Below are 57,671 nucleotides of genomic sequence, written 5' to 3'. Positions count from 1 at the left end.
GACCCCAACACATAGGGAAAAGTTCCATGCACCGCTTCGTTTTCTTTACCGGCTACTTTTATTTTTGGCTTTCCAGCCCTCAGGCGGTGGAGTAGCGGCCGGTTCACGTAAGCAGCAAAACGAGTCCCAGCAAATACCAAAAGACCGCCAGCGATGGCGGTTTTTTTTTACCCCGACATTTTCAGGAGAATGACCATGCAACGCACCGACGACTTGCGCATCCGCGAGATGAAGGAACTGACCCCGCCCTCGCACCTGATCCGCGAGTTCCCCTGCACCGACGCGGCCTCGCAGACCGCGGCCGATGCGCGCATCGCCCTGCACCGCATCCTGCACGGCCAGGATGACCGCCTGATGGTGGTGATCGGCCCCTGCTCGATCCACGACCCGAAAGCGGCAATGGAGTATGCGAAGCGCCTGGTGCAGCTGCGCCAGCGCCTGAAGGGCGACCTGGAAATCGTGATGCGGGTCTATTTCGAGAAGCCGCGGACCACGGTGGGCTGGAAGGGCATGATCAACGACCCGTATATGGACAACAGCTTCCGCATCAACGACGGCCTGCGCATGGCGCGTGAGCTGCTGCGCGACATCAACGAACTGGGCCTGCCGGCCGGCACCGAGTTCCTCGACGTGATCAGCCCGCAGTACATCGCGGACCTGATCTCCTGGGGCGCCATCGGCGCGCGCACCACGGAATCGCAAGTGCACCGCGAGCTGGCTTCCGGCCTGTCCTGCCCGGTCGGTTTCAAGAACGGCACCGACGGCAATACGAAGATCGCGGTGGAGGCTATCAAGGCCGCTTCCCAGCCGCACCATTTCCTGTCCGTGACCAAGGGCGGCCACTCGGCCATCGTGTCCACTAACGGCAATGAGGACTGCCACATCATCCTGCGCGGCGGCAAGACGCCGAACTACGATGCGGCCAGCGTGGAAGAGGCCTGCAAGGCGATCGCGGGCTACGGCCTGGCCGCGCGCCTGATGATCGACGCCTCGCACGCCAACAGCTCGAAGAAGCCGGAGAACCAGGTGCCGGTGTGTGCCGACATCGCCGGCCAGATCGCTGGCGGCGACACGCGCATCGTGGGCGTAATGGTGGAGTCCCACCTCGTTGCGGGCCGCCAGGACCTGGTGCCCGGCAAGGAACTCACCTATGGCCAGTCTGTTACCGACGGCTGCATCGACTGGGACAGCAGCGTGCAGGTGCTGGAAGGCCTGGCCGAAGCGGTGCGCCAGCGCCGCCTGAAAGGTGAATAAAAAAATGCCCGGCAGCGCCGGGCATTTTCATTTCTGCGAGCCAGATTACATGAAGCGGTAGCTGGCGTTCACGTACAGGAAGCGGCCGCGCGGATCGTACTGGTTGATGTCGTAGCCAGACTGGAACTGGTTGGACACCGGCACGAAGGTGCTTGGCTGCTTGTCGAACAGGTTGCGTACGCCTGCGCTCAGGGTCAGCGGCTTGATCGGCTTGTAGCTTACGTTCAGGTCATAGGTCGCCTGGGCGCCGACGAAGTTGCGTTCGTCATCCACGAAGCGGTGGCCGGTCTCGTAGCGCGAGCTGTAGTTCTGGATCACCGTCGCGGTCCACTTGTCCTTGCTCCAGTTGGTGGACAGGGTGTGCTTCCAGCGCAGTACCACGCCGCCGTTCTGCGCGCCCAGCACCGGGTTGCCGGCGGCATCCACCAGCGTGCCGACCTTATGCGACATATCGCCGCCAGGGCTGGTCTGGTCGAACTGGTCCATGTAGGTGCCGTTCAGGTTCACGTCGAAGCGGCCGTAGGCCGTGTTCTGGCGGTAGTTCGCGAACACATCGAAGCCCTTGACGATGGCGTCGCCGCTGTTCGTCAGCAGGGTTTTGATCGAAGCGATTTCGCCGGCCGGGTTCAGCGTCACCATATTGGCGTAGGAAGGATCGCCGGCGCGGAAGCGCGACACCACTTCCTGGGCCGACGGCGTCGACAGGATGTTCGAGACATTGATCTTGAACCAGTCGATGCCCACGGTGAAGTTATTGAACGGCACCAGCACCAGGCCTACCGACTTCTGGCGCGACTCCTCCGGCTTCAGGTCCGGATTGCCGCCGGACAGGGCGTTGACCTGGATCTGGGTCTGGTTGGTCTTCGGATCGTTGAAGGTCTCGGACGAGGCCAGCGTCTGCGGCTGCCACAGGTCGGTCAGCGTCGGCGCGCGGAAGCCGGAACCGGCGGAAGCGCGCAGCAGCACCTGCTTCACAGGCTGCCAGCGCACATTGGCCTTGTAGTTGGTGGACGGGCCCACGTCGTCGTAGTGGTCGTAACGCACGGCGGCGCCGATATCCAGGTTCTTCAGCAGCGGCACATTGGTTTCCGCAAAGGCCGAGTTGATCTTGCGCTCGCGGTCCACCGGCGGCACGCTGCCGCCCAGGCCGGCGATATCGCCCGCTTCCAGCGCCGGCGAAGGATTGGTTTCCAGCTTCTCGATGCGCGACTGCAGGCCCGCCGCGTACTGCGCGGTGATGCCGGCGATCTGCGGCAGTTCGCCGGTGATCTTGCCGTCGAAGGAGGTGCTGGTGGACTTGCCGGCCAGGGTGCCGCCGGTGTACTGGGCCGCCTTCAGCTTCTCCGCCAGGGCGCCGGTCTGCACGCCGCCTGCCGCCCACGGGTTCCAGTTGTTGGACGAATCGTTGATGATGCGTGCGTAGGCCACCTGCGAGAAGTAGCCGCCCGGCACGGTGCCGTCGATCTTGCTCTGGTTGTGGGTCAGGGCCACTTCATAGTCCTGGCCTGCCACCACGCCCTTGGCGCCCAGCACCACGCGCGACTGCTTGGCCTTGTCTTCGCTCACGCGGTTGCCGTAGTCGAAGACGCGGCTGGTGATGGAGAGGGGCTGGCCGATCAGGCTGTTGAAGCCCATGGACTGCAGGTAAGGCACGGCGATGTTCTGGTAGGCCGGGTTGCTCGGGTAGAGCAGCAGGGCCGGGGTCACGCCCTGTTTGCCGAATTCCGCATCGGTTTCCAGGAAGCTGGCGCGTACCGGGCTGCCCTGGAAGCTCTGGGTCACGGTGGACTCGGAATACAGCACATCGGCGAACAGCTCATGCTGGTCGTTGATCTTGAAGGTGCCGTTGGCGGTGAAGTTGTTCAGCTCGCGCTTCGGCGTCAGGCCCACGAAGGCGGCGCTGTCGAACACGCAGACCGGCGCGCCCAGCGAAGTCTTGCTCTCGCCGGCGACCATCTGGATCTGGCTGCAGTTGCCGGCAGCGGCCAGCGGATTGCCGTACAGCGGCGAGGTCGGGTTGAAGGTGCCCACGGTCTGCAGCGGGTTGGTGCCCGGCACCACGGCGCCTTCGATATTGCCCTGGCCGGTGGCGCCCGAGGTGTAGTAAGGCGGCTTGTTGCCGGTGGCGGCGAAGCCGCGCTCGGACGCGAACAGCGCGCGTTCGCGCTCGGCGGAGGCGGACAGCACGATCGAGTAGCGGTCGGTATCGAGGTCGCCGAAGCCTGCGGTCACGGAGTATTTCTGGTTCTGGCCGCCGCCCGAATGGGTCGGCACGCCGCCGCCGGCCTGCACTTCGATGCCCTGGAAGGACTTGGACAGGATGAAGTTGACCACGCCGGCCACGGCATCCGAGCCGTAGACGCCGGAGGCGCCGTCTTTCAGCACTTCCACGCGCTCGATGGCGGCCAGCGGAATCACGTTGACGTTGACGGTGGCGCCGCCGCCGCCGGCGAAGGCCGCCAGGCGGCGTCCGTTCACCAGCACCAGGGTGCGTTCGCCGCCCAGGCCGCGCAGCGAGATGGAGGACAGGCCATAGGTCGAAGAGCCTGCGCCGGTGGAGTTGTTGGTGGCGCCGGCGGTGGACAGGGCGGAGATGGTGCCCAGCAGTTCCTGCGTGCTGGTGGCGCCGATCTTGGCGATGTCGGCCTTGCTGATGGTCTGCACCGGCAGCGCAGTCTCGGAATCGACACGTTTCAGGGACGAGCCGGTGATCTCCACGCGCTGGATCGGCGCTTCAGGCGCGCTTTGCGCGAACGCGGCTTGCATGCCGACGGCCAGGCCGCCAGCGCACATCACGCGCACGGCGCGCGAGATGACGGTTTCTTGCATCATTTTGTTGTTCCAATACCAAGTTATTATGCGGAAGTGGGCGAGGCTTTTTCTCGACCGGGCGCTATCAGACCACCTGGCTTGGGAAGGTGTCAATGCACGATTTTTAATCAATTGCAAGAAAAATCATGCAAATTTCGTAAAAATACAACGCATTATTTACTAATGAATTATTAAAAAACGTCAAGTTGATGCTAAAAGCTGCCCAACTGTCGCTAACGTGTTTCGCTGGAAAAATCAGAATAAATGCAAGAAATTTCGGTGCAACTGTGATTTTTATGCGACAGTTCGGCCCGAAAAGGGCCCTGCATTGCGCAGCCGGGCAATAAAAAAGCGGCCCCGAAGGGCCGCTGAGTCGCAATTGCTTTATTAACAGCTTAGAAGAACTTGTAGCTAGCACCCAGTTTGAAGTAACGGCCAATTGCGCCGGAAGCATCCATCGGGTTGTAGCTCAGGCCGCCGTAGGTCAGCGGATCCAGCGGAGCAACCTTGTCGGTCACGTTGGTGATCGACGCGGTCAGGGTCAGCTGCTTGCTGAAGTTCCAGCGTGCGGACATGTCCAGGGTGGTGAACGATGCGATCATGCAGTCCTTGGTGCCGTTGGCGCCGTTGGCCAGCTTGGAAGCGCAAGGCTGGCCTTCCCAGTTGATGTTCTTCATCGAATCGCGGTAGTTCACGTTCGCGCCCAGATTCCACGCGCCGATATCCCAGGAGGCGGTCGCGTTGATCTTGTTCTTCGGCGTGCCTGCGCAGTTCGAAGTATCGCAGTTGCCATGGGTGCCAGCGTACTGGTACACATGGGTTGCGTCTTCGTGGCGGGCCCAGGAAGCGACGTGGGTGATCATCAGGCCCAGGGTTGCACGGCCATAGGCGCCCAGACGCAGGCGCTGCTTGATGTCCAGGTCAACACCGCTGACTTCGGTGAAGCTCGAGTTGCGGTACGGAGCCTGGCTCATGATCAGGGTGCCCGAGTTCGGGATCACCACGCCGTTTACAACCAGGTTGTTGTCGTTACGCAGTGCGGTTGGCAGGGCAGCGGCCTGTGCGTATGGCAGCGGGTTGATCTCGTTGCTGCGCTTGATCTTCCAGCCGTCCAGCGCCAGGCTGGTGCCTTCGAACGGATCCCACACCATGCCCAGGGTGTAGCCCTTGGACGTTTCCGGTTGCAGGCTGGCGTCGCCGACCTTCACAGCGGAGATGCTGATCGAGCAGTCGGTCTGGGTTGCGCCGCCGGCAGCAGGTTTGCCGCCTGGGCAACGGATCGGATCCTGCACGGAGGAGTTGCCGGTCGATTGCGATGCGGAGCTGCCTTCAGCTGCGCCAGGTGCACGGAAGCCTTCGGTGTAGGTGCCGCGCAGAGCAAAGCTCTTCAGCGGGGTCCACTTGATGCCGGCTTTCGGGGTGGTCGAGTTGAAGTTGTCGTATTTGTCGTAACGAACGGCAGCGGACAGTTCAACATTCTTCACGACTGGCGCCAGGATCTCGGCGTAGACTGCGGAGACTTTGCTGTCGCCGAATGCGGCCACGTAGTTGGAGTTGATCGAACCGTCGATGGAGCCCGACAGCGATGGATTGTCCACTTTCTCCTGGCGGTGCTCGGCGCCGATTGCCAGGCCCATGTTGCCGCCCGGCAGAGCGAACAGCTCACGCGAAGCCTTCACGTCCACCACTTTCAGTTCGGTGGTCGAGTCGGACGTCGCATTGGTCACCATGGCCGCGTACAGCGAAGCCGGGTTCTTGCTGGCTTCCGCGCCGATGTAGTACGGGAAGTACTTCGACGTCGGGTCGCTCAGGGCAGCCTGCATGACTTTCATGTTGATCATGTTGCTGTAGTCCAGGTGCAGCTTGGACTTGGAGTACGTCACGCCTGCATCGTAATCCCAGCCCATGGCCGAACCTTTGACGCCCACCACGAAGCGCGAGAACTCATTGTTCGCGGAACGCGTGCTAGGACCGACGTCGCCCGCCAGGTAGCGGATACGCGCCGGTGCGCCGAACGGGTTCTGCGGGTGGCTGGCGGCCATCAGGTTCAGGTTGCCGTAGTTGATGAAGCCCAGTGGCGACTGCGCGTTGCGCGGGAAGGCCACGGTCGGGGTCAGGCTTGCCGGGGTCATCATGAACGAGGTGTCGCGCTTCGAGAAGCCGGCTTCCGCGTAGGCTTGCATGTCATCGTTGACTTGCCAGGTGCCGCGGGTGTACAGGTTCAGCGACTCGATCTCGGGCTGCATATCACGCCACTGGTCGGCGTAGCTCAGGCAGCCGCCGTTGGCGCCGGTCTGGTTCTTCGTCTCGCTCAGGGTCGAGCAGCCTGGCAGGCTGACGTAGTCCAGGGTCACTGGATTACGGATCAGGCCGGTAAGCGATGGGCTGACGTTGTTGTTGCCCAGGATATAGCCCTGTGCGAACTGGGTGCCTACAGCAAAGCCGTAAGGACGCAGGTCGCCGGAACCGATGGCGCCGCGGCCGGCGCGGTCCTTGTTCTTCAGGCTGTCGGACTGGAAGTACTCGGCATTGACCACCCAGTTGTACTTGTCGTTCTCCAGGTCGCCCTGGCCGTAGGTGATCGAAGCCTTGTTCTGCTTGCCGTCGTCATAGCGCGACCAGCCGGTATCGCCGCGCACGGTGAGGCCGGTGAAGTCCTTGCGCAGGATGATGTTGACCACGCCGGCGATCGCATCGGCACCGTAGGTCGAGGAGGCGCCGTCCTTCAGGATCTCGATGCGCTCGACGATCTGCATTGGCACGGTCGACAGGTCGGTGAAGCTCTTCTGGCCGTCGTCAGCGCGGGCGAAAGGCGCCATGCGGCGGCCATTCAGCAGCACCAGGGTAGAGGTCGCGCCCAGGCCACGCAGCGAGATCGCGGTGGAGCCGGCCGCAAAGCCGTTACCGAAGCCGGTCGGCAGGGAGCCCGCGCCGTCCACGGTCAGGGTTTGCAGATATTCGGCAACCGTGCCCTTGCCGGAGCGCAGCAGTTCGTCGCGGCCGATCACGGTCACGGGCGACGCGGTTTCCGCCGTCGCACGCTTGATGCTGGAACCGGTAATCTCCACGCGTTGGATATTGGCATCCTGCGCCATGGCAGCGGTAGCGGCCAGGCCCATGCCAGCCGCCACGCCGCCTGCGCATACCAGGCGGATGGAGCGTGCCATCATTTTCTCAATCATTCAAACCTCCAGATTTTGTTCAACGGGGTAACAGCGAACTTCTCTTCTCTGTTCACGTTGAGAAAAACGTTTCAGTTTTTCTCAACCATGGATCAGAACACCGCGCATCCACTCACGTCAATGAAGGGCTGGTCCGGCTCAATCACGGAAATGATGAAATCTGGCAGATGTTTGCACGTCTTTAGCGGCAACTGGGCCGAATTTCGGCTATCCACGCGCAATTACGTGAAGTTACATTTCGTTACCACGATGATCGCCAAGGTGAGAATGTGTGACTTTTTCGCTACACACCTCAATAACTTATTGTTTTGATAGTATGTTTTTAGCTTATTGCCGGCCTAAATCGGCGCTGTTGATCGAGCGAAATTTGCGCTATCGTTACGGTTTTTGCCGCCGCTGCGATAAGGCCCCGGAATGAAAACAAAGTGGTATTACGCGCTGGCGCTGCCGGTCCTGGCCTGTGCAGCGCTGGCCCAGGCGGCCGAGCCGCTGAAGACCCTGCGCTATATTCTGCCGGCCGCCGAAACCAGCCTGGATCCTGCGGTTTCGCGCGACCTGTACACCGGCCACATTACGCAGGCCATCTTCGACACCCTGTATACCTACGACTACCTGGCACGGCCGGTACAGCTGGCGCCGGCCGCCGCGGCCGCGCTGCCCGAGGTGTCGGCCGATGGCAAGACCTACACGATCCGCCTCAAGCGCGGCCTGCGCTTCACGCCGGACCCCGCCTTTGGCGGCAAGCCGCGCGAACTGACGATGGCGGATTTCGTCTATTCCTGGAAGCGCCTGTTCGACCCCCAGCTGGCTTCGCCCCATACCTGGTTGCTGGAAGGTAAGGTGGACGGTCTCGACGCTCTGGCGGCGGAAGCGAAGAAGACCGGCAAGTTCGACTACGACAAGCCGGTGGCCGGACTGGAGCTGCCTGACCCTTACACGCTGCGCATCCACCTCACGCAGACCGACTTCAACCTGGGCATGATTTTCGCGCACGAACCCACGGCGGCCGTGGCGCGCGAAGTGGTGAAGGCCTACGGCGATTTCAAGGGCGAGGTGCAATCCCACCCGGTCGGCACCGGCTATTACAAGCTGGGCGCGTGGACGCGGGGCAGCAAGATCGTGCTGGAGAAAAATCCCGGCCGGCCGCCCGAGGTATGGGACTTCAAGGCCGGCAGCGATCCGGAAGACCAGCGCATCGTGCAGCAGATGAAGGGCAAGTCGATTCCCCAGATCGACCGTATCGAAATCACCGTCCTGCTGGAAGACCAGTCGCGCTGGCTGTCCTTCACCAGCGGCGGCACCGACCTGTTCTGGCTGGATGGACCGCTGGCGCCGAAAGCGATGCTGGACGGCGAACTGCGGCCGGAGCTGAAGGCGCGCGGCATCCAGCTTTCGCGCCAGATCGATCCCGAGCTGACGTATTACTACCTGAACGCGCGCGATCCCGTGGTCGGCGGCTACAGCAAGGAGAAGATCGCGCTGCGCCGCGCCATCATGATGGCGCATAACGTGGACGAGGAAATCCGCCTGGTGTGGAACGGCCAGGCGCTGCGCCTTGGCTTCCCGGTGCCGCCGGGCGCCGTGGGGCACGACGACAACTACCGCAGCACGCTGCAGTACGATCCCGTGCTGGCCAACAAGCTGCTCGACAAGTTCGGCTACCGCAAGGGCGCCGACGGCTGGCGTACGCTCCCGGACGGCAGGCCGCTGGTGATCCGCTATACCTCGCGCAACGAGGCAAGCGGCGTGCTGCTGGCTGAAGTGTGGCGCAAGACGTATAACGCGCTCGGCATCCGCATGGAGAACGACCGCCTGATCTTCACCGACATCCTGAAGGCGGAAAAGGAGTGCAAGCTCCAGTCGCGCAACTTCCAGTGGATTGCCGACTTCCCGGACGGCGACAACTTCATGCAGCTGTTCTACGGCCGCAACATCAACCAGAACAACAATGGCTGCTTTGAGAACGCCGAATACGACAAGCTCTATGAGCAGGCGCGCGCCATGCCGGCCGGCCCCGCGCGCGATGCCCTGTACCGCAGGATGGCGCGCATCATCGAAGTCTACGGCGGCGGCATGATGGGCTATGCGCGCTACCGCAATATGCTGGCCCAGCCCGCGGTACTGGGCTACAAGAAGCACCCCATCCTGCACCAGGAGTGGGCGTATATCGACATCGACCGCAGCAAGGAAAACTAGACAATGCTCGCCTTTATATTGCGCCGCCTGTGGCAGATGCTGCCCACCATGCTGGGCGTCGTGCTGCTCGTGTTCGTGCTGTTCAATTGGGTGGGCGGCGATCCGGCCTATATTTTGGCGGGCAAGATGTCGAATGCCGAAAGCATCGCCAACATCCGCAAGCAGCTCGGCATCGACCAGCCTTATTACGTGCAGCTGGGGATCTTCCTCAAGCAGATCGTCACCTTCGACTTCGGCCAGAGCTGGGCCACCGGCGAGACGGTGTCGAACATCATCACCACCCGCCTCGGGCCGTCGCTGACGGTGCTGGTGCCGCTGACCGTGCTCGAAACCTTCTTCGGCATCGCGCTGGCGCTGGCGATTGCCTTCGTGCGCGGCTCGCTGACCGACCGCGCCGTGATGGTCGCGTGCACGGTAGGCATGTCGATCTCCATCCTGGTCTACATCATCGTGTTCCAGTACGGGCTGGCCTACAAACTGGGCCTGTTCCCGGTGCAGGGCTGGGGCGAAAACTTCGCCGAGAACCTGCTGCGCTACTCCACGCTGCCTATCCTGATCGGCCTTGCGGTATCGATTGCGCCTACATTGCGCCTGTACCGCACCTTCGTGCTGGATGAGGCGAATCAGGACTATGTGCGCACGGCGCGCGCCAAAGGCCTGAGCGAACGCCGGGTGATGTGGGTGCACGTGCTGCGCAATGCATCGATTCCCATCATCACGCATGTGATGGCCAACCTGCCGGCGCTGCTGATCGGCGCTTTCCTGCTGGAGCGCTTCTTCGGCATTCCCGGCATCGGGCGCGAAGTGATCCTGGCGGTGGAGCGCAGCGATTTCCCCGTGATCAAGGCCATCACCGTCTACGTTGCCGCCGCCACCATGCTCTTCAACCTGCTCACTGACCTGATGTACCAGGCGGTCGATCCGCGCGTACAACTGAAGTAAGGAATGTCCATGCACGATACTCAATCATCTCCCGGCCTGTGGGCGCTCGCATGGAAGCGCCTGCGTGCCGACCGCCTTGCGATGGCGGCGCTGGCCGTGGTTGGCGCTTTCCTGCTGATGCTGGTGCTGTCGGCCAGCGGCCTGATTGTGGCGGACTGGGAGGATGAAGTCGGCGTCAACTACGCGCCGCCTTCGTTCATCGGGGCGCAGGCGGACGGCGAGATGGGCTTCGGCGCCACGCCTTCCGCGAAACAGGCGGCCCTGCCGGACAACCCCTTCGACCCGCTGGCAGAGGATATCCGCCAGCTCAAGACCGAAACGGAAGGCAGCCATACGCAGGATGTCGATATGTACGGCGTGGCCGATCCCCTGGAAAAGGAAATGAAGGAGCTGCGCGCCAGCCTGGCGAAGACCGAGCGCCAGGCCCATATCGAGCGCCAGCCCACGCTGCCGTTCGGCGCAGACAAGTGGGGACACGACGTCATCAAGAAAACCATCAAGGGCGCGGAAACCTCCATCATCGTGGGCCTGGTGGCGGCCACGCTGGCGGTGGCGCTGGGCACCCTGTTCGGCGCTTTCTCCGGCTTCTACGGCGGCGTGGTGGACGACTTCTTCAACTGGTTCTACAGCATCTTCACCTCGATTCCATCGATCCTGATGATCCTCACCGTGGCTGCGGTGCTGCAGCAGAAGGGCGTGCTGACGATTGTGCTGATCCTCGGCCTCACCGGCTGGACCGGCCCGTACCGCCTGATCCGCGCCGAATACATCAAGCACAAGGCGCGCGAGTACGTGATGGCGGCCGACGCGATCGGCGCATCGAACTGGCGCAAGATGTTCTCGCATATCTTCCCCAACGTAAGCCATGTGGCGCTGGTGCAGCTGTCGATCCTGGTGGTGGGCTTCATCAAGGCCGAAGTGATCCTGAGCTTCCTCGGCTTCGGCGTGCCGGTGGGCGTGGTGAGCTGGGGCTCGATGCTGAACGAGGCGCAGAACGAACTGATACTGGGCAAATGGTGGCAACTGACGGCGGCTGCCGTCGCAATGGCGGTGCTGGTAACAGCCTTCTCGCTGTTTACCGATGCACTGCGCGATGCGCTCGACCCGAAAGTGAAGTGATATGGACAAACTCCTCGACGTGCGCAACCTGCGCATCAGCTTCCGCATCGACAAGAAGAACACCTTCGAAGCCGTGAAAGGCATCTCCTTCAGCGTGCCGCGCAATGCGACGGTGGCGCTGGTGGGGGAATCGGGCAGCGGCAAGTCCGTCAGTTCGCTGGCCGTCATGGGCCTGCTGCCGGAGCAGACGACGCTCATCGATCCTGCCAGCAGCGTGCTGTTCGACGGGAAGGAAGTGCTGCACCTGTCCACGCGCGAACGGCGCGCCATGTGCGGCAAGGACATCTCGATGATCTTCCAGGAGCCGATGTCCTCGCTGAACCCCGTGTTCACGGTGGGCTACCAGATCGGCGAAGTGCTGCGCCAGCATATGGGCATGAGCGGAAAGCAGGCGAGGGCGCGTACGCTGGCGCTGCTGGAAGAAGTGGGCATCCCCGACCCGGCCGGCAAGATCGATGCATACCCGAGCCAGATGTCCGGCGGCCAGCAGCAGCGCGTGATGATCGCAATGGCGATTGCCTGCGAACCCAAACTGCTGATTGCGGACGAGCCGACCACCGCACTGGATGTCACGATCCAGAAGCAGATCATGGAACTGATCGCGGGCCTGCAGAAGAAGCACCAGATGTCCGTGCTGTTCATCACGCACGACCTGGGGCTGGTGGGCGAGATCGCGGATGAGGTGATCGTGATGCGCCATGGGGAAGTGCGCGAGACCGGGATCACGCAGCAGATCTTCGGCAATCCGCGCGACAGCTATACGCGCGCGCTGCTGCACTGCCGTCCTTCGCTGGACGCGCGGCCATGGCGCCTGCCGGTCATCAACGACTATATGGACGGCAAGGCGGGGCCGGATGTTTCGGTGCCGCAGCGCGAACGCGGCTTCAGGCCGGACGACGATATCGTGCTCGATGTGCAGGACCTGCAGAAAAGCTTCTGGCTGCGCGAAGGCCTGTTCGGCAAGCGCGAATTCAAGGCGGTGAAAGGCGTGTCCTTCAAGCTCCCGCGCGGCAAGACGCTGGGGGTGGTGGGCGAATCCGGTTCCGGCAAGACGACGGTGGGCCTGACCCTGCTGCGCCTGCACCAGGCCACGGGCGGCCGCGCCATCTTCGAAGGCAAGGACCTGATCTCCATGCCCGAGAAGGAGTACATGGCCTACAAGCGCCGCATCCAGATCATTTTCCAGAACCCTTATGCTTCGCTGAACCCGCGCTTCACGGTGGGCCAGATCCTGCTTGAGCCGATGCGCCTGCACAAGATCGGCGCCAATGACAGGGAGCGCACGGAGATGGCGCTGCAGCTGCTGCAAAGGGTGGGGCTGCCGGCGCACGCCTATCACCGCTATCCGCACGAGTTCTCCGGCGGCCAGCGGCAGCGCATTGCGATCGCGCGCTGCCTGACCATGAAGCCGGAAATCCTGGTGTGCGACGAGTCGGTATCGGCGCTGGACGTGTCGGTGCAGGCCCAGGTGCTGAACCTGCTGCAGGACCTGCAGGACGAATACGGCCTGTCCTACATCTTCATCTCGCACGACCTCTCGGTGGTGAAATACATCTCGGACCAGGTGATGGTGATGAACAAGGGGGAAGTGGTGGAAATCGCCAATTCCGACGACCTCTACCGCAATCCCGTCCATCCCTATACGCGCAGCCTGCTGGGAGCGATTCCGCGCGGCCGCTCCTGAGGGCGGGAATTGCGCTAAGATAGAAACATTATGGCGAACTTGATTTCACTTCTGCAGGAATACGGTGTACTGATCGTGTTCGTCGTCGTGCTGGTTGAACAGATGGGCCTGCCGATTCCGGCTTACCCGGTGCTGATCGTCGCCGGCGCGCTCGCCATGGATGGCGGCACGCCGCTGCCCGGCGTCTTGGCGGTGGCCTTGCTGGCCTGCATGATCAGCGACTTCTTCTGGTTCCGCGCCGGCCGCCATTACGGCAAACGCATCCTCAAGCTGCTGTGCCGGATTTCGCTGTCGCCCGACTACTGCGTCAGCCAGACGGAAGACAATTTCCGCAAATGGGGCCCGAAATCGATGATCGTGGCCAAGTTCATCCCCGGTTTCAACACGATTGCGCCGCCGATGGCGGGCGCGCTGGGCACGGGCATCCCGACCTTCCTCAGCTTCAGCGTGCTGGGCGGCCTGCTGTGGAGCCTGACGGGCATCTCGATCGGCGCCTACTTCCACAGCGACGTGGACCAGGTGCTGGGCATCCTCGAAACCATGGGTTCAACGGCGCTGATGGTGCTGGGCAGCTTGCTGGTGCTGTTCATCCTCTATAAGTATGTGGAGCGCAAACGCTTCCAGAAAGCCATGCAGACCGAGCGCATCAGCATCGACCAGCTGCGCGAGCTGCTGGACGAAGGGCACGACCCGGTCATGGTCGACGCCCGCAGCACTACCGCGCAGATGCTGGAACCGGCAATTCCCGGCGCCTTGCTGGTGAATGGCGATCCGCTGGGCGTGGTATCGGCCCTGCCGAAGAACCGCCACATCATCGTCTACTGCAGCTGCCCGAACGACGTCACGGCGGCCAACGTTGCCAAGCAGCTGCACGCCCACGGCTACAAGCTGGCCCGCCCCCTGCATGGCGGCCTGGACGCCTGGAACCTGGCCTTCCGCGCCGAGCCCCTCACCTCCGACTCCGACCCCGACACCGCAAAAGTTTCCTAGAAAATGGGGACAGACCCGGATTTTGGAAATCCGGGTCTGTCCCCATTTTTAAGGAAATTAGTAGTGAGACTACTGTAGTGATTTTTCATATTGCAATTTTCTGTGGCATTTTGTAGTCGGCTGTACTAAAACTACAAAGAACTCTTGCGTAGAAGCCAAGAAATCTTTAGCATTAGGCCTCAACTATTTCGTCGCCGTCCATGAACGCCTATACCGATTCCGCAGTGAAAAGCCCTTCGTCCGCCTATGCCGGCGGCGCTCGTCTACTTGCGGATGTGGGCGGCACCAATGCGCGCTTTGCGCTGGAAACCGGTCCCGGCCAGATCAGCCAGATCCAGGTACTGGGCTGCGCCAGCTATCCCACCATCGCCGACGCCCTGCGCGCCTATCTGGCGCTGCCGGATGTAGCTGCTGTAGTGGGCGGCCAGGTGCGCCATGGCGCCATTGCGATCGCGAATCCGATCACCGGCGACTTCGTCAAAATGACCAATCACCATTGGGAGTTCTCGATCGAGGCGCTGCGCCAGGAGTGCGGCTTCGATGTGCTGGTGGTGGCGAACGACTTTACCGCGCTGGCGCGCTCGCTGCCCCTGCTGTCCGATGCGCAGAAGCGCAAAGTGGGCGGCGGCGCTTCGGTGCCGGGTACGCCGCTTGGCCTCGTTGGCGCAGGCACCGGCCTGGGCGTCTCCGGCCTGATTCCTTCGCAGGACAGCTGGACCGCGCTGCTGAGTGAAGGCGGCCACGTCAGCTTCTCCCCCGTGAACGAGGTGGAAGTGGCGATCCTGCAGTTTGCCTGGCGCGAATTCGAGCACGTGTCGGCCGAGCGCCTGATGTCCGGCGCGGGCATCGAGCTGCTGTACCGCGCGCTGGCCGACTACCGCAAGCAGCCGGCCGAAGCCCTGAATGCCGCGGAAATCGCGCGCCGCGCCCTGGCCGGCGAGTGCCCGCTGTGCGACGAAGCCATCGAGAGCTTCTGCTGCATGCTGGGCACCATTGCGGGCAACCTGGGCGTGACCCTGGGGGCGCAGGGCGGCATCTTCATCGGCGGCGGCATCGTGCCGCGCCTGGGTGAGCGCTTCGATAAATCGGGTTTCCGCGCCCGTTTCGAGGCCAAGGGCCGTTTCCGCAACTACCTGTCGGCGATTCCAACCTTTGTCATCACGGCCGATTATCCTGCCTTCGTCGGCGTGTCCGCCATCCTGGCCGAACGCCTCGCCGCCGCCTGAGCCGACACAGACTGTTACCCGCGAATTGCGCCATTCGCGGTTTTATCAGGTACAATGATCGCAGTTGGATGAAACGGCGCCTCGCTTTTCCTGGCTTTGCCGACCAGTTTTCGCCCCGAAAACCTTCTCTCCACCTGTAATCCTCGCCCCGGCAAGCAGCGGCCCGGCGGCCTTTGCAATAGATTTGCAACCACAAGATTGCTATGAATACAGTTGAGGCGAAAAAAGTCCTCGAAACCGCGCTGCTATGCGCTCGCGAGCCGTTGTCGATCCACAGCATGAAAAAGCTGTTCGTCGAAGTCGACGACCAGGGCAATCCGCTGGAGGAGGGGCTGTCCTCCGATGCGATCAAGGCCATGCTCGAAGAGCTGAGCCAGGAATGGCAGGATGAAGGCGTCGAGCTGGTGGGGCTGTCCAGTGGCTGGCGCTTCCAGAGCAAGCCGGAAATGAAGTTGTACCTGGACCGGCTGAATCCGGAAAAACCGCAGAAGTACTCGCGGGCCACGCTGGAAACGCTGGCGATCATCGCCTACCGCCAGCCCGTGACCCGTGGCGATATCGAGGAGATACGCGGCGTTGCCGTGAATTCTCAGACGATCAAGATGCTGGAAGACCGCGGCTGGGTCGATGTGGTCGGCCACCGCGATGTGCTCGGACGTCCCGCCCTGCTCGGCACCACGAAGCAGTTCCTGGATGACCTGGGCCTGAATTCGCTGTCCCAGCTGCCGCCTTTGCAGCAGATCGGCGACGGGCAGAACGCCAATCCAATGGAAGTACTGGAAGCCGCGCTGCAGGAGAATTTCGAGAAGGCAGCCGTGGCTGCCGAACACCCGAACCAAGCAGTACCCGAAGAAGAAGCACCCGCCGCAGAGGTAACGCCCGACGACGCGCCCGCCGTCCCGGACGTGTCCGCCGCAGACGAGTTTGCTGCAGACCTGTCCGATGAACCGGCGCCGGTAAAAGAAGCCGCAGCCGAAGTTGAGCCAACGCAAGAACAAGATAATGAACAACACCGATAACACCAACGAGACCGGCGCCCCGGCCGCCGACGCAGTCCCTGCGAAACCGAAGCGCCGCACCAAGGCCCAGATCGAGGCCGATAAGGCCGCTGCGCTGGCGGCAGGCGAAACCCCGAAACCGAAACGCCGCAGCGCAAAGGCTGCCGCCGAGCCGGCCGCGGCCGGCGATGCTCCAGCGCCGGCCGCAGCCGACGCCTCGGCCAAAAAGCCGCGCGCCAAGGCCGCCCCGAAAGCGAAGGCGGCGGATGCCGCCGCAACGGCCGAGCCGGCAGAGCGCATTGCTCCAGCGCAGGCCGCTGAAGCCGCGCCGCCTGCCGCTGCCCGCGCGCCGCGCACCGGCGCCGCGGATGCCGCGCCGGCCGCCGATGGCAGCGCCGCCGACGCATCCAAAGCCCGTCCACCGCGCGGTCCGCGCCAGATGCGCGAACAGCGCGCCCTGCGCGAGGCCGAGCGCGCCGCCGCCCAGCCGCAGGCTGCTGAAGCCCCGGCCGAAGCGCAAGCCGCACCATCGGCCGACGGCCAGCTGGCGCCGGCCGCAGGCCAGGAGCGCAAGCACGAGCAGCGCAACAAGCACGGCAAGAAGGGCCGCAACAAGGGCAAGGGACAGAACGGCCAGCCGCAGGGCCAGCGCAATGCGCCAGGGCAGAAGCAGGGCGGTAAAGTCAGCGATGCGGACGCCGTGTTCTCCTACGTCACTTCGGATGCCTTCGACCGTGAAGAGGGCGCCAAGGGCAAGCAGCCGCAAAAGGCAGTGCGCCGCGACCTGACGGCCGAAGACGACGCGCCGAAGCTGCACAAGGTGCTGGCGGAAGCGGGCCTGGGCTCGCGCCGCGATATGGAAGACCTGATCGTGGCGGGCCGCGTGTCCGTCAACGGCGAGCCGGCCCACATCGGCCAGCGCATCCTGCCGACCGACGCGGTGCGCATCAACGGCAAGCTGATCCAGCGCAAGGTGAGCAAGAAGCCGCCGCGCGTGCTGGTGTACCACAAGCCGGCCGGCGAAATCGTGTCGCACGACGATCCGGATGGCCGTCCTTCCGTGTTCGACCGCCTGCCGACCATGAAAACCGGCAAATGGCTGGCCGTGGGCCGCCTGGACTTCAATACCGAAGGCCTGCTGCTGTTTACCACTTCCGGCGACCTGGCTAACCGCCTGATGCACCCGCGCTACAACATCGACCGCGAATACGCCGTGCGTACGCTGGGCGAGCTGGAAGAGGGCATGCGCCAGAAGCTGCTGGCCGGCGTGGAGCTGGAGGACGGCATGGCCCAGTTCACCAAGATCGCCGACGGCGGCGGTGAAGGCGTCAACAAATGGTACCGCGTGGTGATCGGCGAAGGCCGTAACCGCGAGGTGCGCCGCATGTTCGAGGCCATCGGCCTGACCGTGTCGCGCCTGATCCGTACCCGCTACGGCGCCATGACCCTGCCCAGCAACCTGAAACGCGGCCGCTGGGAAGAAATGGAAGAAAACTCGGTGCGTGACCTGATGTCGGCCGTGGGCGTCGAGAAAAAGCAGCCGGCCGGCGACAAGAACGGCAAAAAGCCGCAGGGCCAGGGCCGCGAGCGCGAGCGGGAACAGAATTTCAACCGCATGGACGTGAGCAACAAGAATGCCGACCCCTTCCCGCAGGCGCCGCGCCGCGGCGGTCAGGGCCAGGGCCAGGGCAACTACTTCGGCGCCGGCTCCGGCCGTCCGGGTGGCCGGCCACAGACGCCGGGCTTCGGCAACCGGCCTGCATTCGGCGAGCAGGGCGGCGGCCGTCCGGGCCAGGGCAAGGGCCGCGGCGCTGGCGGCGGCGGCAGCCGCCAGCCGGATCCGCTGCAGACCACCTTCGGCTTTGCCGGCGCAGGCGCCGGCCAGCCGCGCCGCAACCGTGGCGGCGCCATGGACCACGGCATGCCGCGCCGCCGTAAAGGCTGAGCTTGACGTTGTTGCAATGCCGCGCGCAGGGGGCTCTCTCTTTAGTGCGGCATTGCAGCGAAGTCAATAAGACGCTATAATAGGCAGCCTGGTAAAAGTTCTTCGCAGAGGTAAATTGCTGAGGGCTCTTTCATCTGGCTGTTGTAACAAGAAGATGGGCAGATGCCCATTTTTTTTTTGGTGAACCGTTTTTGGAGATTTTCTTTGCAACTGCCGGAACTCATTGAGACCACTGTCACGGGTCTGGGCTACGACCTGGTTGATTTCGAACGGGCCGAGCGTGGACTGCTGCGTGTGTACATCGACTTCACGGCGGAGGATGCGGAAGAAAAGGGCCCGATCACGGTGGAAGACTGCGCCAAGGTGAGCCATCAGCTGTCGCACGTGCTCACCGTTGAGAACGTGCCGTACGAGCGCCTCGAAATTTCCTCGCCCGGCCTGGACCGGCCGCTGCGCAAACTCTCGGACTTCGAGCGTTTTGCCGGCAGCGAGGCGATTGTGAAGCTGCGCATGGCGGTGCCGGGGTCCGGCAACCGCAAGTCCTACCAGGGCATCCTGCAGCAGCCCGAAGGCGATCAGCTGGGTATTGAATTTGAAGGTAATGAAGGTCCTGCGGTGCTGAATTTTACGCTCGCGGATATGGATAAGGCACGCTTGGTGCCACAGGTGGATTTTAGGAGCCGCAAAGCATGAGTCGCGAAGTTTTGTTATTGGTGGATGCGCTGGCGCGCGAGAAGAACGTCGACAAGGACGTGGTATTCGGCGCACTGGAGTTCGCATTGGCGCAAGCCACGAAGAAGCGCTATGAAGGCGAAGTGGACATCCGCGTTTCGATCGACCGCGAAAGCGGTGAATTCGAATCGTTCCGCCGCTGGCACGTGGTGCCTGACGAAGCCGGCCTGCAGCTGCCTGACCAGGAAGTGCTGCTGTTCGAAGCGAAAGAACAGATCCCCGATATCGAAGTCGATGAATACATCGAAGAGCCGATCGAGTCCGTGGAATTCGGCCGCCGCTTCGCGCAGGACACCAAGCAGGTCGTTCTGCAGCGCGTGCGCGACGCCGAGCGCGAACAGATCCTGGCTGACTTCCTGGAGCGCGGCGACGCCCTCGTGACCGGCACCATCAAGCGCATGGAGCGCGGCGATGCCATCGTTGAATCGGGCAAGATCGAAGCGCGCCTGCCGCGCGACCAGATGATCCCGAAAGAGAACCTGCGTATCGGCGACCGCGTGCGTGCCTACATCCTGCGCGTGGACCGCAATATGCGCGGCCCGCAGGTGATCCTGTCGCGTACCGCGCCGGAATTCATCATGAAGCTGTTCGAGCTGGAAGTGCCCGAGATCGAGCAGGGCATGCTGGAGATTAAATCCGCGGCCCGCGACGCCGGCGTGCGCGCCAAGATCGCCGTGTACACCTCGGACAAGCGTATCGACCCGATCGGCACCTGCGTCGGCATGCGCGGTTCGCGCGTGCAGGCCGTGACCGGTGAGCTGGGCGGCGAGCGCGTGGACATCGTGCTGTGGTCGGACGATCCGGCCCAGTTCGTGATCGGCGCACTGGCTCCGGCCAATGTGTCCTCGATCATGGTGGACGAAGAGAAGCACGCCATGGACGTAGTGGTGGACGAAGAGAACCTGGCCATCGCCATCGGCCGCTCCGGCCAGAACGTGCGCCTGGCTTCGGACCTGACCGGCTGGAAGATCAACATCATGACGGCCGAAGAATCGGCCGACAAGGTGGCACAGGAAACCGCGGCAACCCGCGCCCTGTTCATGGAAAAACTGGATGTGGACCAGGAAGTGGCCGACATCCTGGTGGAAGAAGGTTTCGCCAGCCTGGAAGAAATCGCCTACGTGCCGATTTCCGAGATGCTGGAGATCGAGGCCTTCGACGAAGACACCGTGAACGAACTGCGCACCCGCGCCCGCGACGCCCTGGTGACCGAAGCCATCGCTTCGGAAGAGGGCCTGGAAGGCATGGAAGAAGCGCTGGTTGGCCTGGAAGGCATGGACCGCGTTACCGCGGGCAAGCTTGGCCTGGCCGGCATCAAGACGCTGGAGCAGTTTGCCGGTCTGGCCTACGACGAATTCGGCGCCATCCTGGCGCTGTCGTCCGACCGCGCAAGGGAACTGATTAAATCTGAGTTTGAAGATGTGACCGACGATGAAATGAAGCTGGTCGATTCGAAATACGACGACCGCGCCAAGGCCCTGCAGGCCAAGGCGTGGGCCTCCGCGGAATCCGCCAAGGCCTGAACAGCATCCATATCATCGACGCGACACATAGAAAAGAGGACTGAATGGCGAGTACCAACGTAGCCCAATTTGCCACCGAACTGAAGATGCCTGCAGATTTGCTGCTGACGCAGCTGCGTTCTGCTGGCGTCGAGAAAAGTTCGGCGTCAGATCCATTGTCGAAAGATGATAAGGACAAGCTGCTGGAACACCTGCGCCGTACCCACGGCGCGGGCGAACAAACCGAGAAAAAGAAGATCACGCTGACCCGCAAGGAAACCACCGAGATCAAGCAGGCGGATGCCACCGGCAAGTCGCGCACCATCCAGGTTGAAGTACGCAAGAAGCGCACCTTCGTGCAGCGCGACGACCTGACCACCACGGCTGCCGCTGCGCCAGCAGCGCCTGCCGCGCCGGTGATCGACGCTGCCGAACAGGCGCGCCGTGAAGAAGACGCGCGCCGCCAGGCCGAGCTGATCGCCCGCCAGGAAGCGGAACTGAAGGAAAAGCAGGAGCGCCTGGCCAAGCTGGACGCCGAGAAGGAAGCCCAGGCCAAAGCCACCGCCGCCGCGGAAGCGGAAGCGAAGAAGGCTGCCGAAGCCGAGGCGAAGAAGGCTGCTGCCGAAAAGGCCGCTGCCGAGAAAGCCGGCGCCGATGCCGCCGCCACCGCTGCTGCCGACAAGAAGCGTGCTGCCGACGCGGAAGAAGCGAAGAAGAAGGCCGATGCCGCCGCCAAGGAAGCCGCCGAACGCGCGGAAGCCACCGAGCGTGCGCGCAAGGCCGTGGCCGACGAAGTGGCCCAGATCAAAGCCATGATGAACGCGCCGCGCCGCGTGGTGAAGGCGCCCGAGCCGGCACCTGCCGCGGTGAAGCCGAAGACGGCCGAAGGCACGTTGCACAAGCCTGCGGACAAGAAGCCTGCCGCCGGCGCTGCCACCGCAGCCAAGGACGACAAGAAGCCAGGCGACAAGAAGTCCATCAAGTCGGCCAATGTATCCTCGACCTGGTCGGACGACGCCAAGAAGCGCGGCGCCCCGGGCGGCGGCATGAAAGGCCGCGGCAATGCCGCACCGACCGGCCGCGACGGCTGGCGCAGCGGAGGCAAGGGCCGCCGCAACTCGCACCACGAGGAACGCGAATCGAACTTCCAGGCGCCGACCGAAGCCATCGTCAAGGAAGTGCACGTGCCGGAGACCATCACGGTCGCCGAGCTGGCGCACAAGATGTCGGTCAAGGCTTCCGAAGTCATTAAACAGCTGATGAAGCTGGGCCAGATGTGCACCATCAACCAGGTGCTGGACCAGGAAACCGCGATGATCGTGGTGGAAGAGATGGGCCACAAGGCCTTCGCTGCCGCCGAGGACGATCCGGAAGCGCTGCTGGCGGACCAGGGTGAGCACGCCCACTTCGAGTCCACCCCGCGTGCGCCGGTGGTGACTGTGATGGGCCACGTCGACCACGGCAAGACCTCGCTGCTGGACTACATCCGCCGCGCCAAAGTGGCGTCGGGCGAAGCCGGCGGCATTACGCAGCACATTGGCGCCTACCACGTGGATACCCCGCGCGGCATGATCACCTTCCTGGATACGCCGGGCCACGAAGCCTTCACGGCAATGCGTGCCCGCGGTGCGAAAGCAACCGACATCGTGATCCTGGTGGTGGCGGCCGACGACGGCGTGATGCCGCAGACGAAGGAAGCAATCGCCCACGCGAAAGCCGCCGGCGTGCCGCTGGTGGTGGCGATCAACAAGATCGACAAACCGGGCGGCAATGTGGACCGCGTGACGCAGGAGCTGGTGGCCGAAGGCGTGGTGCCGGAAGAATACGGTGGCGATTCGCCATTCGTGCCGGTGTCCGCGAAGACCGGCGAGGGCATCGACGCCCTGCTGGAAAACGTGCTGCTGCAAGCCGAAGTGCTGGAACTGAAAGCGCCGGTGGAAGCGCCTGCGCGCGGCCTGGTGGTGGAAGCCCGCCTGGACAAGGGCCGCGGCCCGGTCGCAACGATCCTGGTGCAGTCGGGTACCCTGAAGCGCGGCGACGTCGTGCTGGCAGGTTCCTCGTATGGCCGTGTGCGTGCAATGCTGGACGAGAACGGCAAGGCGATTTCGGAAGCGGGTCCATCGATCCCGGTCGAGATCCAGGGCCTGACCGAAGTGCCGGCAGCCGGCGAAGAAGCCATGGTGATGGCGGACGAGCGCAAGGCGCGCGAGATCGGCCTGTTCCGTCAAGGTAAGTTCCGCGACGTGAAACTGGCGAAGCAGCAGGCCGCCAAGCTGGAGAACATGTTCGACCAGATGGCCGAAGGCGAAGTGAAGAACCTGCCGCTGATCGTCAAGACCGACGTGCAGGGTTCGCAGGAAGCGCTGGTTGGCTCGCTGCAGAAGCTGTCGACCTCCGAAGTGCGTGTGCAGATCGTGCACGCTGCGGTGGGCGGCATCTCCGAATCGGACGTCAACCTGGCGGTCGCATCGAAGGCGGTCATCATCGGCTTCAACGCCCGCGCCGATGCACAGGCGCGCAAGCTGGCCGAAGCCAACGGCGTGGACATCCGCTACTACAACATCATCTACGACGCGATCGAAGAGGTGAAGGCGGCGATGTCGGGCATGCTGGCGCCGGAGAAGCGCGAAACCGTCACCGGCCAGGTCGAGATTCGCCAGGTCATCCTGGTGTCCAAGGTCGGCGCGATTGCGGGCTGCCTGGTCACGGATGGTGTGGTCAAGCGTTCGTCCTCGGTACGCCTGCTGCGCAACAATATCGTGGTGTGGACCGGCGAGATCGACTCGCTCAAACGCTTCAAGGACGACGCGAAAGAAGTGCGCGCCGGCCTGGAGTGCGGCCTCTCGCTGAAGAACTACAACGAGATCGAAGTCGGCGATACGCTGGAAGTCTTCGAAGTGCAGGAAATCGCCCGTACGCTGTAACAGCGTCTGGAGCACCGTGGCGGGCGCCGTCCGTCTTGCGCGAAAGCGCGGGGCAGGGCGGCGCCCGCCACCATTTTTATCGGTAATACACCATGGCCAAACATAGCAAAACCATCCCGGCACGCGGCCTGCGCGTGGCGGACCAGATCCAGAAAGACCTGTCCGAGCTGATCGTGTTCGAGCTGAAGGACCCGCGCGTGGGCATGATCACGCTGGCCGAGGTGCAGCTGACGCCGGACTACGCCCACGCCAAGATCTACTTCACGATGCTGAAGGATGACCCGGAATCGGTGAAGAACACGCTGGCCGGCCTGAACGCGGCCTCCGGCTACCTGCGCAACCAGCTGGGCAAGCGCCTGCATATCCACACTCTGCCGCAGCTGCACTTCGTGCACGACACGTCGGCCTCGCGCGGCATGGCGATGTCGGCCCTGATCGACAAGGCCAACGCAACGCGCGCTGCCGACGCGGACAGCGAAGAAGAATGACGCAGGCGAAAGTGAAGCGCGTCCGCGATCTCGTAGACGGCGTGCTGCTGCTCGACAAGCCTGTGGGCCTGTCGTCCAACGATGCCCTGATCAAGTCCAAGCGCGTGCTGAACGCGAAGAAGGCCGGTCACACCGGCACCCTCGATCCCTTCGCCACCGGCTTGCTGCCGCTGTGCTTCGGCGAAGCCACCAAGTTCTCGCAGGACCTGCTGGAAGCGGACAAGACCTACCTCACCACCGTGCACCTCGGCCAGAAGACCGATACCGGCGATACCGAAGGCGAAGTCATCGAAACGCGCGAGGTTAATGTCACGCTGGACCAGATCAACGCCGTGCTGGCGCGCTTCCGCGGCCCGATCGCGCAGGTGCCGCCGATGTACTCCGCGCTGAAGCGCGACGGCAAGCCGCTGTACGCTTACGCGCGCGAAGGCATCGTGCTGGAGCGCGAGGCGCGCAATGTGGTGATCCACAAGCTGGAACTGCTGTCGTATGAAGCGCCTTTCCTCAAGCTGGAAGTCACCTGCAGCAAGGGTACTTATATCCGGGTGCTGGGCGAGGACATCGGCGCGGCGCTGGGCTGCGGCGCCCACCTGAACGCGCTGCGCCGCATCGGCGTGGGTGCGCTGAAAGCCGAGCACATGATCACGCTGGACGAGCTGAGCGCCCACGCCGCGCCGCTGTCGCTGCTGGCGCCGGTGGACGCGCTGCTGTCGTCCTTCCCCTCGGTGGAACTGACGCCCGAGCTGGCGAAACGCTTCCTGCAAGGCCAGCGCTTGCCGCTCGGTAAGGAGCCCGCCGTCGCCGTACCGGCAGTACAAGGCCGCGTCCGCGTCTATGCCGAAGGCCGCCTGCTCGGTACCGCCCAGCTGCAGGAGTTCTCCATCCTCGCCCCCGAACGCCTGATCGCTGCCGCGTAGCCCCGTGCTCAGTAGGCGAAGATGTCGTCCAGCGTATCCGCATCCAGGGTACGGAGATTCCAAACCAGCAGTTCGTCGGATGCAGCGCAGGCGATACGCTTCCGCGTCTCGGCGGGCAACGGTCCGAAACGGGCGTAAAGCAGGGCTTCAAGTATTTCGCGGCGCGCCGCGATCAAACCCTCCTGCAAACCTTCGTGGCGGCCTTCCACCAGGCCCTCGTGTCGCCCTTCGGCATGCCCGCGTTCCCAGCCGTGGCGCTGCCATGAATCCATGTAAGGCATCTTCTTCACTCCTTCCAGAAACAGAATCTGATCCTCAAACGAGCGCTGCAGCTCCTCTGGCAGCGCCATCATCCAGTCGAGCACGCGCATTGTGGTAATGACGCGTTGAGCGCACCAGTGCTTCTCGTACAGCAAACTCGCGAGTATGAGTTTCACGTCGGCGCGTTGTGTCAACTGATGACTCGTTGCCCGCGTCATCAAATGGGCTGCCGTAACAAGCGCGAACATGTTTTCACTTCGTAACAGCTCTGTCATGCGGCCCTGATAATCTAGTAGCTTCACTACTGGAAAGCTTAGACATAGCCTGCAGTCGAAAAGTTCATACCGAAATTCGCAGGGCCGCCAGCCTGTGCTGGCATCGGCCAGCACCACCAGGCTGGAAATAGGGCAGCGGTAGCGGTCATACAGGCGGTAGTGATAGGTGAACAGGCGCTCGGCAAAATCGCGCTCGCGCTGTCCTTGCACCTCGATGTGGATATAGACCAGCCGGGGCGAGCGGTCCAGAGTGGCAACGCGGACCAGCTTGTCCAGCCGGCGGCGGCCGACGCGGGCGGCGCGGCTCAGCTGCGCCAGTTCCTGGTCAAGGAAAACCGGCGTGCTTTGCCAGTCGATGGCCGCGTGCGCAGCAGGGAAAAAGAAGGCGAGGAAATCGCCGAAGCATTCGGTAATTGCCGTCTTCCATGGGCTGTCGTAGTTGTCCATCCTGGGTTGGACAACACGCGGCTGGCTTGGTGGCGGCGCGCAGGCAAACAACTGATCTATATCAAAAGCCGGACGGCGATGGTTGGGTGCAGCGCAGCATGCTATAATAGTGGGTTCAGTGCAGCCGCACTCACAGTTTTTCTGTAAATACACTAATCATGTCTAATTCCAAACGCGCAATTCGTAACATCGCCATCATCGCTCACGTTGACCATGGCAAGACCACCCTCGTGGACCAGCTGCTGCGCCAGTCGGGTACTTTCCGTGAAAACCAGCAGGTCGATACCCGTGTCATGGACTCGAACGACCTCGAAAAAGAGCGCGGCATTACGATTCTGTCGAAGAATTGCGCCGTTGAATACGAAGGCACCCACATCAACATCGTCGACACTCCGGGCCACGCCGACTTCGGCGGCGAGGTGGAGCGCGTGCTGTCGATGGTGGACTCGGTGCTGCTGCTGGTCGATGCCCAGGAAGGCCCGATGCCGCAGACCCGTTTCGTGACCCGCAAGGCGCTGGCCCTGGGCCTGAAGCCTATCGTCGTCGTGAACAAGATCGACCGTCCTGGCGCGCGCGCCGACTGGGCCATCAACCAGACCTTCGAACTGTTCGACAAGCTGGGCGCCAACGACGAACAGCTGGACTTCCCTATCATCTACGCATCGGGCCTGAACGGCTATGCCGGCCTGGATGAATCCGTGCGCGGCGGCGACATGAAGCCGCTGTTCGAAGCGATCCTGAAATACGTGCCGGTGCGCGACGACAATCCGGACGGCCCGCTGCAGATGCAAATCACCTCGCTGGACTACTCCTCCTACGTGGGCAAGATCGGCATCGGCCGCATCTCCCGTGGCCGCGTGAAAGCGGGCCAGGACGTGGTGGTGGTGGACGGTCCGGGCGCGACCCCGATCAAGGGCCGCATCAACCAGGTGCTGAACTTCAAGGGCCTGGAGCGCGTGCTGGTCGATGAAGCCGTCGCCGGCGACATCGTGCTGATCAACGGTATCGAAGAAATCGGTATCGGCTCCACCATCTGCGCACCGGACAATATCGATCCGCTGCCGATGCTGACCGTCGATGAACCAACGCTGACCATGAACTTCATGGTCAACACCTCGCCGCTGGCTGGCCGCGAAGGCAAGTTCGTGACCTCGCGCCAGCTGCGCGACCGCCTGGACAAGGAACTGAAATCGAACGTGGCGCTGCGCGTTGCGCCGACAGACGACGACACCATCTTCGAAGTGTCGGGCCGCGGCGAGCTGCACCTGACCATCCTGCTGGAAAACATGCGCCGCGAAGGTTTCGAGCTGGCCGTGTCGCGTCCGCGCGTGGTGTTCAAGATGGTTGATGGCGTGCGCCACGAGCCGTATGAAATGCTGTCGGTTGACGTGGAAGAAGCCAACCAGGGCGGCGTGATGGAAGAACTGGGCCGCCGCCGTGGCGACCTGCAGAACATGGAATCGGACGGCAAGGGCCGCGTGCGCCTTGAGTACCGTATTCCTGCCCGTGGCCTGATCGGCTTCCAGGGCGAGTTCATGACCCTGACCCGCGGCACCGGCCTGATGTCGCACGTGTTCGATGCTTACGCACCGGTCGACAACAGCAAGGGCGAACTGGCCGGCCGCCACAACGGCGTGCTGATCTCCCAGGACGACGGCCAGGCCGTTGCCTACGCACTGTGGAAGCTGCAGGACCGCGGCCGCATGTTCGTGTCGCACAACGACCCGGTGTACGAAGGCATGATCATCGGCATCCACTCGCGCGACAATGACCTGGTGGTGAACCCGATCAAGGGCAAGCAGCTGACCAACGTGCGCGCCTCCGGCACCGACGAAGCCGTGCGCCTGGTGACGCCGATCCAGATGTCGCTGGAATACGCAGTGGAATTCATCGAGGACGACGAACTGGTGGAGATCACGCCGAAGTCGATCCGCCTGCGCAAGCGCTTCCTGAAAGAGCACGAGCGCAAGAAGGCCTCCCGCGAAAGCGCATAAGCCGCTCTCCGCAGCTCAAAAAAACCGCCGCCTCCGCAAGGACCGGCGGTTTTTTGTTACAGTAGGCTCATCAAGGCACAGGAGAGCACCATGACCGACCCGCTGCAGCTGGCAAGGCAGGCCACCGAATACTGGATCGACGCCTGGCAGCGTTCCATCCTCATGCTGGACGTGCAGCGGCAGCGCGGCAACGAGAGCAATGAACGTGCGGCCGAGACGGCGCCGCATGTACTGAGCTTCCAGTTCGAGCTGCTGGTGGACGGCAGTACCCTGCCGCGCCCCGTCAACTACGGCCTGCTGCGTATCGTGCCGCCGGACGGCGTGGAAATCGATCCGGACAAGCGGCCCTTCATCGTGTTCGATCCGCGCGCAGGGCACGGTCCCGGCATCGGCGGCATGAAGCAGGACAGCGAAATCGGCGTAGTATTGAAAGCGGGCCATCCCTGCTATTTCGTCGGCTTCCTGCCGCAGCCCGAGCCCACGCAGACGATTGAGGATGTGTGCCGCGCCGAGGCGCATTTCATCGAGCTGGTGGCCTCGCTGCATCCCGATGCGGAAGGCAAGCCTGCGCTGATCGGCAATTGCCAGGCCGGCTGGCAGATCATGATGACGGCGGCGCTGCGCCCGGACATCGTGGGACCGCTGATGCTGGCCGGTGCGCCGCTGTCCTACTGGGGCGGAGTGCGCGGCGGCAGTCCGCTGCGCTACCTGGGCGGCCTGCTGGGCGGCACCTGGCTTACCGCCCTGTCGGGCGATCTTGGCAACGGCAAGTTCGACGGCGCCCACCTCGTCAACAACTTCGAGATGATGAATCCTTCCAACACCTGGTGGAAGAAGGACTACCACGTCTATGCGAACGTGGACACGGAGGCGCAGCGCTTCCTCGATTTCGAAAAGTGGTGGGGCACGCCGGTGCTGCTGAATGCCCACGAAATGCAGTACATCGCGGACAATCTCTTCGTCGGCAACCGCCTCAGTAACGGCACCCTGCACGACAGCGAAGGCCGCCGCATCGACCTGCGCAATATCAGCTCGCCCATTATCGTGTTCTGCTCCTGGGGCGATGACATCACGCCGCCGCAGCAGGCGCTGGGCTGGGTGCTCGACCTGTACGAAGACGATGCGGCCATGGTGGCGGCAGGGCAGACCGTCATCTACTCCCTGCACCAGAGCATTGGCCACCTTGGCATCTTCGTGTCGGCTTCGGTAGCGAACAAGGAGCACAGCGAGTTTGCGCGTTCGATGGACCTGATCGACCTGCTGCCGCCGGGCTTGTACGAAGCTGTCTTTGTGCAGAAGGATGCCGGTACCGCGAATGCGGAGCTGGCGGCGGGCGACTATGTGGTGCGTTTCGAGCGCCGCTTCCTCGACGACCTGCGCGCGCTGGGCGGCAACGACGAAGCCGATGAGCGCCGCTTCGCCACGGTGGCGCGGCTGTCCGAAATCAATCTCGGCCTGTACCGCACCTTCGTCAGCCCGCTGGTGAAAGCGGCGGTGAGCGAACCGGTGGCGCAGGCGCTGCGCGACCTGCACCCCTACCGCCTGCGCTATGGCCTGCTGTCGGACAGGAATCCCTTAATGGCGGGCGTGGCGGCGCTGGCGGAACAGGTGCGCGCGCAACGCAAGCCCGCAGGCGAAGACAATGTTTTCCTCAAGCTGCAGGAGGCCATGGCTGCGCAGATCGTCGCCACGCTGGACCAGTACAAGGCTGTGCGCGACCAGTTTGAAGAAGCATTCTTCCTGTCCGCCTATGGCCAGCCCTTGCTGCAGGCCCTGGTCGGTCTTGGCAACGAGGCCTCAGGCAAGGCGCGCCAGCGCATCGGCCGCGACCTGGCGCGCGAATCCGTGCTGGCGGCGCAGCGCACCGAGGCGGCGAAGCGCCTGCATGCGGGCGGTGAAAGGGAAGCGGTGCTGCGCGCCATTCTCTACATCGCGCGCAGCCCGGAACTGCGGGTGGCGGACGAACGTGCCTTCGCCACGCTGCGCGAACTGCGCCAGCGCCTGCCCGCAAAGGAGCGCTTGCCGCTGGCGCGTTTCAAGGAGATTGTGCAGGAACAGAACATGATCCTGCAGCTGGATGAGGAGAAGGCGATGGAAGCTTTGCCTTCGCTGCTGCCGGCGGACAGCGAGGCGCGCAGCAGGGGGCTGGCAGGCGTTCACCAGATCATGACTGCGGCAGGACCGCTGCACGGCGAGGCCGCGCAGCGCATGAGGAGGGTGGCCGCGCTGTTCGGCGCAGCGCCGTAGCGGCGCAGCGCTTCCGGCGAATCAGGAGCCGAAGCCGCCGCCGCCCGGGCCCATGCCGCCAGGTCCCATTCCCCCCGGGCCCATTCCCGGCCCCATCCCCGGGCCCATCCCCGGGCCGCCGGGGCCACGCTGGCGCATCTGGCTGCCGTTCTGCGGCAGGCCGCCGAATCGGTATTGCAGGCCGATGTAGGCCACGCGGCCGTCAAAGCGGCGGGTCGACGTTTCGCGCAGGGCGAAGGTATCGGTGACGGTGCGGATCCTGTTCTGGTCGAAGATGTCGGTAACGGTCAGCACCGCCGCCAGCTGGTTGTTGAAGGCGTGGCGCAGCGTCAGGTTCACGGTGGTATTCGGCTCGCGGTAGCCCTGGCCGGTCAGCGTTTTGCCCTGTGTCTGCACGGCTGCCTGCACCATATCGCTTGGCGTGGCCTGCCAGTTCAGGCGCAGGCGGCCGGTCAGCGTGGAGGCATTGCGTTTGCTCTGCGAGCCATCCATCTCAAGCACCGTCTGTTCGCTGCGCGCCACATTGCCGCTGGCGTTCAGCGTGAGCGTCGGCATCAGCTTGCCGGTCAGCGAAAACTCCATGCCGCCGGAAGTCGTGCTGCCGGCGTTGTCGCGCGTGGTCAGCAGCACGGTATCGCTGATGAAGTACTTGCGGTCGAGGATGGAGTCGGTCTCCTTGCGGTAGTAGCCGCGCAGGTTCGCTTCCAGGCCGAACAGGCGGCTCTCGTAACCCAGTTCGAAGGAATCCGTTTGCGCAGGCTTGAGCTTCGGATTACCCGACGAAACGTTCAGCTCATCGCGGTACAGCACCACGGGATTCAGGTCGGCTGCGTTGGGCCGGCGCAGGCGGTGCGCGTAAGCGAAGCGCAGCTGGGTGTCGTCGCTGTATTTGTAGGTGGCGAAGAAGCTGGGAATCAGGTTGGTGTAGCTGTTCGATGCGCTGACTTTGGCGGTCAGCTGGTCGATGTCCATCTCGGTGTGCTCGGCGCGCAGGCCACCCAGCACGCCCCATTTCTCGTTGAGGCGCATCTGGTAGGAGCCATAGACCGCCGTCACCACTTCCTTCAGCTCGAACTGGTTGCTGCGCAGCGCGTTCGGCGTGCCCACCTGCGTCACGGGATCGATATTGGTGTATTCGTTCGACGTGTCGTTCTCGTTCTGCGCAATCTTGTAGCCCAGCTTGATGATGCCCCTGGCGGTCGGCAGCTCGTAGTCGCCGCTGTAGTCGATGATGCGGGTCAGGTTGTCGCTCTGCTGCGCGCTGTCCAGGTTCACGCCGGTGGGCGGGCGCACCGCGTAAACATTGCGATAGGCGCTGTCGGCATTCACGTCGGCGGACGACATGCGCAGGTCCATCTTGAAGATTTCGCCGTTCGTGTCGCCCTTGTGGTCCCAGCGCGCATTCCACGACCAGGTCTTGCCATCGCCTTCGCGGCGCGTGCTGCGGGTGTAGTCGCTGGTTACGTCCTGCGCTTCGTTGAGCGACAGGTAGCGGTCGCTGCCATGTGCATCGTTGCTGCGCTTGGAATACGTGAGCTGCGCGCCCAGGGTGTCCTTGTCGCCCAGGTTATAGGTCACGCCCGCATTCATGGCGGCGTTGTCGTTCAGGCCCGAGGAGGAGGAAGTCTGGGTGTTGTGCGAGAGGGCGCCGGTGCGCTGGTCCACGCGGTCGCGGATTGCGTCGCCCACCGAGTTGCGGCCGTCGTGGCGCACATTGACGCCGCCCTGGAAGCCCCACAGGCCTTCGTTATAGGAGCCGGACAGCGCGCTGTTATAGCGCCCTTCGGTGCCCACGTTCGCGTTCACCACGCCAAAGCCGCCCGGACGGCGCGAGCGACGCATCACCAGGTTGATGATCGGGCCGCCGCCGCCTTCGTTGCCGAACTGGGCGCCGGGATTGTTGATCACCTCCACCGACTCCAGGTCTTCCGCCGGAATCGACTGCAGGGCAGGGCCGCGGTTATCGCCCTGCATCATGGCCGAGGGCTTGCCGTCCACATAGACCTGCACATTGCTGCTGCCGCGCAGCGTCAGCGAGCCGTCGGGATCGACGTTCACGGACGGCACATTGTTCAGCGCATCGGCGGCGGAGTTGTTGCTGGCCGCGGCATCGGACTTCACATCGTAGACCTGGCGGTCGATGCGGTTGGTGGGCCGTTCAGCGGAGACGGTCACGCTCGGCGTCGTACCGGCCGGCGGCTCGGCGGTGACGGGAGGCGTTGCAGTCGGCGTTGCTGGCGGTTTGGCTGGCTGGGCTGGTGGAACGGGTGTAGTCTGGGCGAAGGCGGCGCCGGCACACAGCAGGAGCGCGCCGGCGCCGGAGCGGGGCGAGATTGTCGGTTTCATATCGACGACGATTGTAGCCGACGGCTCGTGAGCAAATATGTCCGTTGTGTAACAGCGTTGTAAAGACAGGTAAATGCGATGCCGGTATAATGTCCGGTCCTTCTTTCGATTCATAGCCAGCATGACCGACACCGCTACGACTACCGCGCCACGCGGCCGCCGCCTCAGCGTGGCGCCCATGATGGACTGGACCGACCGCCATTGCCGCGTATTCCACCGCCATATCAGCAAGCACACCTGGCTGTACACGGAGATGGTGACGACGGGCGCGCTGGTGTACGGCGATGTTGAGCGCCACCTGCGCTTCAATGAGGAAGAGCACCCGGTCGCCCTGCAGCTGGGCGGCAGCGACCCGCACGACCTGGCCGTCAGCGCGAAGCTGGGCGAAAAATGGGGCTATGACGAGATCAACCTGAATTGCGGCTGCCCTTCGGAGCGCGTGCAGAAGGGCGCGTTCGGCGCCTGCCTGATGGCCGAGCCGGAGCTGGTGCGCGACTGCGTGAAGGCCATGCGCGACGCGGTGAGCATCGATGTCACGGTCAAGCACCGCATCGGCATCGACCAGAGCGAGAGCTACGATTTCGTGCGCGACTTTGTGGGCACGGTGGCCGAAGGCGGCTGCACGACTTTCATCGTGCATGCCAGGAATGCGATCCTGAAAGGGCTGTCGCCGAAAGAGAACCGCGAGATCCCGCCGCTCAAATATGAGTACGCCTACCAGCTCAAGCGCGACTTCCCGCAGTTCGAAATCCTGATCAACGGCGGCATCAAGACCGAAGCCGAGATCGACGAGCACCTGCGCCATGTGGATGGCGTGATGCTGGGCCGCGAGGCCTACCACAACCCCTACCTGATGGCCGGTTTCGACCAGCGCTATTACGGCAGCACCGACCCTGTCAAATCCCGCCTTGAAGTGCTGGAGGCGATGATTCCCTACATCGCTGCCCAGCTGGCGAAAGAGGGCGGACGCGGCCTCAAACTCAATTCCATCACCCGCCATATGCTGGGCCTGATGCAGGGCCTGCCCGGCGCCAAGTCCTTCCGCCAGACCCTGTCCGACAGCAAGCGGCTTGCATCCGGTAACCCGGAATTGCTTCGGGAAGCACTGCAGCGCACCCCTCATTTGTCTTGAATTTGCCTGTTTCACAATGCATTTGTAGGCATTGTGGCGAATTCCCCATACAAAGTAAGTTTGCGTAGAATTTAGGCAGAATTTGCTTGCCGTGTGGCAATGAAGCCATCTATAATTTCAGAAAATACACAGATAATCACAGTTTGCAACTGTGAAACAGGGACGAAAAACGACAGCTTATCGCCGTTTCGTCTCCATTTTTTGCATTCGCAGTCATTGTTTGCTACTGTCAGGTCTTGCGTAGCAGCAAGGAACAGTGGATGTGGTCAACATGCAAATTGATTGCATTCCTGGGCAATCTTTAACAATCGTCACTTACGAAGAGCCGAAATGAATTTAAGCAAAATGAAGGTTGGGACGCGTCTGGGTCTCGGGTTTGCGCTGGTGCTGGTTTTCCTGATCGCTGTTACCAGCGTGGGTATCCTGCGGATGGGGCAGATCCAGGACCGCCTGGATCATGTGGTTTCATTCAATAATGTGGTGAACCGCCTCGTCGTCGACATGCGCAACAATGTGTCCGACCGCATCACTTCGCTTCGTATTCTGACGCTCATGGCCGATGCCTCCGATATGGAGCCGGAAATGAACAAGATCAAGGACCAGGCTGCGAAATACCAGGATTCGCTGAAGAAGCTGGAAGTCAAATTTGCGGCGGAAGGCACGCCGGAAGAAAAAGCGCTGCTGGCGCAGATCAAGGAGCATGAAGGCGTGGCCATGCCGGCCATCGCCAAGGCTTCCGAAATGTGGCTGGCCAATAATGCGGTCGAAGCGACCAAGGTGCTGATCAAGGAAATCCGTCCTGCGCAGAAGAAGTGGATGGAAGCGCTGGACCAGCTGGGCAAGCTGGAAGAGAAGCTGAACGCCCAGGTGCAGGTGGATGCGGCCAACGGCTACGAGAACGCCCGTAACTTCATGATCGCCATGGGCCTGCTGGCCGTGCTGATCTCGCTGGCTGCCGCGTATGTGATTACCCGCGGCCTGCTGAAGCAGCTGGGCGGCGAACCAGACTACACCGCCTCCATCGCCGGCTCCATCGCCAACGGCGACCTGTCGATCTCGATCGACACCGCCGCCAACGACAAGGACAGCCTGCTCGTGGAAATGAAGGAAATGCGCAACAGCCTGGTGGGCATCGTGGGCCAGGTGCGCGTGGGTACCGAAACCATCGGCACCGCATCGCGTGAAATCGCCGCCGGCAATATCGACCTGTCGTCCCGTACCGAAATGCAGGCCTCCTCGCTGGAGAAGACCGCGTCGGCGATGGAAGAGCTGACCTCCACCGTGAAGCAGAACGCGGACAATGCCCGCGAAGCCAACGAGCTGGCCGCCAATGCATCGGAAGTGGCGCGCAAGGGCGGCGCCGTGGTGTCGCAGGTGGTTGACACCATGAGCTCGATCAACGAGTCCTCGCGCAAGATCGTGGACATCATCTCCGTGATCGACGGCATCGCCTTCCAGACCAACATCCTGGCGCTGAACGCCGCGGTGGAAGCAGCCCGCGCCGGCGAGCAGGGCCGCGGCTTCGCCGTGGTGGCCGCCGAGGTGCGTAACCTGGCCCAGCGTTCCGCTGGCGCCGCAAAAGAAATCAAGGCCCTGATCGACGACTCCGTGGAGAAAGTCGGCGCCGGCACCAAGCTGGTGGGCCAGGCCGGTGTGACGATGGACGAAGTGGTGTCCTCGGTGCGCCGCGTGACCGACATCATGGGCGAAATCGCCAACGCCTCGCAGGAGCAGAGCGCCGGTATCGAACAGGTGAACCTGTCGATCATCGAGATGGACAGCATGACCCAGCAGAACGCCGCGCTGGTGGAACAAGCCGCCGCCGCCGCGCAGAGCCTGCAGGACCAGGCCGGCGAACTGGCCCGCGTGGTCAGCATCTTCAAGCTGGAAGCCGGTGAAGAGCGCGCCGTGGCTGCCGCTGCCGCGCAGCAGGCTGCCCAGCAGACCGCCGTGGTGAAGCCGATCGCTGCCCGCCCGGCCGCCAAGAAAGCCATCGTGCCGGCGCCTGCCGCACCGAAGCCCAAGAAAATCGCAACGGCCACCGCCGGCGCCGATGAATGGGAAGAGTTTTAAGCAGTATCAGTAGTAGTTTCAAGCAGCACTTCCGCCGCGCCTGGGGTAGGCGCGGTAGCAACATGTTCTTAATAATTAGATTTTTGGAAAAGCAAATGAATAAGCGTCTGATCGGTTTTATCGCAGCATCCCTCGTTTCCTCCGCCGCCTTCGCGTCGGAAGTGCCAGCCACCTTCGATGCGAAGAAGTGCAAGGCAGAGTATCCGAAAGCTTCCCTGCTGAATGAAGAGCAGGGCGCTGTCACCATGTCCTTCCTGGTCTCCGCTGCTGGCGACGTGATGGACTCGAAAGTGGAAAAATCCAGCGGCTACAAAAACCTGGACAAGGCAGCCATCAAGGCCATCAGCGCCTGCAAGTTCAAGCCAGGTACCAAGGACGGCGCCGTAGCACAAACCTGGACCAAGGTTGACTACGTCTGGTCGCTGTAAAAACTGATTCAAATACACACTGGGGAAATCAGCATGTCCACGAATAAGCGTTGTTTGAGTGTTATGGCAGCAGTGCTCGCTCTGAGCGCACCAGCGGCATTCGCCGCCGAAGTTCCGGCCAGCTTCGATGCCAAAAACTGCAAGGCCGAATATCCGAAGGCATCCCTGATGAACGAAGAGCAGGGCACCGTGTCGATGTCCTTCCTGGTGTCCGCCGGCGGCGACGTGAAGGATTCCAAGATCGACAAGTCGAGCGGCTTCAAGAACCTGGACAAGGCAGCCATCAAGGCCATCAGCGCCTGCAAGTTCAAGCCTGGCACCAAGGACGGCGCAGCTGCCGAAACCTGGACCAAGGTGGACTACGCGTGGAAACTGGACTGATATGTCCCCAGCAAAAAAGCCGGCTCGCGTGAGCCGGTTTTTTTTCGTCCCCACATCTGCTAATCTGGCACGATGAAATACCTGCTCTGCCTGCCCGTACTGCTCTGCGGCTGCGCCCTGATGCGCGACGCGCACGATCCCGCCAAGGATAAGCAATACGTTTCCGTCATCAACGCGCTGACCTGGACCAATCCGGTCTCGGGCAAGCGGGACGGCGTGCGCACCAGCTGGCCCATCACGCAGCTGGCCGGCCACGAGGAGATTTTCCCGCTGGCGCAGATCAGCAAATGTCCGTCGTCCGATGCCAAATCCTGCGCCTGGGGCATCCTGAGCGCCTCGCGCAATATCACGCGCTACAGCTATATGGCAGGCGGCGTCACGCTGGACCTGGGCCTGGACGTGGATGTGCACCGCCGCCAGCAGGACCGGCGCCGCAATTTCCATACTTCGATGGCGATTCCTTCCGACGTGCCTGCGCTGAGCTACCAGAAGCTGGTCAAGCAGGCGGTGGCGCTCCCCTACGGCAAGGTCTACACCATTGAGCTCGACTACGGCATGCAGTTCGCCATCTGCGCGCTGCGCATGGATGAAAGCGGGCGTGCGCTGGATCGCTGCGATATCCCGTATATTTAAAGCGCGGCGAGGCATTTGCCTGGCGCGTACACCGGGAGCAGCGAGCATGGCGCAATCGAAATCGACGGGATCACAGAACAGGCAATCGGGCGACACTGAAATGGAATCGAAAGCTTCGCCTTCGAAAGCGAAGTCCGGCAAGGACGCCGCGAGCCACACCAAAGCCAGCACCGGCAAGGGCGCGGGCGGCGGCAAAAAACAGAAACGCAATCACTGATCCGTTTGCGGAAATTTCTCTGTTGTATGCGCCTGTAACGAGGTGTAAAACTGAGGCAGGGAAGCGCGAAATTCCCTATAGTTCTCTATTGGGAGGATTTTGCTATGAAGAAGAGCTTATTGCTATTGCCAGTCGCAGCGCTGGCGCTGGTGGGCTGTGCAAGCCAGCCGTATTACGCCCAGCCGTCGGATCCGTATGCATGGCGCACAGTCTCGGTGACGCCGCTGCCGGCAGGCACCATTGCCAGCTCGGGCTCGCGCGTGGAATATACAACTGAGGAATTGCCGCCTGCCCGCACCGTTACCTATGTGCCGCAGCCGGTCTATGTGCCTGCACCGGTATATGCACCGGCCCCTGCTTACTACTATCCGCCGGTATCGATCGGCTTTGATTTTATTTTTAGCAACCACCACCGCCACGGCTATCGTGGCTGGGGCCGCGGCCGCCGCTGATACTTAATGCAGCAGGAAGAAGTGGGCGGTGTTCATCGCATCGGTCGAGCACAGGAGATAAGTGGCCGTGCCGACCAGGCTGAGAAGGGCAGTGCTGAAAGTAAGAGGAATGTGCCGTAACATGATGGGCTCCTTGATGGACGCTTTTTGTATGGTTCCATCTTAAAGAAGCCTTAAGCCGCAGTCATCGGCAAAAGTTTCGCGAAATTGTAGGACTTTTACTCGTGGAAAGGGGCAAGTCGTCTGACTTGCCCTTTTTGCGTTATTTCTTGCCCCAGCTGATGGCGGGGCCATCCGGCGCCGTATCCAGCGCATTGGAAAGGGCCAGCCACTCGGTCAGCTTCTGCGGCTGGCGCACCATGATGCCATTGCCATCGATCACGCCGACCTGGTCCAGCAGCTTGGCGTCCATCTTCGCTTTCGACACGGTAGGCGCATTCGACACCATGCGGTCATAGGCCTTGCGCGCCTTGCTTTCCCACTTGTGCAGGCTGCTTTCGTCGAAGCGGTTCGATTCGAAGTAGACGGTCAGCGAGCCGTCCGGATTGCCGAAACCGACGATGCCCGCGCCCTTGCGAATGGTGGTCGAGGCTGCGAGGTCGAATTCGCTGTTGGGAACAAAGACCGCCGCCATGCCGTCCACATCCGGCCGGCCTATCGGGGTCTCTTTGCTGTAAGTCGTGATTTCGGGCTCGTAGGGCATGATGCTCGGGGAAAAAAATCGAGCTCTCATTTTATCGCTAAACCGATGCCTTGAGGAAAAGGGAAGCCCAAATACCACAGCTGTTTTGCGGCTGAGATGGGTACTTGATTATTAGTACATAGGCCTTATCGCATTTTTAATAAGCTGAGCAGCGTTAACTCTAATTAAAAAGGAAAAAGATGATGAGAACGCTACTTCAGCAAACACTGGTCGCCGCCGCAACCCTGATTTTCACCGCCAGCGCTTATGCAGGCATCGGCACGGCATCCGCTAATGATGCACATTTAGCGGGTGACGCTGCCGATGCTTTCGCATATAAAGACAGCTGGAATCCCCAGCAAGGGCCGAATGGAAATACCAGCGGCTTTTTGTCGGCATTCAGTTCTTATGGCAGCGGCCCCTGGTCACTGCTGAGCAAAATGGACAATGGCGATAAATCCGATACCTGGGGCTATTTGAAATTCACCTTCGACGATACCTGGGGACCGGGCGGCGTGTGGACGGTAAAAAACCTCAGCATGGACAAGGCGATCACCATCGACCTGGTCATGGCAATTCATGCCGGCAACCAGGGCGGCGCCTGGTTGTTCGACAACCAGCTTATCCTGCCCGGACAGACACTGAACGGCGACTGGCTGATCGGCTGGACAGTCGGAAACAATAACCTCGTCACCGGCAATGGCCGCAACCACGGGCCCAACAATCCCGACTTTTCCAATATGACGATCTTCGGCCGCGACAAGATCATTACCCAGGTGCCGGAACCGGAGACCTACGGCATGCTGCTGGCCGGCCTGGCTGCGCTGGGCGCCTTCGCGCGGCGCCGTGCACGCGCCGTCTAGCGGCGCCTCCAAGCCAGGATCGGGCGCGATTGCGCCAGCTTCTGGCGCGCCCCGGGGGATGCGGGCCTGCGCCGGGTCATCGGCGCGGGCTGTATGGCATTTTCCGGGCTTAATGGCGGCGGGGAGCGAGCTTGCCGACGATACCGGACGGGAAAAAGTAAATCGCGAGAATAAACAAAATCCCCAGCCATAATAGCCAGCGGTCCGGATGTAATGCGGCTTCCAGCAGCGGCATTCCGGACACTGCGCCTGCCGCTTCCGCCATCAGCGATTTGAGATAATTATTCGCCAGAATAAAGAGCGCGGCGCCGATTACTGCGCCATACATGGTTCCCATACCGCCAATTACCACAATCAGCAGAATATCCGTCATGACTTCGAAACCCAGCGTGGTTTTCGGGCCCACATAGCGCAGCCATAATGCCATCAGGGCGCCGGCCAGCGCGGCAGCAAGCGCGCCGATGCAATTCGCCGCAATGCGGTACAGCACGGTACGATAACCCAGCGCTTCGGCGCGGAATTCATTCTCGCGGATGGCTTGCAGCACGCGGCCGAAAGGCGAGTTGACCACGCGCAACAGGCACAGGAAGAGCAGCACGGCGCCGCCGAACACGATGTAGTAGGTGATCAGCTTGCCGTCCAGGGAACGGCCCATGAATTCGCCGAACTCGGTGGCGGGCGACAGCAGCTCCGGCACGCTGAAGGTCTTGCCGTCCTCGCCGCCGGTCCAGTCGGACAGCTGCGAGGCCAGCACCGCGAAGGAGGAGGCCACGGCCAATGTGATCATGGCGTAGAAGATGGCGCGCACGCGCAGCGCGAACAGGCCGATGATGAAGGCCAGGGCCAGTGTCAGGGCCAGCGCAGCGGCCAGCCCGAGCGCCATGCCGCTCCAGCCAGGCTCATCGCCTGAGAGGCCGAGGCCGACCCCGTAGGCGCCGATACCGAAGAACATGGTGTGGGCGAAGGACACGATGCCCGTATAGCCGAGCAGCAGGTCGTAGGAAGCCACCAGCACGATGTACACGCAGATGGTGGCGGCCGTATTCAGCGGGCGCGCGCCGCTGGTGATGAAAGGCGCGAGCGCCAGGCCCAGCACCACCAGCACCAGCAGGATGGCCAGCGTGCGGCTGCGCGGCAGGTCGCCGGAGAACAGGGAATTCAGCATCTTATTTCCTCGACAGGCCGGCCGGACGCCACAGCAGCACGGCGATCATCAGCACGATATGGGACACCAGCGCGAGCTTGGGCGCCAGGAAGCCGGCATAGTTTGCGGCCAGCGCCATCAGCAGCGCGCCGATGAAGCAGCCGCTCACGGAGCCCAGGCCGCCGATGATGACGGTAATGAAGATCATCACCATGACCTCGCCGCCCATGGAGGCGCTCAGCGTTTCCTTGTACAGGCCCCACATCACGCCGCCCAGGCCCGCCAGCGCGGAACCGGCCGCGAACACGGCGATGAAGAGGCGGCGGATGCGGTAGCCCAGGGCTTCCACCATTTCGCCGTTCTCCACGCCGGCGCGGATCAACAGGCCGATCTTGGTGCGGTTCAGCACCAGCGACAGCACGAGGAAAACCAGCAGGCCCACCACCACCGCCAGCAGGCGGTATTTTTCGATGGCCGCATCGCCGATGACGATGGCGCCGCGCAGCGCGGCAGGCAGCGGCATCGGCTTGTGGTCCGAGCCCCAGATCACGTTGATCAGCTGTTCGACCACGATCATGCCGCCCATGGTGATCAGGATCTGTTTCAGGTGCTGGCCATAGACCGGCATGATGACCAGGCGTTCGAAGGCCCAGCCCAGCACCGCCGTCACGGCCATCGCCATCAGGATCGCCAGGCCGAGGGCGCCGAGGTTCATCCACAGCGATTCCGCTTCCAGCCAGCCCTGCATGGGAATCAGCACCAGCGTGGCGGCAAAGGCGCCCACCGACACAAAGGCGCCGTGGCCGAAATTCAGCACGTCCATCAGGCCGAACACCAGCGTAAGGCCGCTGGACATAATGAAGATCATCATTCCCATCGCCAGCCCGGCCACGGTCAGCGTGACCCAGGTGGGGAAGCTGCCGACCAGCGGCAGCATGGCCAGCATCAGCGCGGGCGCCAGCAGCAGCGGCACATAGTCGCGTGGAACGGATGGCAGCGTCGTATCGCTCACGTTCCCTCCTTATTGGTGTGAATCGAGGGCCAGGCCGAGCAGGCGTTCCTGCAGGGCGCGGTCCGAGGCCAGTTCGGCCATCGCGCCACTGTGCACGATGCGGCCGTCGTCCATCACGGCCACCGTATCGCCCAGCTGGCGCACGAAATTGAAATTCTGCTCCACCAGCAGCACCGTGGTCTGGCCCTTCAGCTGGCGTATGGCTTCGGCCAGGTTCTGGATGATGGCGGGCGCCAGGCCCTTGGTGGGCTCGTCGATCAGCAGCAGTTCGCGCGGCTCGATAATGGCGCGCGCAATCGCCACCATCTGCTTCTGCCCGCCCGACAGCTTGCCGGCCGGGTAGTTCCAGAATTTTTTCAGCGCGGGGAAGAAAGAGAAGATCCATTCCAGCCGCGCCGTGTCCATTGGGCCGCTGCGCGCGGCGAGATAGAGGTTCTCGCGCACCGTGAGGTCGCTGAACACGGCCATCGATTCCGGCACATAGGCAATGCCGGCCTGCGCGATGTCCGGCGTGCGCAGTGCCGTCATGTCGCGGCCATTGAATGTGATCTTGCCGGCGCTGGCCTGCCACAGGCCCATGATGGTGCGCAGCGTGGTGGTCTTGCCCGCGCCGTTGCGGCCGAGCAGAACGGACAGGCCGCCGCGCGGCACCACCAGGTCCACGCCTTGCAGGATATGGTATTCGCCGATGTGCGTGTGCACGCCGGACAGGGTGAGCAGGGCGTCAGTCATGTGTTGCGGTTCCGAGGTAGGCTTCCTGCACGATGGCGGACGACATCACGGCGGCAGGTTCGCCATCCGCCACCAGTGCGCCGTTGTGCAGCACGATGATGCGGTCGGCCAGCGCCCGCACCACGTCCATCTTGTGCTCCACCAGCAGCACGGCCTTGTTGCGCTCCGCCTTCACCTGGTGGATCAGGTCCAGCACCACGGGCACTTCGTCCACGCTCATGCCGGCGGTGGGTTCATCGAACATCATCACATCCGGTTCCAGTGCGAGCAGGATAGCCACTTCCAGCTTGCGCTTGTCGCCATGCGAGAGCGCGGCGACGGCGGTGTCGCGGCGGCCCGCCATGGCCACGCGCTCCAGGTAATGGTCGGCACGCGCGATCAGGTCTTTGTGGCTGGACCAGATGGACCACAGCTTCATGCCTGCATTGGCGCGCGCCTGCACCGCCAGCCGCACATTCTCGTGCACCGTGAGATGGGGGAACAGGTTGGTGAGCTGGAAGGCGCGGCCGATGCCCTTGCGGGTGCGGTGCGCCGGGCCGCTGCCGGTAATGTCCTCGCCGCGCAGCAGCACCTTGCCGCTGGTGGCGGGCAACTGGCCGGACATCAGGTTGAAGTAAGTGGTCTTGCCTGCGCCATTCGGGCCGACGATGACCGTCAGCTGGCCCGAATGGAAATCGGCGCTGACGTCATCGACGGCCGTATGGCCGCCGAAGCGGACCGTCAGCCCGCGGGTGGACAGCAGTGGCGTCATCGATCAGCGCTTGTTCTTGATTGGTACAGGCAGTTCGGATGCCGGGATTTCACGCACCAGCTCCAGCAGGTCCCATTCGGACTTCTGGTCCTTCTTGATGCGGAAGTGGTACATCGATTGCAGCGCCTGGTGGTCTTCCTTGCGGAAGCTCATCTTGCCTTTCGGCGTGTCGAACTCCATGCCTTCCATGGCGGCGATCAGCTTGTTGGTATCGCCGCCGCCGGCCTTGGTCAGCGCAGTCACCACGGCGCTCGCCGCGGTGAAGCCGCCGGCGGTGAACATGTCCGGCGGCGCCTTGTGGCGCTTCATGTGCTCGGCCACCAGCCAGTCGTTCATCTTGTTCTTCGGGAAGCCGTAGTAGTAATAGATGGTGCCTTCGGTGCCCGCATAGGCCTTCCAGGTTTTCAGAACCGGCAGGATATTGCCGCCCGGCGCCAGCGCGATGCCATAGCGCTCAGGCTTCATGTCGGCGATCTTGTTCATCGGGTTCGGACCGGCCCACACGATGGCGAGGGCGCGCGGCGGCGGCGCGTCTTTCAGCTTGTCGAACAGGCGCTGCGCCGGCGCGGTGAAGTCGGTGGCATTCTGCGGCGCGTATTCCTCATGCACGATCTTCGCCTTGCTGCCGGTGAGGGCCAGCGCTTCCTTGGCGGCTTTCACGGCGTCCTTGCCGAAGGCATAATCCTGCGCCAGCACGCCCACGCTGCCCTGCTTGAAGGTGGTAGCCGCGGCGAGGCCGTCCTGCATCGAATTGCGTGCGGTGCGGAAGATGTACTTGTTCCACTTGTCGCCGGTGATGGCATCGGCCACCGCGGGTTCCACGATCAGCACTTTCTTGTATTCGGCGGCAACCGGCAGCATGGCGATGGCGGAGCCGGAGGAAGTGGTGCCGACTGCGATATCCACCTTGTCGTCGCCGTAGGCTTCGGCCAGCAGCGTGCGGCCCAGGTCAGGCTTGCTCTGGTCGTCCTTGACGATGACTTTCAGTTTGCGGCCGTTGATCTGCATGGTGCCATTGGTCAGGTACTCCAGGCCCATCATGAAGCCCGTTTCGGTTTCCTTGGCATAGGGCTCCAGGATGCCGGTCTTGCCCGTGATGAGGGCGACCTTCAGATCCTGCGCCATCGCAGCCTGCGCGGCCAGCGCGGACGCCACTGCGGCAATCAGGGGAATCAGTTTCTTCATTCGGTGTCTCCGTTTATTGTCCGGTCTTAATATAGTTCAATCTACGCTGTCGAGGAAGCCGCGCAGCGCCTCCTGTGCGGCGGGTTCGCTCAGCATCGGCGCGTGGCCGATATCGGGGATCTCCGCAAACTGCATGCGCGGTGCCGCGGCGCGCATGGCATTCACCTGCTCCTGCTCGATCAGGTCGGACAGGCCTCCGCGGATCAGCAGGGTGGGGCGGCGCCGCGCCAGGCGGCGGAAGGCAAACTGCGCCACCATCGACGCCGCCTTGAGTTTGTTGGCGCGGATCGGCACGGCGATATTCGCGTCGTAACGCATCACCAGCTTGCCCTGTTCATCTTCGCGGAAAGCGCGGCGCGCCCAGCGCTCCCAATCGTCCCCGGTATTTGCGGGGAAGGCGACATCGTTGATCGACCGGATGTAGTCGGCAGCCTGCGGCCAGCTGGTGAATTCTTCACCGCGGCCGGTATAGGCGGCGATGCGCGCCAGGCCGCGCGGCGAAAGCGCCGGGCCCACGTCGTTCAGCACAGCCGCCGCAATCAGTTCCGACTTGCGCAGCGCGAGCGTCATCGTAATCAGGCCGCCCATCGACGTGCCGACGAATACGGCGCGCGCGATACCGAGGTCGTGCGCCAGCTTCACGATGTCGTTGGCATAGACGGCGGGCGTGTAGCGGTCGGGCTGGGGATCGTAGTCCGAGTTGCCGCGTCCGCGCACGTCGACCGCGATCACGCGGCGTCCCTGCCCGGCGATCCACGGCGCCACGTCCTCGAAATCGGCCGAGTTGCGGGTCAGTCCGTGGATGCAGATGACGGGAAGGCGTGCAGGTCCGCTGGCAGCAGGGTAGTCGCGCGCATACAGGCGCAATCCATCGTCGCTGAGGTAGCTGATCTCGGAATACATGGTCCTCACGGGCAGCGTTACAGGAGCGTGCAGTGTGCGGGAAATGCCGCGCGCGGTGAACCCGAGGCAGCGCCCACTCTGTGTGCAATTTTGCACAGCGTTCGCGTTGCAGAGCAAATTGATGCACAATACTTCATCATGAAAACACTTCCCGAATGGACCGACCTGCGCTACTTCCTGGAGCTGGCCCGCTCCGGCACCTTGTCCGGCGCCTCGCGCCGGCTGGAAGTGGAGCACACCACCGTCGCCCGCCGCATCGACCGCCTGGAGCAGCAGCTGGGCGCCACCCTGTTCGACCGCTCGCGCGAAGGCTATGAGCTGACCGAGATGGGCCAGGCGGTGCTGCCGCATGCGGAGGCGATGGAGAGCGCCGTGCTGGCGGCGCAGGGCCAGCTGTCCGGCACTGAAGTGGCGATCCGCGGCGTGGTGCGCCTGGGCGTGCCGGAAGCGCTGGGCGTGCGCTTTATCACGCCGCTGCTGGCGACCTATTTGCAGGACTATCCCGACCTCTCGGTGGACCTGCTGGTGCAGCCGCGCTTTGCCAACCTCGCCAGCCGCGAGGCCGACCTGGGCGTGACGCTCGATGCGCCGAACACGGGCCGGTATATGGTGACGCGCCTGGTGTCCTTCCGCCTCTACGTGTACGGCTCGCCCGAATACTTCGCGCGCCATCCGCCGATCAAGCGCCGCGCCGACCTGGCCGGGCATGACTTCGTCGATTATGTGCGCGACCGCCTCGCCAGCAATGAACTGAACTTCCTCGATGAACTTGGCGTGAATCCGCGCCGCCGCCTGTGCTGCACGGGCATGCTGGCGCAGGCCGAAGCTGCAGCGCAGGGCCTGGGCCTGATGATGGCGCCGCCCTATATGGCGCTGGATGGCCGCCTGGTGCCGGTGCTGCAGGATGAGATTTATGTGGAAAGAGCCTACTGGCTGGTTGCGCCAGTAGACCTGTATCGGCTGCCGCGCGTGCGCGCGGTGTGGGATTTGCTGCGGAAGTTCGCGGAATCGAAGCCAGGGCTGTTCGCCCTGGCCCGCTGACATCAGAACTTGTACGACGCGGTCAGCTTGTAGGTGCGCGGATCGCCGTAGTAGGTGGTGACGGTGTTGAAGAAGCCGCTGAAGTTGTAGCCCGACACCTTGTAGCGCTTGTCGCCCAGGTTGCGGCCATGCAGGCCAATCTGCAGCTTGCGGTCTGCCGAGGTCCACACCAGGCTTGCATCCCACAGCGAGAAGCCGCCTTGTGCCAGCATCAGGTTCGACGGCACCAGTGCATCCAGCGAAGCCACGCCGCTGGTGCGTACCATTTCGGTCTGGTACACCTTGCTCTTGTACGACAGGCTGTTGTTCAGGCTCATGCTGCCGCCGCGGCCGAACATATTGGCGGCCCACTCGTAGTTGGCGCTGATGTTGCCGGACGTTTTAGGCGTGTTCTGGAACTTGGCGGCATGCGCCACGTTGATCAGGGTTGCGCCCTGGGCCACCATCCATTCCTTGTACTCGGCATCGATGTAGCTAAGCATGCCGTTCAGGGTGAGCGCGTCGGTCACGCGGGCAACGGCTTCCAGTTCCAGGCCCTTGATCTTCGCCTTGCCGGCATTGGTCAGCGTGCCGGCGAAGCCGTTCACCTGGCCTTGCGCGTTGAAGGTCGGGATCGAGCCGGGAATCTGCACGTTTTTGTAGTCCGTGTAGAAAGCGGCGACATTGGTCTGCAGGCGGCCGCCGTTGGTGGAGGACTTCAGGCCCAGTTCCACGGTATCCACTTCTTCAGGATTCACGCCCTTGCGCTTTTGCAGCGAGGCCGGGGTGTTCGGACCGCCGGATGCCGTCAGGTCCATGCGCGGGTCGAACATGCCGCCCTTGAAGCCGCTCTGGTAGGTGCCGTAGACGTTGTGTTCCTTCGAGAGCTTGTAGCCGAAGCCCAGTTTCGGGGTGAACTTGGTGTCCTTGCGTTGCAGGTCGTCCGGGCCCAGGTCGGTGTTCGGCGCCAGGCCAACGGCATTCGGGTTGCCGAGGTTCGGCGAACCGGTCAGGCCGAGATAGGTGGCCTTGAAGATGTCTGCGGAACGCTCATCCTGCGTCCAGCGTGCGCCGACGCTGACGCTGAAGGCGTCGGTTACGTTGTAGCTGCCGTCTGCGTAGACGGCCCAGGTCTTGGAATCGATATCGTCGCGCGTCAGCAGCGACAGGCCGCCGGCCGCGTTATACAGCGTGTCGAATTCGTTGAAGGCATTGGTCTTCATGTAGAACACGCCCGCCACACCCTGCCACTTCGAGCCGGTGTAGGTCAGCTGGAATTCCTGGCTGTCCTGCTTGTCGCTGTAGATGGCCGGCGCTTCGAACAGCGGAGTATTCAGCGAATCGAAGTCGATCGGCGCGTAGGTCTTGGAAGAGCGGTGCGCGGTGACGGACTTGAATGCCAGTTCCGAATTCAGGGCGTAGTCGATGGTCAGCGAAGTGCCCTTGTTGGTCACTTGCTGGCGATGGCCATTAACCTTGTACAGGTTGGCGCGGGTGTCGTAGTCGCCGCTCAGCACCGGCTCATTGCCTGGCGCCGGACCGGTGGTCATGCGGTGGCCCTGCTTGGCTTCCGAATCATCCTTCGTATAGTCGGTGGCCAGGCGAACGAACAGGTCCGCATTCGGCGCCAGCTCGACGCTCACGCGGGCTGCGCCCACGTCCTTATTGTAGTTCTCGCGGCCGTTGATCACGTTCTTGCCGTAGCCGTCGCGGTTGAAGGTGCCCACGGTGGCGCCAATGCGCAGCATATCGTTGATCGGCGTGCTGCCTTTCAGGACCAGGTCCTTCTGGCCGTAGTTGCCCAGCGTGCCCCTGATCTCAAAGGATGGGACGGTAGAGAGCTTCTTGGTCACGTACTTGACCGCGCCGCCGATGGTGTTGCGGCCGTACAGCGTGCCTTGCGGGCCGCGCAGCACTTCGATGCGTTCCAGGTCGTAGATGTCGGTCAGCGCGCCTTGCGGACGGGCGAGGTAGACATCGTCCAGATAGATGCCGACGCCCTGTTCATAGCCCGCCACCGGATCCTGCTGGCCGATGCCGCGGATGAAGGCGGTCAGCGTGGTGTTGGTGCCGCGCGACGCTTTCAGCGTGGTATTCGGCACGATATCGGTCAGCGCGGTGATATCCGGCAGCGCCAGTTTCTCCAGCTTGGCGCCGGAGAGGGCCGTCACGGCGCCGGGCACATCCTGGATCAGTTCCGCACGCTTACGGGCGGTAACGATCACCTTTTCGACATCGCCGGCAGCCTGCTCACCGCCTGCCACCGCCTGGGCGAAAGCAGTGTTGGCGCACAGCGCGGGCAGGGCCAGCATCACCGCCGCAACCGAGCGGCGAAGTACGAAATTCTGTTCCGACAGACGCATCGAAGTCTCCTCATGTTTGTTATAGCTGAGGAGTGTGCATCTTTTGACTACTGTGCGAAACTGCCAGCTTCGCACTTACGTTGTGCGTTTTTGCACACTGTTTAGATGGCCGGACACTGCGTGTAGCTCAGGAGTGACACAAAGTCTCAGTGAAATGACATTGTCAGCATTTTTAAGGAATTGTTTTTGACATTGTCAAATTCTGGGCTAGAATTGAAGCATGTGCTTCTTGGAGGCTGCAAATGCGTGATGACTTGCATAAATCTGTTTCTTTGCGGCGCTCCTGGAGTGCTGTATTACGGAAACTATCCCGCGATAAGTACACGCCGGAGATGCTCGCGCCTTTTATCATAAATGCAGTCCATCAAGAAATATCTGGGCCAAACGGCAGTGATTGGCGCGCACTAGAAGCATTGATAGCTCAGCCGGATATCGACTTGTTTGAGGACGGTGTAACGTCGATGAGGCGGCGCTTACGACGCATGCAGGAGGGAGAGCTTACTGTCGGCGCGCGGCTTGCTTGTGAGATTGCCTTGGGAGTGCTTTCTGATAAAGGGTTATCAGCCTCGTTTTTTCGTGACGTAAGGCAGGCTGTTTGCTCTGCATATGCTTCGGACCAACTTGAATTAATCGTGGCCCAAGTTTTCAGCGCACGCGGGGCGGAGGAAGCAGAAGAAGTAGGAAAGCAATTTTCAAAGTCCTTGGAATGCTGCGATTTTTGTAACACAAGTTCCCCGCGGGCGCATAAAAAAACTGTCGATCAGTTGTTATCTACAGAACTGGAACTGAGTCTATGAACGCGCGTGATACTTCGCAGGTAGTGGGGACCGTCCGAGTAATTCAGCGTGGTGACTATCAAATCGCCGGTAACACTATACAACTCCCTATTGCTAACGCGCTTAACCTGCAGACTGAATTGCTGCATGAGGTTTGCTTTAGTGAGTTACGACCGTTATCCGAGGACTTGTCAATCCTCTTCGCCGCAATTAAATGCGCGGATAGGTCAATCCGTCGACACCATGCAAAGGGTTGGGCGCGACGTCTTTCGATTTCCGTGCCGGTATTCGAAGTCAACACTTGGCGAACAACGCCGGTGCATTCCACATTGATTAATGCGCTGGACTATCTGACTGGCGACGCGTGGCAAGTTAAATTTGTAGCACGCAGTGGAAAGCCGTTGGTGAGTCAGTCGGCGCCTCTCCTCAGCTCACCTGAGAGACAGCGCATTTTTATCCCGTTCAGCCACGGCTTAGACAGTTTCGCTCAAAGCGTTTTGCTTAAGGCAGCGGATGAAATTTGGGACATCATGCCTATTCACTTGCATGGTCGTAAAGCTAACCAAAATATGAAATTCGCGCGGCGTGGCGTCGAGCGAGGTGTGCCGCCTATTCCAGTTTCAGCAAAGGTTAGTGAACGAAAACATGCAGAGCTGAGTTTTCGTACACGCCCGTTCTTGTACAACGGCTTCGCGGCGTATGCCGCCGCGTTGTCTGGCGGGGGAACAGTTGTCATCCCTGAGAATGGACAAGGGAGCTTGGGTGCATCTCTCGTTCGACTGGGAGAAGAAGCTCCTCATCGAAGCTGCCATCCAGGTTTCACAACACGTTTGGCAGCGTTTTTCAACAACCTAACTGGCGCGGAAGTAAAGTTTGTTCACCCTGCGTTGTTCCAAACCAAAGGGCAAGTGTTGTCAGCGTTAAATGGATTGTTGCCTAATAGCCCAGAGTGGTTGCTGAGTCATACTTCGTGTTCGTATGATTCGCGCCAGTCAAACCGCGGAAGGAAGAAAGTTCACTGTGGCGTTTGCGGGAATTGCTTACTTCGACGCATGGGGCTCCACGCTGCAAATATCGAGGATGTCACCCCGTACAAGTTTCAAGACTTGCGTGCGACTAGCCTGGAGGATTCGATGCAAGAATCCGATACGTGTAAAACCTTATCAGCGTATCAAGATGTCGCTCACAATGGTGTCCGAAGCATGCATCGCCTCGCAGATGTCCTGTCTCCGCCGAATAGATACAGGGTTGCCGGAGAGGTCGATAGTCTTGCACATTACCTGAAACGCCCTTCGGATGACGTTCGTAATGACTATTTCGGTATGCTTACTCAACACCGCCAAGAATGGACGAATTTCCTAAGTAGTGCAGGAAAAGAATCATGGTTGGCACGCTTTACAAGAGGATGACATGGAGTTCGAACAAAAAGTTCGGCCAGAGGTGTTAGGAAACCGAGTTCGAGCCGCGCGTACCATTTGTCGCATGACGCAGGAAAGTGCAGCGTCTGAACTGGGGATGTCCAGGACCACTCTGGTAGCTATCGAAGCAGGAAAACGCGCGGTTAGTTCAGCCGAGCTTCGAAGAATCGCTGAGCTTTTCAAGGTAAGCGAAGGCGAGCTTTTGGATGTTGAAATACCCGCGATCGAGATGCCTGTCGAATTCCGCAGCAGTGCAATGTTGCCTGAATCGAAGGATGAGGTAGCCGTTGCTTCTTTCCTTAATCGCTTAGTAGGATCGATGCTTCAATTGGAACAGCTAGTCGGGTTTGCTCAGCCTTCACTGGATATCCCTGAAGTAGTAATCTCGCGAGATGAGCCGCTTGAACAACAAGCAGAAGACGCGGCTCTTGCGTTGAGGGCGAGATTAGGGTTAGGAATCGGTCCGATCCAAGACCTGAATGCATTGATGGACTCGGAGCTTGGGATAAGGATTTTTGAGCGAGGATTGCCGTCGAAGGTAAGCGGAGCCATGGCTTTTTCTGAGGGCATTGGAGGATTCGTACTTCTCAACTCTAAGCATCCAATTTATCGGCGACGAGTAACTGCTGCCCACGAACTGGCGCATGTAATGCTACGTCAAAAGGGGATGATGGTTCATTTTTCCGATGAATTTTTCGAAAGTAAAGAAGAGCGATTTTGTGATGCATTCGGTTGCTGTTTCTTAATGCCTGCGATTGCGGTTCGAAAAAAAGCGAATGAGTTGAAGCGCATCGTCGGCAAATTCACGGTCCGTGAACTTCTAACGCTAACTCTATATTTCAATGTATCAATGGAGGCTCTTGTCCGAAGGATGGTGTCCTTAAGCTTGCTGCCTGATGGTACGTACGAAAGGCTTAGATCGGAGGGATTGAGTTTAAAACATCAGGATACAGTTAGGAAGGAATTGGCGATCTCTCCGGAACCACCGATTTTTACTGCGCGTACGATGCTGCTCGCTATGGCTGCACATAAGCGAGATCTACTGACCGAGCAACAAATTGCTTCGATGCTGGAGCTTGACCTTGTCAGTGTGCGCCGGGCGCTTGAAGATGCTGATGAGACGGGACAGGAGAGCGCGCTTGAATTGGTATTGTGATTACTTACCTCGAGAACGGCTCGTAGTGGATGCCAGCTTCCTGATTAACCTTCTGGCATGTGACGCGGCGACTGAGCTGCTTAGAGCTTTGCCAACTGTCTGTTTAGTAGAGAGAACGGTACTCCGTGAAATTTCACGTCACCCTATTGCAGGCAGGGACCATTTGCAGGAAATTAAGTCGCTAGAGAATGCAGGACTTATGGAGGTAACTGCGATGACGGATGACGAGTACGAGGATTACCTGTCGATAGTGCAGGCACCTCTGGCTTTGCGTTTGGACTCCGGAGAGTCGGCAACTATCGTCGTCGCGCGAGCTAGGAGCCTGAGTGCTGTAATTGATGAGAATAAGGCTCGAGCTTTCGTGGCCCAACGAATTCCTAACCTTAGTGTTATAAGTACTCTTAAGCTGTTCATCTCGTCATCTATGCGGCTAGGATTGGAATCGCCTGCACTTAAGGAAATTGTCGAGCAAGCAGTCCTTCATAGCCGAATGGGCGTTCCTCGTGAAGAAAAGCACCTATTGCGCCAAGTGTTAGCCTGTTGAAGAGGTTTCACTTCAAGCATGCTGGATCGCGAATGTAATCCCCCAGCATGTAAGGACAAAAACATGCTTCTGGCTGTTATGCTGGGGTGTCTTCGCGGGCTGTGGTTTGCGTCCAGGCCTGCAAGCCCACGTGCTTCTCCGTTAGCTGTTCCCCCCAAATTGAAGAGACTGTGAAAATGTGGCGTGTTAAGTTTTCAGTCTCACGCTAACTTCGATGATCGGCATGTCCGAGGTCTTTTCCCCACCATTCATCATGTTCCTCAATTTCCCCATGATGTGATGTAGGTCACACAGTAAGAAACCGGCTTGATAACGAAAAAAGCGCTTGCTTTAGTTAAAAGCAAGCGCTAATCCAGAGAAGCGAATTCTTGGGGTGGCTGATGGGGCTCGAACCCACGACAACAGGAATCACAATCCTGGACTCTACCAACTGAGCTACAGCCACCACTGTCTTACAACTGCCATGGCGTTCCAAGGCAGGAGCCGCATTATACTAGGTCGGTTGGCAACTGGCAAATCTAAATTGCAGCGATCTCGATTGCGCTGATATCGGGCTCCAGGCCGAGCAGGCCCTTGAAGGCGGTAGCGAGCACCGGGGCGTCGCCGCTAGTATAGCCGCGCAGCAGGGCGTGGCCGGCGGGGCGCAGCAACCCGGCGCCTTCCAACAGGCGGGCCAGTTGGCGGGCGACAGCGTCGCCGGTGTCGATCAGGGTGATGTGCTGCTTTGAATGCGCGCCTACGATGCGCTGGATCGCTTGCTGCACGAAGGGGTAGTGGGTGCAGCCCAGCACCAGCGTGTCCGCGCCGCGTTCCAGCAGCGGCACCACATAGCCTTCCAGCAGTTTTACGGTCGCTTCCGTATCGAGCTCACCCAGTTCGATCTGGTCGGCCAGGCCGATGCAGGGCTGCAGCAGGAAGTCGGCCTTGGTGGCGGTGGCGATCTGCTCGCGCAGCAGCAGGAATTTTTCGCCCTGCAGCGTGCGTTCGGTGGCCAGCACGCCGACCTTGCCGCTGCGCGTCGCTGCAGCGCCGGGCTTCAGGCCGGGCTCCACGCCTACGATGGGCATGCCGGGGAATTCGGTGCGGATGGCGCGGATCGCCGCGACAGTGGCCGTATTGCAGGCCACCACCAGCGCTTTCACGCCTTGCTGAACAAGGAAATCGGTAATCGCCAGCGAACGCCGGATCACCCATTCCTCTTCCCGGTCGCCATAGGGAGCGTAGCCGGAATCGGCGAAGTAGATCAGGTGTTCGTGGGGCAGCTGCGCGTGGATGTGGCGCAGCACGGAAAGCCCTCCGACGCCGGAGTCAAAGACGCCGATGGGCGCATCGGCGGCGAGGGAGGGCAGGGGATGAGTCATGGGACTCAGGCTGGTTGGGCAGCCTTCAGTTTTTCGATCTTCACCGCCCATTCTTTCGGGCCGGTGTTGTGCACGGAGGTGCCGGTGGAATCGACGGCCACGGTAACAGGCATGTCCACCACGTCGAACTCGTAGATCGCTTCCATGCCGAGGTCTTCGAAGCCAACCACTTTGGCGTGCTTGATCGCTTTCGATACCAGGTAAGCCGCACCGCCAACCGCCATCAGGTAGGCCGACTTGTGCTTCTGGATCGCTTCAATCGCCGCCGGGCCGCGCTCGGCCTTGCCCACCATCGAGATCAGGCCGGTTTTTTCCAGCATCATGTCGGTGAACTTGTCCATGCGGGTGGCGGTGGTGGGGCCGGCCGGGCCTACCACTTCGTCGCGCACCGGATCGACCGGGCCAACGTAGTAGATCACGCGGTTGGTGAAGTCCACCGGCAGCTGCTCGCCCTTGGCCAGCATGTCCTGGATGCGCTTGTGGGCTGCGTCGCGGCCGGTCAGCATTTTGCCGTTCAGGAGCAGGGTCTGGCCCGGCTTCCACGATGCCACTTCTTCCTTGGTCAGCGTGTTCAGGTCCACGCGCTTCGATTTCTCGGTGTCCGGCGCCCAGCTCACGTCAGGCCAGGTCGAAATCGCAGGCGGTTCGATGTAGGCAGGGCCGGAACCGTCCAGCACGAAGTGCGCATGGCGGGTGGCGGCGCAGTTCGGGATCATGGCCACAGGCTTGGAAGCCGCGTGCGTCGGATACATGTTGATCTTCACGTCCAGCACCGTGGTGAGGCCGCCCAGGCCTTGCGCGCCGATGCCGAGGGCATTGATCTTGTCGCACAGTTCGATACGCAGTTCTTCCGTCTTGTTCTGCGGGCCGCGCTTTTTCAGCTCGTACATATCGATGTCTTCCATCAGCGACTCTTTGGCCAGCAGCATGGCCTTCTCGGCGCTGCCGCCGATGCCGATGCCCAGCATGCCGGGCGGGCACCAGCCGGCGCCCATCAGCGGCACGGTCTTCAGCACCCAGTCCACCAGCGAGTCGGATGGGTTCAGCATCACGAACTTGGTCTTGTTCTCCGAGCCGCCGCCTTTGGCTGCCACCATTACGTCAACCTTGTCGCCTTCCACCAGCTCCATGTGCACTACGGCCGGGGTGTTGTCCTTGGTGTTCTTGCGCTCGAAGTGCGGGTCGGCCACGATGGAGGCGCGCAGCTTGTTGTCGCTGAAGTTGTATGCGCGGCGCACGCCTTCGTTGACCGCGTCGGTCACGGTGCCCTTGAAGCCTTCGAAGCGCACGCCCATGCCGATTTTCAGGAAAACGTTCACCAGGCCGGTGTCCTGGCAGATCGGGCGCTTGCCTTCGGCGCACATGCGCGAGTTGGTTAGGATCTGCGCGATGGCGTCCTTGGCGGCCGGGCTCTGCTCGGACTCGTAGGCGCGCGCCAGGTGTTCGATGTAGTCGGCTGGATGGTAATAGCTGATGTACTGCAGCGCTGCCGCTACGGATTCAATCAGGTCGTCTTGCTTGATGATGGTCATGGCGATGGCTCTTTGGCGAGGACAGTTTAGTGTTTGGCTTTATCGTGGGTGGAGGTCATCAGGCGGTCGGTGTAGGCAATGGCCATGGCCGACAGCAGGAACACCACGTGAATAACGGTTTGCGCAACCAGCACTTTGTCGGAGTATGCGGCGGCGTTGATGAAGGTCTTCAGCAGGTGGATCGAGGAGATGCCGATGATGGCCATCGCCAGTTTGGTCTTCAGGACAGAGGCATTGACGTGCGACAGCCATTCCGGCTGGTCGGGGTGGCCTTCGAGGTGCATGCGCGAAACAAAGGTTTCGTAGCCGCCAACGATAACCATGATCAGCAGATTCGAGATCATTACCACGTCGATCAGGCCCAGTACCACCAGCATGATGGTGGATTCATTCAGCTTGGTCGGCAGTGCGGCGCCTGGCACGGCCACCGCCTGGAAGATGTGCTGCAGTGCGGCTTCATTGCCGAGGGCTGCGCCGATCAGGTCTTTCAGCTCGACCCAGAAGTGGAACACATAAACGCACTGCGCGAGGATCAGGCCGAGGTACAGCGGCAGCTGCAGCCAGCGGGACATGAAGATAAAAGCGGGAATCGGGCTGAGGCGCGGGCCGTTCGGGCGCTGCGGGTCGGTCATCGGTACTTGCTCCTGTATGGCAATCGGAAAACAGCCGACATTCTACACTTGCCGCCGGGCAGCCGCAGCCCCGCGCCACTGTGTTGTTGAGCCAGAGCGTGGCAAAAAACTGGGTAAAACTGCATAATTGTCCTTACTGCCAAGGCAGCACAGCATGATGTAAGGGGCTTGTAAGCGCGCTCCCTTATTGTTTTGGCAAACTTATTACCATAACGGAGACGAGCATGACCGCATCAGCACAAGGCACCGAGCAGCAGGGACCAACGGAATCGCGCATTTTTGCGCCATCGGCGGCGTTCACGGCGCAGGCCACCATCTCCGGCATGGACGCATACAAGGCGCTGTGCGCCGAAGCGGAACGCGACTACGAAGGCTTCTGGGCCCGCCTCGCGCGCGAAAACGTGGAATGGCAAACGCCGTTCACCCGCACCCTGAATGAAGACCAGGCGCCGTTCTACAAGTGGTTCGAGGACGGCAAGCTGAATGTGTCCTACAACTGCCTGGACCGCAACCTCAAGAACGGCAACGCCGACAAGACCGCCATCATCTTCGAGGCGGACGACGGCGCCGTTACGCGCGTCAGCTACAAGGAACTGCACGCTAAGGTCTGCCAGTTTGCCAACGGCCTCAAATCGCTGGGCATCAAGAAGGGCGACCGCGTCATCATTTACATGTCGATGTCGGTGGAAGGCGTGGCCGCCATGCAAGCCTGCGCGCGCATCGGCGCCACCCACTCCGTGGTGTTCGGCGGCTTCTCCGCCAAGTCGCTGCAGGAACGCATTATCGATGCGGGCGCCGTGGCCGTGATTACCGGCGACGAGCAGCTGCGCGGCGGCAAGCACCTGCCGCTGAAATCCATCGTCGACGAAGCGCTGGCCATGGGCGGCTGCGACACCATCAAAAACGTTATCGTGTACAAGCGCACCGGCGGCAACGTCAATATGGTGGCGGGCCGCGATATCTGGCTCAGCGAGCTGGTAGACAAGCAGTCCACCGAATGCGAGCCGGAATGGGTGGATGCCGAGCATCCGCTGTTCATCCTCTATACCTCCGGTTCCACCGGTACGCCGAAGGGCGTGCAGCACTCCAGCGGCGGCTACCTGCTGTGGGCCGCGCTCACGATGAAGTGGAGCTTTGACATCAAGCCGAACGATGTGTACTGGTGCACCGCCGATATCGGCTGGGTCACGGGCCACACCTATATCGCCTACGGCCCGACCGCCGTCGGTGCAACGCAACTGATCTTCGAAGGCATTCCAACCTTCCCGACTGCCGGCCGCTTCTGGGAGAATATTGCCAAGCACAAGGTCAGCATCTTCTACACCGCGCCGACCGCGATCCGCTCGCTGATCAAGGCAGCCGACGTGGATCCGAAAGTGCATCCGAAGAATTTCGACCTGTCCTCGCTGCGCCTGCTGGGCACCGTGGGTGAGCCGATCAATCCGGAAGCCTGGATGTGGTACCACAAGAACGTGGGTGGCGAGAAGTGCCCGATCGTGGATACTTTCTGGCAGACGGAAACGGGCGGCCACATGATCACGCCGCTGCCTGGCGCCACGCCGATGGTGCCGGGTTCCTGCACGCTGCCGCTGCCGGGCATCATGACCGCCATCGTGGACGAATCCGGCGCGGACGTGCCGAACGGGCAGGGCGGCATCCTGGTGGTGAAGCGCCCATGGCCTTCCATGATCCGCACCATCTGGAACAATCCTGACCGTTTCCGCACCAGCTACTTCCCCGATGAACTGGGCGGCAAGTATTACCTCGCAGGCGATGGCGCCATCCGCAACAAGGACACCGG

General features: G+C 61.8%; 44 protein-coding genes and 1 tRNA gene (1 of these 45 only partly in view). 29 read left to right on the top strand and 16 right to left on the bottom strand.

The genetic code is table 11. The features are described from left to right. Positions 1 to 195 precede the first annotated feature (195 nt). Positions 196 to 1,254, top strand: coding sequence for a 3-deoxy-7-phosphoheptulonate synthase AroG (aroG, locus tag ACJRPG_RS21940; protein ID WP_408002230.1), 1,059 nt, complete (start codon positions 196 to 198; stop codon positions 1,252 to 1,254). A gap of 45 nt (positions 1,255 to 1,299) precedes the next feature. On the opposite strand, the gene ACJRPG_RS21935 is transcribed toward aroG, so the two are convergent. Together ACJRPG_RS21935 and ACJRPG_RS21930 are read right to left on the bottom strand one after the other, a co-directional pair. Further along, complete coding sequence (locus ACJRPG_RS21935) at positions 1,300 to 4,086, bottom strand: TonB-dependent receptor (protein ID WP_408002229.1); 2,787 nt, start codon at positions 4,084 to 4,086, stop codon at positions 1,300 to 1,302. A gap of 374 nt (positions 4,087 to 4,460) precedes the next feature. After that, entirely contained in the window at positions 4,461 to 7,247 is a 2,787-nt protein-coding gene (locus tag ACJRPG_RS21930) for a TonB-dependent receptor (RefSeq protein ID WP_408002228.1), read from the bottom strand. Positions 7,248 to 7,661: 414 nt separating this feature from the next. On the opposite strand from ACJRPG_RS21930, the gene ACJRPG_RS21925 reads away from it, so the two are divergent. The 13 genes from ACJRPG_RS21925 (at position 7,662) to truB (ending at position 24,910) form a co-directional block, all read left to right on the top strand. Further along, entirely contained in the window at positions 7,662 to 9,443 is a 1,782-nt protein-coding gene (locus ACJRPG_RS21925) for an ABC transporter substrate-binding protein (RefSeq protein WP_408002227.1), read from the top strand. A gap of 3 nt (positions 9,444 to 9,446) precedes the next feature. Next, a complete protein-coding gene (locus tag ACJRPG_RS21920) occupies positions 9,447 to 10,385 on the top strand; it encodes an ABC transporter permease (RefSeq protein WP_408002226.1) in 939 nt (312 codons plus the stop codon). A 9-nt stretch (positions 10,386 to 10,394) separates the two neighbouring features. Next, positions 10,395 to 11,504 (top strand): ABC transporter permease, encoded by a 1,110-nt coding sequence (locus tag ACJRPG_RS21915; protein ID WP_408002225.1) that lies wholly within the window; start codon positions 10,395 to 10,397, stop codon positions 11,502 to 11,504. Between the two features lies 1 nt (position 11,505). Next, on the top strand, positions 11,506 to 13,188 hold the full coding sequence (locus ACJRPG_RS21910; RefSeq protein WP_408002224.1) for an ABC transporter ATP-binding protein: 1,683 nt from the start codon (positions 11,506 to 11,508) through the stop codon (positions 13,186 to 13,188). Between the two features lie 30 nt (positions 13,189 to 13,218). After that, positions 13,219 to 14,178, top strand: coding sequence for a VTT domain-containing protein (locus ACJRPG_RS21905; protein ID WP_408002223.1), 960 nt, complete (start codon positions 13,219 to 13,221; stop codon positions 14,176 to 14,178). Between the two features lie 200 nt (positions 14,179 to 14,378). After that, positions 14,379 to 15,404, top strand: a complete 1,026-nt coding sequence (locus tag ACJRPG_RS21900) for a glucokinase (protein ID WP_408002222.1) — start codon at positions 14,379 to 14,381, stop codon at positions 15,402 to 15,404. A gap of 203 nt (positions 15,405 to 15,607) precedes the next feature. Further along, complete coding sequence (gene scpB / locus ACJRPG_RS21895; protein ID WP_408002221.1) at positions 15,608 to 16,423, top strand: SMC-Scp complex subunit ScpB; 816 nt, start codon at positions 15,608 to 15,610, stop codon at positions 16,421 to 16,423. Beyond that, positions 16,407 to 18,347 (top strand): 23S rRNA pseudouridine(2605) synthase RluB, encoded by a 1,941-nt coding sequence (rluB, locus tag ACJRPG_RS21890; protein ID WP_408002220.1) that lies wholly within the window; start codon positions 16,407 to 16,409, stop codon positions 18,345 to 18,347. The genes scpB and rluB overlap by 17 nt, the downstream gene beginning before the upstream one ends. Positions 18,348 to 18,509: 162 nt before the next feature. Beyond that, positions 18,510 to 19,040 carry a ribosome maturation factor RimP gene (gene rimP / locus ACJRPG_RS21885; protein WP_408002219.1) on the top strand — a complete coding sequence of 177 codons (531 nt, stop codon included), beginning with the start codon at positions 18,510 to 18,512 and terminating at the stop codon, positions 19,038 to 19,040. Then, positions 19,037 to 20,602, top strand: a complete 1,566-nt coding sequence (gene nusA / locus ACJRPG_RS21880) for a transcription termination factor NusA (protein ID WP_408002218.1) — start codon at positions 19,037 to 19,039, stop codon at positions 20,600 to 20,602. Before rimP ends, nusA begins: the two co-directional genes overlap by 4 nt. A 44-nt stretch (positions 20,603 to 20,646) precedes the next feature. Further along, positions 20,647 to 23,505 carry a translation initiation factor IF-2 gene (infB, locus tag ACJRPG_RS21875; protein WP_408002217.1) on the top strand — a complete coding sequence of 953 codons (2,859 nt, stop codon included), beginning with the start codon at positions 20,647 to 20,649 and terminating at the stop codon, positions 23,503 to 23,505. 92 nt (positions 23,506 to 23,597) lie between these two features. Continuing rightward, positions 23,598 to 23,993 (top strand): 30S ribosome-binding factor RbfA, encoded by a 396-nt coding sequence (gene rbfA / locus ACJRPG_RS21870; RefSeq protein WP_408002216.1) that lies wholly within the window; start codon positions 23,598 to 23,600, stop codon positions 23,991 to 23,993. Then, a complete protein-coding gene (gene truB / locus ACJRPG_RS21865; protein WP_408002215.1) occupies positions 23,990 to 24,910 on the top strand; it encodes a tRNA pseudouridine(55) synthase TruB in 921 nt (306 codons plus the stop codon). Before rbfA ends, truB begins: the two co-directional genes overlap by 4 nt. Before the next feature lie 8 nt (positions 24,911 to 24,918). On the opposite strand, the gene ACJRPG_RS21860 is transcribed toward truB, so the two are convergent. Further along, complete coding sequence (locus ACJRPG_RS21860) at positions 24,919 to 25,893, bottom strand: RpnC/YadD family protein (RefSeq protein ID WP_408002214.1); 975 nt, start codon at positions 25,891 to 25,893, stop codon at positions 24,919 to 24,921. A gap of 158 nt (positions 25,894 to 26,051) precedes the next feature. Here ACJRPG_RS21860 and typA point away from each other — a divergent pair, with 158 nt between their 5' ends. Together typA and ACJRPG_RS21850 are read left to right on the top strand one after the other, a co-directional pair. After that, on the top strand, positions 26,052 to 27,887 hold the full coding sequence (gene typA / locus ACJRPG_RS21855) for a translational GTPase TypA (RefSeq protein ID WP_408002213.1): 1,836 nt from the start codon (positions 26,052 to 26,054) through the stop codon (positions 27,885 to 27,887). 90 nt (positions 27,888 to 27,977) lie between these two features. Continuing rightward, positions 27,978 to 30,134, top strand: a complete 2,157-nt coding sequence (locus ACJRPG_RS21850) for a DUF3141 domain-containing protein (protein WP_408002212.1) — start codon at positions 27,978 to 27,980, stop codon at positions 30,132 to 30,134. Positions 30,135 to 30,155: 21 nt separating this feature from the next. Here ACJRPG_RS21850 and ACJRPG_RS21845 read toward each other — a convergent pair whose 3' ends face one another. Beyond that, complete coding sequence (locus ACJRPG_RS21845) at positions 30,156 to 32,480, bottom strand: TonB-dependent receptor domain-containing protein (protein ID WP_408002211.1); 2,325 nt, start codon at positions 32,478 to 32,480, stop codon at positions 30,156 to 30,158. A gap of 121 nt (positions 32,481 to 32,601) precedes the next feature. Here ACJRPG_RS21845 and dusA point away from each other — a divergent pair, with 121 nt between their 5' ends. From dusA to ACJRPG_RS21815, 6 genes are all read left to right on the top strand, one after another. Then, positions 32,602 to 33,612: a tRNA dihydrouridine(20/20a) synthase DusA gene (gene dusA / locus ACJRPG_RS21840; RefSeq protein WP_408002210.1), complete on the top strand. Its 1,011-nt coding sequence runs from the start codon at positions 32,602 to 32,604 to the stop codon at positions 33,610 to 33,612. A gap of 345 nt (positions 33,613 to 33,957) precedes the next feature. Beyond that, entirely contained in the window at positions 33,958 to 35,685 is a 1,728-nt protein-coding gene (locus ACJRPG_RS21835; protein ID WP_408002209.1) for a methyl-accepting chemotaxis protein, read from the top strand. 95 nt (positions 35,686 to 35,780) lie between these two features. Further along, complete coding sequence (locus ACJRPG_RS21830; protein ID WP_408002208.1) at positions 35,781 to 36,113, top strand: energy transducer TonB; 333 nt, start codon at positions 35,781 to 35,783, stop codon at positions 36,111 to 36,113. Positions 36,114 to 36,176: 63 nt separating this feature from the next. Next, on the top strand, positions 36,177 to 36,494 hold the full coding sequence (locus ACJRPG_RS21825; protein ID WP_408002207.1) for an energy transducer TonB: 318 nt from the start codon (positions 36,177 to 36,179) through the stop codon (positions 36,492 to 36,494). A gap of 72 nt (positions 36,495 to 36,566) precedes the next feature. Continuing rightward, a complete protein-coding gene (locus ACJRPG_RS21820) occupies positions 36,567 to 37,127 on the top strand; it encodes a hypothetical protein (protein WP_408002206.1) in 561 nt (186 codons plus the stop codon). 321 nt (positions 37,128 to 37,448) lie between these two features. Continuing rightward, positions 37,449 to 37,796 (top strand): hypothetical protein, encoded by a 348-nt coding sequence (locus ACJRPG_RS21815; RefSeq protein ID WP_408002205.1) that lies wholly within the window; start codon positions 37,449 to 37,451, stop codon positions 37,794 to 37,796. Between the two features lie 262 nt (positions 37,797 to 38,058). On the opposite strand, the gene ACJRPG_RS21810 is transcribed toward ACJRPG_RS21815, so the two are convergent. Further along, positions 38,059 to 38,499, bottom strand: a complete 441-nt coding sequence (locus ACJRPG_RS21810; RefSeq protein ID WP_408002204.1) for a hypothetical protein — start codon at positions 38,497 to 38,499, stop codon at positions 38,059 to 38,061. Positions 38,500 to 38,678: 179 nt separating this feature from the next. Between ACJRPG_RS21810 and ACJRPG_RS21805 the strand changes: the two genes are divergently transcribed. Then, positions 38,679 to 39,341 carry a PEP-CTERM sorting domain-containing protein gene (locus ACJRPG_RS21805; protein ID WP_408002203.1) on the top strand — a complete coding sequence of 221 codons (663 nt, stop codon included), beginning with the start codon at positions 38,679 to 38,681 and terminating at the stop codon, positions 39,339 to 39,341. Between the two features lie 109 nt (positions 39,342 to 39,450). Here ACJRPG_RS21805 and ACJRPG_RS21800 read toward each other — a convergent pair whose 3' ends face one another. The 6 genes from ACJRPG_RS21800 to ACJRPG_RS21775 form a co-directional block, all read right to left on the bottom strand. Continuing rightward, complete coding sequence (locus tag ACJRPG_RS21800) at positions 39,451 to 40,506, bottom strand: branched-chain amino acid ABC transporter permease (RefSeq protein ID WP_408002202.1); 1,056 nt, start codon at positions 40,504 to 40,506, stop codon at positions 39,451 to 39,453. A gap of 1 nt (position 40,507) precedes the next feature. Continuing rightward, positions 40,508 to 41,431, bottom strand: coding sequence for a branched-chain amino acid ABC transporter permease (locus ACJRPG_RS21795; RefSeq protein ID WP_408002251.1), 924 nt, complete (start codon positions 41,429 to 41,431; stop codon positions 40,508 to 40,510). 75 nt (positions 41,432 to 41,506) lie between these two features. Then, positions 41,507 to 42,229: an ABC transporter ATP-binding protein gene (locus tag ACJRPG_RS21790; protein ID WP_408002201.1), complete on the bottom strand. Its 723-nt coding sequence runs from the start codon at positions 42,227 to 42,229 to the stop codon at positions 41,507 to 41,509. Then, positions 42,222 to 42,971 (bottom strand): ABC transporter ATP-binding protein, encoded by a 750-nt coding sequence (locus ACJRPG_RS21785; protein ID WP_408002250.1) that lies wholly within the window; start codon positions 42,969 to 42,971, stop codon positions 42,222 to 42,224. Before ACJRPG_RS21785 ends, ACJRPG_RS21790 begins: the two co-directional genes overlap by 8 nt. Before the next feature lie 12 nt (positions 42,972 to 42,983). Beyond that, on the bottom strand, positions 42,984 to 44,165 hold the full coding sequence (locus ACJRPG_RS21780; RefSeq protein ID WP_408002200.1) for a substrate-binding domain-containing protein: 1,182 nt from the start codon (positions 44,163 to 44,165) through the stop codon (positions 42,984 to 42,986). A 36-nt stretch (positions 44,166 to 44,201) separates the two neighbouring features. Continuing rightward, positions 44,202 to 45,068 carry an alpha/beta fold hydrolase gene (locus ACJRPG_RS21775; RefSeq protein WP_408002199.1) on the bottom strand — a complete coding sequence of 289 codons (867 nt, stop codon included), beginning with the start codon at positions 45,066 to 45,068 and terminating at the stop codon, positions 44,202 to 44,204. Between the two features lie 138 nt (positions 45,069 to 45,206). Here ACJRPG_RS21775 and ACJRPG_RS21770 point away from each other — a divergent pair, with 138 nt between their 5' ends. Then, positions 45,207 to 46,109, top strand: coding sequence for a LysR family transcriptional regulator (locus ACJRPG_RS21770; RefSeq protein ID WP_408002198.1), 903 nt, complete (start codon positions 45,207 to 45,209; stop codon positions 46,107 to 46,109). A gap of 2 nt (positions 46,110 to 46,111) precedes the next feature. On the opposite strand, the gene ACJRPG_RS21765 is transcribed toward ACJRPG_RS21770, so the two are convergent. After that, entirely contained in the window at positions 46,112 to 48,451 is a 2,340-nt protein-coding gene (locus ACJRPG_RS21765) for a TonB-dependent receptor (RefSeq protein ID WP_408002197.1), read from the bottom strand. A gap of 242 nt (positions 48,452 to 48,693) precedes the next feature. Here ACJRPG_RS21765 and ACJRPG_RS21760 point away from each other — a divergent pair, with 242 nt between their 5' ends. The 4 genes from ACJRPG_RS21760 to ACJRPG_RS24840 are packed head-to-tail and all read left to right on the top strand — an operon-like array spanning position 48,694 to position 52,345. Continuing rightward, the gene (locus ACJRPG_RS21760; protein ID WP_408002196.1) at positions 48,694 to 49,248 is read left to right on the top strand and encodes a hypothetical protein; all 555 of its coding nucleotides are present in this window, start codon (positions 48,694 to 48,696) and stop codon (positions 49,246 to 49,248) included. Beyond that, on the top strand, positions 49,245 to 50,636 hold the full coding sequence (locus ACJRPG_RS21755; protein ID WP_408002195.1) for an adenine nucleotide alpha hydrolase family protein: 1,392 nt from the start codon (positions 49,245 to 49,247) through the stop codon (positions 50,634 to 50,636). Before ACJRPG_RS21760 ends, ACJRPG_RS21755 begins: the two co-directional genes overlap by 4 nt. Position 50,637: 1 nt before the next feature. Next, complete coding sequence (locus ACJRPG_RS21750; protein ID WP_408002194.1) at positions 50,638 to 51,801, top strand: ImmA/IrrE family metallo-endopeptidase; 1,164 nt, start codon at positions 50,638 to 50,640, stop codon at positions 51,799 to 51,801. Beyond that, entirely contained in the window at positions 51,755 to 52,345 is a 591-nt protein-coding gene (locus tag ACJRPG_RS24840) for a PIN domain-containing protein (RefSeq protein ID WP_510183113.1), read from the top strand. The genes ACJRPG_RS21750 and ACJRPG_RS24840 overlap by 47 nt, the downstream gene beginning before the upstream one ends. Before the next feature lie 369 nt (positions 52,346 to 52,714). Here ACJRPG_RS24840 and ACJRPG_RS21745 read toward each other — a convergent pair. From ACJRPG_RS21745 to ACJRPG_RS21730, 4 genes are all read right to left on the bottom strand, one after another. Then, positions 52,715 to 52,790: transfer RNA gene (locus tag ACJRPG_RS21745), tRNA-His, on the bottom strand. 73 nt (positions 52,791 to 52,863) lie between these two features. Further along, positions 52,864 to 53,706 (bottom strand): glutamate racemase, encoded by an 843-nt coding sequence (murI, locus tag ACJRPG_RS21740; RefSeq protein ID WP_408002193.1) that lies wholly within the window; start codon positions 53,704 to 53,706, stop codon positions 52,864 to 52,866. Positions 53,707 to 53,711: 5 nt separating this feature from the next. Then, positions 53,712 to 55,238 carry a fumarate hydratase gene (locus tag ACJRPG_RS21735; RefSeq protein ID WP_408002192.1) on the bottom strand — a complete coding sequence of 509 codons (1,527 nt, stop codon included), beginning with the start codon at positions 55,236 to 55,238 and terminating at the stop codon, positions 53,712 to 53,714. Positions 55,239 to 55,264: 26 nt separating this feature from the next. After that, entirely contained in the window at positions 55,265 to 55,870 is a 606-nt protein-coding gene (locus ACJRPG_RS21730) for a TIGR00645 family protein (RefSeq protein WP_408002191.1), read from the bottom strand. Positions 55,871 to 56,094: 224 nt separating this feature from the next. Between ACJRPG_RS21730 and acs the strand changes: the two genes are divergently transcribed. Then, positions 56,095 to 57,671 carry the 5' portion of an acetate--CoA ligase gene (acs, locus tag ACJRPG_RS21725; RefSeq protein WP_408002190.1) on the top strand. 421 nt of this gene lie beyond the right edge of the window, so only the first 1,577 of its 1,998 coding nucleotides appear in the window; the start codon lies at positions 56,095 to 56,097; the stop codon falls past the right edge of the window.

The sequence above is a fragment of the Pseudoduganella rhizocola genome (genome assembly GCF_045984285.3).
In the GTDB taxonomy this organism is placed as follows: domain Bacteria; phylum Pseudomonadota; class Gammaproteobacteria; order Burkholderiales; family Burkholderiaceae_D; genus Rugamonas.
Note: the sequence above shows the minus strand (reverse complement) of the source record. Positions and strands in the feature narration are given on the sequence as shown.

Excerpts from the sequence above, each read along its gene's own strand:
- aroG (WP_408002230.1), top strand. The coding sequence starts at position 196 with ATGCAACGCACCGACGACTTGCGCATCCGCGAGATGAAGGAACTGACC.
- ACJRPG_RS21935 (WP_408002229.1), bottom strand. The coding sequence starts at position 4,086 with ATGATGCAAGAAACCGTCATCTCGCGCGCCGTGCGCGTGATGTGCGCT.
- ACJRPG_RS21930 (WP_408002228.1), bottom strand. The coding sequence starts at position 7,247 with ATGATTGAGAAAATGATGGCACGCTCCATCCGCCTGGTATGCGCAGGC.
- ACJRPG_RS21925 (WP_408002227.1), top strand. The coding sequence starts at position 7,662 with ATGAAAACAAAGTGGTATTACGCGCTGGCGCTGCCGGTCCTGGCCTGT.
- ACJRPG_RS21920 (WP_408002226.1), top strand. The coding sequence starts at position 9,447 with ATGCTCGCCTTTATATTGCGCCGCCTGTGGCAGATGCTGCCCACCATG.
- ACJRPG_RS21915 (WP_408002225.1), top strand. The coding sequence starts at position 10,395 with ATGCACGATACTCAATCATCTCCCGGCCTGTGGGCGCTCGCATGGAAG.
- ACJRPG_RS21910 (WP_408002224.1), top strand. The coding sequence starts at position 11,506 with ATGGACAAACTCCTCGACGTGCGCAACCTGCGCATCAGCTTCCGCATC.
- ACJRPG_RS21905 (WP_408002223.1), top strand. The coding sequence starts at position 13,219 with ATGGCGAACTTGATTTCACTTCTGCAGGAATACGGTGTACTGATCGTG.
- ACJRPG_RS21900 (WP_408002222.1), top strand. The coding sequence starts at position 14,379 with ATGAACGCCTATACCGATTCCGCAGTGAAAAGCCCTTCGTCCGCCTAT.
- scpB (WP_408002221.1), top strand. The coding sequence starts at position 15,608 with ATGAATACAGTTGAGGCGAAAAAAGTCCTCGAAACCGCGCTGCTATGC.
- rluB (WP_408002220.1), top strand. The coding sequence starts at position 16,407 with ATGAACAACACCGATAACACCAACGAGACCGGCGCCCCGGCCGCCGAC.
- rimP (WP_408002219.1), top strand. The coding sequence starts at position 18,510 with ATGCCCATTTTTTTTTTGGTGAACCGTTTTTGGAGATTTTCTTTGCAA.
- nusA (WP_408002218.1), top strand. The coding sequence starts at position 19,037 with ATGAGTCGCGAAGTTTTGTTATTGGTGGATGCGCTGGCGCGCGAGAAG.
- infB (WP_408002217.1), top strand. The coding sequence starts at position 20,647 with ATGGCGAGTACCAACGTAGCCCAATTTGCCACCGAACTGAAGATGCCT.
- rbfA (WP_408002216.1), top strand. The coding sequence starts at position 23,598 with ATGGCCAAACATAGCAAAACCATCCCGGCACGCGGCCTGCGCGTGGCG.
- truB (WP_408002215.1), top strand. The coding sequence starts at position 23,990 with ATGACGCAGGCGAAAGTGAAGCGCGTCCGCGATCTCGTAGACGGCGTG.
- ACJRPG_RS21860 (WP_408002214.1), bottom strand. The coding sequence starts at position 25,893 with ATGGACAACTACGACAGCCCATGGAAGACGGCAATTACCGAATGCTTC.
- typA (WP_408002213.1), top strand. The coding sequence starts at position 26,052 with ATGTCTAATTCCAAACGCGCAATTCGTAACATCGCCATCATCGCTCAC.
- ACJRPG_RS21850 (WP_408002212.1), top strand. The coding sequence starts at position 27,978 with ATGACCGACCCGCTGCAGCTGGCAAGGCAGGCCACCGAATACTGGATC.
- ACJRPG_RS21845 (WP_408002211.1), bottom strand. The coding sequence starts at position 32,480 with ATGAAACCGACAATCTCGCCCCGCTCCGGCGCCGGCGCGCTCCTGCTG.
- dusA (WP_408002210.1), top strand. The coding sequence starts at position 32,602 with ATGACCGACACCGCTACGACTACCGCGCCACGCGGCCGCCGCCTCAGC.
- ACJRPG_RS21835 (WP_408002209.1), top strand. The coding sequence starts at position 33,958 with ATGAAGGTTGGGACGCGTCTGGGTCTCGGGTTTGCGCTGGTGCTGGTT.
- ACJRPG_RS21830 (WP_408002208.1), top strand. The coding sequence starts at position 35,781 with ATGAATAAGCGTCTGATCGGTTTTATCGCAGCATCCCTCGTTTCCTCC.
- ACJRPG_RS21825 (WP_408002207.1), top strand. The coding sequence starts at position 36,177 with ATGGCAGCAGTGCTCGCTCTGAGCGCACCAGCGGCATTCGCCGCCGAA.
- ACJRPG_RS21820 (WP_408002206.1), top strand. The coding sequence starts at position 36,567 with ATGAAATACCTGCTCTGCCTGCCCGTACTGCTCTGCGGCTGCGCCCTG.
- ACJRPG_RS21815 (WP_408002205.1), top strand. The coding sequence starts at position 37,449 with ATGAAGAAGAGCTTATTGCTATTGCCAGTCGCAGCGCTGGCGCTGGTG.
- ACJRPG_RS21810 (WP_408002204.1), bottom strand. The coding sequence starts at position 38,499 with ATGCCCTACGAGCCCGAAATCACGACTTACAGCAAAGAGACCCCGATA.
- ACJRPG_RS21805 (WP_408002203.1), top strand. The coding sequence starts at position 38,679 with ATGATGAGAACGCTACTTCAGCAAACACTGGTCGCCGCCGCAACCCTG.
- ACJRPG_RS21800 (WP_408002202.1), bottom strand. The coding sequence starts at position 40,506 with ATGCTGAATTCCCTGTTCTCCGGCGACCTGCCGCGCAGCCGCACGCTG.
- ACJRPG_RS21795 (WP_408002251.1), bottom strand. The coding sequence starts at position 41,431 with ATGCTGGCCATGCTGCCGCTGGTCGGCAGCTTCCCCACCTGGGTCACG.
- ACJRPG_RS21790 (WP_408002201.1), bottom strand. The coding sequence starts at position 42,229 with ATGACTGACGCCCTGCTCACCCTGTCCGGCGTGCACACGCACATCGGC.
- ACJRPG_RS21780 (WP_408002200.1), bottom strand. The coding sequence starts at position 44,165 with ATGAAGAAACTGATTCCCCTGATTGCCGCAGTGGCGTCCGCGCTGGCC.
- ACJRPG_RS21775 (WP_408002199.1), bottom strand. The coding sequence starts at position 45,068 with ATGTATTCCGAGATCAGCTACCTCAGCGACGATGGATTGCGCCTGTAT.
- ACJRPG_RS21770 (WP_408002198.1), top strand. The coding sequence starts at position 45,207 with ATGAAAACACTTCCCGAATGGACCGACCTGCGCTACTTCCTGGAGCTG.
- ACJRPG_RS21765 (WP_408002197.1), bottom strand. The coding sequence starts at position 48,451 with ATGCGTCTGTCGGAACAGAATTTCGTACTTCGCCGCTCGGTTGCGGCG.
- ACJRPG_RS21760 (WP_408002196.1), top strand. The coding sequence starts at position 48,694 with ATGCGTGATGACTTGCATAAATCTGTTTCTTTGCGGCGCTCCTGGAGT.
- ACJRPG_RS21755 (WP_408002195.1), top strand. The coding sequence starts at position 49,245 with ATGAACGCGCGTGATACTTCGCAGGTAGTGGGGACCGTCCGAGTAATT.
- ACJRPG_RS21750 (WP_408002194.1), top strand. The coding sequence starts at position 50,638 with ATGGAGTTCGAACAAAAAGTTCGGCCAGAGGTGTTAGGAAACCGAGTT.
- ACJRPG_RS24840 (WP_510183113.1), top strand. The coding sequence starts at position 51,755 with ATGCTGATGAGACGGGACAGGAGAGCGCGCTTGAATTGGTATTGTGAT.
- murI (WP_408002193.1), bottom strand. The coding sequence starts at position 53,706 with ATGACTCATCCCCTGCCCTCCCTCGCCGCCGATGCGCCCATCGGCGTC.
- ACJRPG_RS21735 (WP_408002192.1), bottom strand. The coding sequence starts at position 55,238 with ATGACCATCATCAAGCAAGACGACCTGATTGAATCCGTAGCGGCAGCG.
- ACJRPG_RS21730 (WP_408002191.1), bottom strand. The coding sequence starts at position 55,870 with ATGACCGACCCGCAGCGCCCGAACGGCCCGCGCCTCAGCCCGATTCCC.